The organism is Ochrobactrum sp. Q0168, from assembly GCF_016427605.1.
GTDB lineage: Bacteria > Pseudomonadota > Alphaproteobacteria > Rhizobiales > Rhizobiaceae > Brucella.
This window is the reverse complement of record NZ_JAELXQ010000025.1, coordinates 1-47,156: the sequence shown is the minus strand read 5'-3', so window position 1 is coordinate 47,156 and position 47,156 is coordinate 1. Positions and strand designations below refer to the sequence as shown.

Below are 47,156 nucleotides of genomic sequence, written 5' to 3'. Positions count from 1 at the left end.
TGACCTTGGCGACGCCGAGCGGCTCGACTGTCTCGTCGGTCTTCACCAGAATGGCGCGGTCCGCACCCATGGCAAGGGCCGTGCGCAGCGTTTCCTGCGCCTGTGCCGGGCCAACCGAAACAGCCACGATCTCCGTGACCTTGCCTGCTTCCTTCAAACGGATCGCCTCTTCAACCGCAATCTCGTCGAACGGGTTCATCGACATCTTCACATTCGAAAGCTCAACGCCAGATCCATCGCCCTTCACACGGATCTTTACATTGTAATCGACGACACGTTTTACTGCGACAAGGACTTTTTTCATGATTTCTCTCATATGCAATTTACGTAAATCAGTTTGGCAAGCGTCTTACCCAAGATGTTTGCCAAGCCTCCGCTCCGTTCCGGCCACAAGCCAGCCAAATGGAATTGTCACGACCAGATAAAACAAACCCGCGAGGATCAGCACATCAAGATAAAGATAGGTCGCGGCGCCAACGCGATAGGCTCTCGCGAGGAGCTCCGGCACGGAGATCGTAAATGCAAGTGCACTTGCCTGAAAGATCAGAATTGCAAACCCCATAAGTGCGGGTACGGCAAAAAGCACGCCCTGTGGGATGACCACAAATCGCATAATGTCTGCGTTGGTCATGCCGAGTGCTAAACCCGCTTCGAATTCTCTTTGAGGAACTGCGTTCAAACCTGCACGCAGAATTTCACTTGTATAGGCGGCAGTGGTTAAGGCAAGAGCAACAGCTGCTGCGATGAAGGCACTCGTGTTGATGCCCGCCGAAGGTAGTCCATAATAGACCATTTGGAGCACAACCAGTGCCGGAGCACCGCGGCCAATCTCGACTAGCAGTATCGCCATATAACGCGGCAAACGCATTTTCGTCATCGAAAGGAGGGCAAGCAGCAATCCAAGAGGAAGCCCCATGAGGAGGGCCAATCCAGTTAGCTGCAGGCTTACAACGAGACCCGCGAAGAGCTGAGGCGTCCATTCGACAAAATTTGCCAGGGTTTCCTTCATCGCGAGAGCCTCCTGCGAAGCCTTTCGTCCAATACACGAGACATAAAGGCGATGGGAATGGACAAGAGAATGTAGATCAGCGCCGCAATGAGGAAGGGAGCAAAGCCTCCCGACTGAGCTTGTGCCGCCTGGGATGTAAACATCATAATGTCACGGACGCCGATTGTTGAGGCCACCGTGCTATCCTTGAGTAGGCTCACAAAGAACGTGGCCATTGCAGGTATAGATACGCGCAAAACCTGGGGTGCGGATACAAACCTTAAAATGTCACTACCCCTCATTCCAAGAGCAGTTGCTGCTTCAGTCTGCCCGCCTGGCAACGAAAGAAAGCCGCCACGATAAATCTCGGCCAGATAGGCTGAAGACACCAAACCCATTCCGATAATACCGGCCTGTAGCGATGTCAGCCGGATGATGCCGGTTCCCAAACCAAAAAATATTATGAAGAGCCAGACAACAGGTGGAATTCCGCGAGCAACGTCGATAAAAATTCGCGCCAGACCGCTAATCGGTCGAGATTTTGAACGACGTAATAGTACCAACGGCACTCCGAGTACCGCTCCCACGGCAAAGCCGCCAACTGTCAAAGCAATTGTTGCGGGAAGGCCCTTTAGCAGATTGAGAAGTAAATCTGTCATCAGTGCCGATCCACAATGGCTCGGAAGAATTTTTGCGTCCGCGGAGAAGACGGATGACGGATAACCTCCGAGGGTTTTCCTTCTTCAATGATCTGACCGTCCGCCATCACGATGAGCCGATCAGCGACTTCCGTAGCGAAAGCAATTTCATGCGTGACAACGATCATTGTCATACCGTCCTGAGCCAGCTCGCGCATTACAGCGAGAACCTCCAGACCGAGTTCAGGATCAAGCGCTGAGGTAGGTTCATCGAACAGCATGACTTCGGGATCAAGCGCCAAAGCTCGTGCTATCGCGATACGTTGTTGTTGGCCGCCCGAAAGCCGAGCTGGATAGGCATCGCCCTTGTCTGCCAGATGCACCCGCTCTAGCAACTGTGTAGTGCGAGCATCGGCGTCATTCTTGCTTCGTCCCAACACGCGCATCTGAGGCAAAGTAATATTCTTACGCACCGACATATGAGGAAAGAGGTTGAATGACTGGAAAACCATACCGGTCGAACGTCGCAGCTTCAGCAATTGATCATTCCCCAGCTTGCTGTCGAGGTCGAATTGAAACGCCCCAACTTGCAGTGTTCCAGATACTGGTTGTTCGAGCATATTGATCGTGCGCAGGAAGGTACTTTTCCCCGCGCCACTCGGGCCAACAATGGCAACAACCTCACCCTTTTTAATGTCAAGCGTGACGTTCTTGACCGCATGATAATTACCGTAACGAACATTCACGTCCTGCAAGCGGACAATTGGCTTATTCTGAGACATCTTTCACCCCGTGTTGATGACGGTGTTCTGTTCTTGACTTCCAGCGTTCTCCTCAGGGAGGCAGCACCTTTCCCAAGTTTTATGCCGCCGGAGCATATCGCGCAGCGGTCGGCCGCAATTGTTCGGTTCCCGGAGCAGATACCGGTGCACCATGAAGCGCCCAATCGGTGGCAATCTGACCGATCACTGGCGAAAGCTGGATGCCGTAACCGCCTGCGCCGGCTGCCGTGACAAGAGTCGGTTCGGACGGATCAACAGGACCGACTAATGGACGCTTGTCGTAGGTCATAGGATAAAGTCCAGCCCAGCCGCGCCCAAGGCGTGCACCGGGTAGATCGGGAACTCGTTCCAAGAGGAGTTCCGCGAGCTCGATACGCGATTGTTCTTCGCACTGATCATTATAGAGATCTGGATCTTCCGGCTCCGAGTTCGTTACTTTATGAACTTCAGCGATCAGCTCACCTGCTTTCTCGTGCCTGAAGTTAAGCCCGGTGCCCTCCCCGTTAACGAGGTCCATCACCATGGGCATCGTGTAATCGAGCGGCTGGTCTAGAAGGATGGTAATGGCTTCGTGCCGCTCTGGCTTGACCTGAAGCGTCTGCCCGAAGAGTGCCGCTACCTGGGACGCCCAGGCGCCCGCTGCATTGATCACAATATCGCACTCGATTTGGCCTTTAGTCGTTTCGAGTCTATATCCTCCAGCGATCCTCGCTACGCCTTCAAGCTTGCAGAACTGCCTGACCGTACCACCGGCTTCGCGCACCTTCTCAGCCAGCAGTGTGCACAGCTCGTGCGGATCGATGAAACCGTCATCAGGTCCGAAAATTGCGCCAGCCAGACCGTCCGGATTGAGGTGAGGGATAAGATTGTTCAGTTCGCCAGCTTGATAAATTTTCGAACGGAAACCGGCCTTTTTCTGCATCTCAACTGACTGACGAAAGAGTTCCATTTGCTCGTCAGTTCGGGCAAGTCTTAAATATCCGATGTGATTGATCCGCAATCCCTGCCGCTCAAATTCCTGAAACTGTCGCATTGAATGTTGCCGCAGGAGAATCTCGAATGGATCGGTAAACTGGGTGCCAATTACGCCAACTGATCGTCCACTTGAACCGGACGCGATGGCATTTGCGTCGATGACGGTCACGCGGGCGCCTTGCCGGATAAGGTTAACCGCCGAACACATTCCTAAGGTGCCAGCGCCAATGATGACGACATGGGGAGAAGTGGTCATTTCAATTCCTGCTATTGTTTTCGCTGAACCTATATCGGATTATAAATTACCAACCCGATCTGTTCATTCTGCATGCCGCGCTCAATATGACGGGTTGCGTTTCGTAATGTGACACCGTGTCAAGACCGCGAGGCGATGTGTTTGAAAGTGTCATTGATAGCGACAAGTATCGTATAGGCATCGGCCTCAGTCATAGGCGTGGATAGGGCGAAAAGCCCATAGCTCGCAGACAACACTCCTCTATCGAGGAGACCTTTATGGAGAAGGTTGAGCTTGTGACGATCACCTGCGGAAGGATAGACCGAACGATAATCGACGATGTCATTGTCGGTAAAATGAATCTTGAACAATGATCCGAGACCTACACAACGACCAGACAATCCAGATTTTCGGAAAATTTCGTTTGTCCCGTCTCGCAAAATCACGCCCAGTCGATCCAGATGACTGAAAGATTCTGGCGTCAATGCTTCCATGGCTGCCAGACCAGCCCGCATCGTCACGGGATTTGCCGTAAAAGTGCCACCGTGCGGCAGAGCGGGCTTTCCCTTGGTCGGATCAAATACAGACATCACCTCTGCGCGGCCGGCAACGGCGCCCACTGGAAAGCCACCACCGATGATTTTTCCAAGCGAGGTCAGGTCGGGTGTAATGCCCCAAAGCCCCTGAGCGCCGGAGTAGCCAAGGCGAAACGAAATCACTTCGTCGAAAATCACAAGCGATCCCGATAGATGGGCCGTTTCGACCAAAGCTTCGAGATAATCTTTTCGCGCCGGAATGAGTCCGGCCCGGTTTGGCATCGGATCGATCAGTACACCAGCAATTTCATGCCCGTGCACGCGGAAAACAGCCTTTATTGCTTCAATGTCATTGAAGGGAACTGCAATGACATCATCCAGAACCCCTTGGGGCGTCCCTTTTGCATAAGCGGTCGATGCGGGCATATCACCCCAGTTGCCCGGTGTGCTGTCCAGACTAACTTCAGCGAAATCATAGGATCCGTGATAGGCACCTTCGATTTTGACAATCTTCGGACGGTTGGTAAAAGCGCGCGCTGCTTTGATCGCCATCATGACGCCTTCTGTACCGGAATTCGCGAAGCGAATTTGGTCGACAGAGGGTAATCGCTCGACCAAGAGTTCGGCCAATTCGATCTCACTGATCGTCGGAGCGCCAAAAGCCGTACCAAGAGGAAGCTGCTCGTTTACCGAGCTAATCGCTTCCGGCTGGGCATAACCATGTATCATGGAGGTGAAGTTGTTGATGCAGTCGTAATAGATATTGCCGTCGACATCACGCATTCGGCATCCCTCACCGCTCTGCGCATAGATTGGAAAGGGGTCCATGTAAACGGTCGTGCGCGTATTGCCTCCTGGCATTACCTTTTGTGCACGATCAAAGAGCGCTTGGGACTGAGGGCAGGATTCTGGATATTGTGTCATGTGGCTAAACTTCGAAAAGGAGGAACTGCGGAGCGTTCTCCGCTCCGCACCAAATGGCTCAACGTGTCATGATCGTGTGACTTTGTTCGCGCATAAACTGGGGCAGGAAATATGCACCTAGACCCCCTTTGCCACTGACACCAGTTCCCTTCCAGCCACAGAAAGGCTGCGCGCCTGGCCAAGCGCCGGTAGTCGCGCCGCTTGCGCGGTTGGCGTACAGAACGCCCGCCTCTGCATTGTTGAGGAAATGTTGAAGCTCGTTCTGGTCGTTGGTGAAAATACCTGCTGCAAGACCATAGGAGACGTCGTTGCCTTCCTTCAGACCCGCCTCAAGGGAATCCACACCACGCACCACCACGAATGGCATAAACAATTCATCGCGCGTAAGACTGGATGGACCCGACGTTTCAACAATGGCGGGGACAAAGTAGTTCTTCGGCAAGCCCTCGATATGTTCACCTCCGAAATGTACTGTCCCTTCTGCTTTTGCCTGTTCAACCGCATTGATAAACCGGTCGACTGTTGCATCATTGTAGAGTGGACCCATGAAGACATCACGCTTGCGCGGATCGGCAACGACAAGTGCCTTCGCAAACTCGATGCAGCGCGCGATGAATTCGTCTTTCACGGTATTGTCAACATATACAACCGAGCACGCGGAACATTTCTGACCTTGGAGACCAAAAGCCGAGCGTACAACGCCTTGAGCAGCACGAGCGATATCAGCGTTTGCCGTGACATAGGCCGGGTTCTTGCCGCCCATTTCGGCAATTACGGGCTTCATCCACGGCGATAGCGCCATGTGCCTGAAGATGCTCATTCCGGTCTTGTGAGAACCTGTAAATGCGACGCCATCAACACCCTGATCTTCGATAAGATTTTTACCGACATCGCCACCCCCGAGCACCACATTGAAAACACCTTCAGGCAGACCTGCCTTGCGTATGGTCTCGGCAATAAGAAGACCGGTAAGTTGGCATTCAGGCGAGGGTTTAAATACCACCGCGTTACCAGCAAGCAATGCGCCCGTGATCATGCCGATAGACAATGCGAGCGGAAAATTGAACGGCGCAACGACCGCAAAAACGCCATAAGGACGTAAAATGCTCGTCGCAGTCTCGTGGTCCACAAGTTGGTTCATGGGACGCACAAAGCCGTTGTTTGCCCTCAATTCCGACGGATAATAGTCGAGCATATCGACCGCTTCTTCCGCCTCGCCTATGGCTTCCATACGCGATTTTCCGACTTCGAAGAGAGCGGCTAGTCCCAATTGGTATTTCTCTTCGGCGAGTACGTCCTTCCAGCGTGCGGCGAAAGCGAGCCGTTCCTCCAGGCTCGCCGCATTCCAGACTAATGCGCCTTTGCGGGCGGCAACGACAGCTGCACGAGCATCGCTTTTCGTTGAGACGGGAAAAACGCCTAACGTAATAGCGGGATCGATAGGGCTCGCAACGCGTTTTGCCTCGCCCGTCGCAAATGGCGTGAACCACGCCTGACCCAACTGGTTTGCTTCGAAAATTGGCAGGATTCTATCCAGGTGATCATGAACGGGTGAAAAATCGACGCCGATATTCGAATAGGTGACGCGGGGTAATGGCTGAGTCATCATTAAGTTCCACTTATTGGTATTATTCCCGTATTGTGGTAGGAACTGTTTCCAATTGTCAATAGTCCCATTAAACGAAATTAATTCTTATTATCGGAACTCTAAGCTGCTTGACAAACTTTTATAATCGATATTAGTTCCGTTTTAAAAGATTAATGCCGATATTCGGCACATAAAATCGGAGGGATGACAAGCTCCGAGGCAGGGAGCTACTCAGAAAATCGACTTCACCGTCGAAGGTGCACAACAATTCATAAAACGACAATCCAGAGGTTAAAGTAATGAAAACTATGCGTTATTTGATAGCAGCGGCAGCGATCGCCTTAGTGACGGCTTCGACGGGAGCAAAGGCCGACACGTGCGAAGCGAAGTTCAACTTCGAACCGATCAAACCAGGTGTCCTAACTGTGGCGTTGACGAACACCCCACCCTACTCGGTAGAAAAGGATGGCGTTTCCGGCATCGACGGCGACCTTCTTCAGAAATTTGCGAAAGATAATTGCCTGAAGATCGAGTACGAGATCTTCAGCTATCCTGCCGCAGTTTCAGCGGTGCAGACAGGTCGCGCCGACATTGCTATTGGAGGTTTCTACCGCACCGCTGCTCGTGCAAAGGTGGTTGCGCTCAGCAACGCGGTTTATCTCGACCAGGTTTCGGTAGAGTCCAAGGAAGGTTTCGAGACCGTCGACCAGCTCAAGGGCAAAAGAGTGGGAACCGTAGAAGGCTATTCTTGGGTCGGCGATCTGGAAAAGCTTTATGAAAATGTAAAGACCTATCCGTCTTCGCTCAATCTAGCGCAGGATGTTCAGGCCGGGCGTATTGATGCTGGCATTGAAGGTTTTGGCGCCGCTGTTGACCTCACCAAAGGTACCGACGTCAAAGTTAAGCTTTACCAACCGGATCCGCGCGTAAAGGCGACCACCCTGCCTACTCAGACTGCGTTTTTGATGTCCAACAGCAATGCCCCCTTTGCGAGTGCAGTGAATGAAAGCCTCAAGAATTATCGCAAAGCTGGTGCTATTGCCGAAGTACTGACGAGTTACGGTCTTCCCACTTCAGCGGCCGATGTGGGCGACAACAAAGAATATTGATGAGCGGGACCTGTGGCTGCTTCAGCGGCTACAGGTCCCAATGCACATTGGCAGGAGCGTTCCTTTACAGCCGAAAGCTAAAACCTTATTCCAAAACGAACGCTCTCGCCTCGATGAGACAACACATTTCAGCACCTGATCAGCATAGTTTGCGGGCATCGCAACCGAAGTATGAATTTCCTGCTGTCAAGAATCGGTCTTTCAACAGTATTATCGATCTACGGGCTTCTGCACTTTGCTCGCCAGCAAAATTTACCTAGCCTCAAACGAAACCGAAATTGACACGTCACCCAGGGCACAGAAGATTGAACGAATGACCGATGTTACGCAAAAAGATAGCCCGCTCGAACGATATATTGCTATCATGGAAACCGTCGCACCGTTTGCCGAGGGACTAACAGCCGTCGAGTTGGAAACGGCACTCGATCTTCCCAAAACGACGGTGAATCGCTTGCTTCACACTTTGATTTCAAGCGGAATGATCAGTACGCAGAATTCACGGAACCGAACATTCAAGCTCGGCGACCGACTCCTGAAATTACTTCACACCTCTCCCGATACGGGCTGGCTTGTGACGCTGGCGCAAAAACCACTGCAAATATTAGCCGAGAAAACCGGTCAGTCGGCGTTTATATCAAAGTTCGATGGCAAGGACATTCGTTCCGTGACGTGTGTCGCTCCGGACACCCCGGTTCGGACCTATGTGATGCCGGGCATGGCTATGCCTATCAATGCAACCGCATCAGGTAAAGCAATCATGGCCTTTCAGTCACCTGAAACCATCCAGCAACTCCTCACTCGAAATCTGGTGCAATTCACAAATCAAACGAAAATCGGCCCGGAAGCTCTTTTGGCGGAATATGCCGATATTCGTGAACGCGGTTTTGCAACTGATCTGGCAGAGCATGTGGCTGGTCTGGGAACTATAGCATTTCCTATTCGTCTTGCACGCGCCCCGGTGGTTTACGCTGTCGGCTTAACAGGACCATATCGCGCCGTCATCGAAGAGGACTTCGATGAACACTGTCGGGCAATTAGTGACACTGCAAAGCGGCTCGCCAAGCTGATGCAGCTTCGTGGTGCGGAACTGCACGACCTTCGCATCAACGAATTGGAAGATGAACAGAATTCATAGATCTCCGACCCGTCGCTGGCTCAATGTATCAGCGATGGGCCGGACTAACCGCGTCGGCTTGAAGCAATGTTGCCTCATTCCTAGCGTCCGAATTCCAACGGACACCCGCCAGAACCGTTCAATGGGCGTAAGATGGATCCCGCTCGTCAAGAAGCCGACACATCTCGGAGAAATGAGCAAATGGCATTTCCCGGTAATCTTCCCATTCCAGGGCGGTTTTTTCGGCAAGTTCATCAGGCATGATATTAAGCGGCTGATTTGTGGAGTAAGCCAGGATCAACGTTTTGCAGGACTTCTCCAGAAAATAAAGTTCATCATAGGCTTCGGCGACCGTCGCCGCAGTTACCAATATGCCGTGATTGCCCATTATCATCGATCGTTTGTTCCCCAACGCCTGAACAAGCCGCTTACCCTCTTCGACATTGTCCGCAATTCCACCGAAATCAATGTCGATAGCGACGCGATTGAAAAAGCGTGCCGTATTCTGGTCGATTGGCTTGATTCGTGGATCAGCGAGAGCGGCAAGCGCAGTCGCATAGGTCGAATGAACGTGCAGGATGCAACGGGCATCAGGACGAGCGGCGTGTATGCAACCATGGATCGTCCAAGCCGACGGATCTGGAGCATCACTACGCATCATCGTTTGCTCATCATCGACGTTGAGGACAAGCAGATCACAAGACTTAACCCTAGAAAAATGACGCCAGCGAGGGTTCATGAGAAATCGTCGACCATCGTCAGAGAGGGCAAGGCTGAAGTGATTAGACACGCTTTCATGCCAGTCATTCAGCACCGCAAGACGGAACGCTGCGGCAAGCTCTATTCGCAAAGTCGCTTCATCTTTTTTTTGCCATTCGTTACCGATGTTCGAGTTTAACGTCATGTCTCTTTGTCCTGTTGATCAAACGAAATCTGATTCTGGAAGTGTCGATAGAGACAGGAGGTTAGACGCCTCTCAAACTCACGGGAAACGAAATACCAGCATAGTGATCATGACGGAACATCATCATGACGGCATTTAGAGTTCCCAGTATAGAACTGCTTCAGACGTTCATCGCGGTATTCCAATGCAGAAACTTTTCAACTGCGGCTGAGAAACTGCATCTGACTCAATCTGCTGTGAGCCACCGCATAAAACGCCTCGAGGACGAGCTTGACGTGGTACTATTTGAGAGATCGCCGCGTAACGTTAACGCGAGCGAAGCGGGAGACAGACTGTACAGCGATATTCACTCAGCATTGAACTCATTGGAAAATGTATTCGGCAAAATTCGGCAAAATGCCAACCACACGCGTCTGGAAATCGAAGTCGAACCCGCCTTCGGAACGAAGTGGCTCGCACCGCGCCTGAAATCATTTCTGTTAGAACATCCCGACCTGAAACTTCAGATAAATCTTTCCGACAAGAAACTGGAATTCTCTGGCAATACAGAGATTGCGATAAAATGGGGTCATGAGAACAGCTGGCCTGGGTTTTATTGTGAACCACTAATGGATCTGACTTTTACCCCAATGTGTTCCCGTTCATTTTTGAACGAGCATGGTCAAGTAACGGTAGAAAATCTGGCGCGCTTTCCCTTGCTTCACGATCGAGATTACAGCGGATGGACAAGATTAGCTGGAAGCCTTAATCTGGCGGCTCTGGACTTCCGAAACGGACACATAATTGGCGATACCGCCTTATTGGAGCAGGCGGCTATCGAAGGCAATGGGATTGCTCTCTGTGCTCTGGAGTTGACTGAGAACGCCGTTCAGCGTGGTGATCTTATCACGCCCCTACCCGATTTAAAGATCAGAAGCGACAAATCGTACTATCTGTTACGGCATCAGTCGATTAAATCCACTCTCATCGGCGCACAGTTTTCCGAATGGCTTCATCAAGCAGCGACTTAACATGATGTCTAAACACTTCGCCTTGAAAGAATGTGAATCTGTGGCCCGTTGTTTTCATACTCAATGTGCAGAGATTTTAATCTTTTTGCAGAGACTTAGCAGTCTCATTCGTTAGTTCCGGCCCGCCGCTCCTTCGCCAAAACCGGCTGCCTGTTTGTAAAATCAGCGATCTTGATGAGTGACGCTAGCAATCCAACCAGAGCTAAAGCACTTGCCGGTACCAGCATAGCTGCGACAGGCGTCCCGACCGCATCTGCAACCCACGGCATGAGATTCTGGGCAATGAACCCGCCTAGATTACCGATTGTACTGATCGCTGCGATTGCCATGGCCACGCGCTGCCCGGAGAAGATTAGTGACGGCAGGAACCAAAGACAAGGAAAGAGCAGTGATATGCAGGGCGTGCCGATGGACATCACAACCATACGCATCCAGTTCTGAGGGAGCGTGGTGCTGAGATAGAAGCAGATAAGTCCGAGGCACGAAATGGCGATCATTGCAGTAAGCACTGTCTTTTCTTTACGCAAATGACGTGGCACCACAACCAGAGCAAAGGCTCCGATAATCCATGGTATTGCGCTAAGAAGACCATTTTCCGTTCCTGATACGCCAAAACCACGCACTACGGTTGGTAGCCAGTATATTACGCCATAGAGGGACGCCAGTATAAGCATGTAGATGAGGGCGAGCAGAAGCACTCGCCGGTCCCAAATCACCGCAAGTGGATTGCCGTGCTGTCCATCTGGTGTTTCCTGCCCGAGCCGCTCCCGCAGCCACTTTCGCTCCGACGTGGAAATGAATTTTGCATCGTCGGGTCCATTTGGCAGATTGACAAGTACGAGAGGGGTCAACAGCACCGCCGGAAGCCCTGTGGCCAGAAAGACCCATTGCCATCCGGCGAAGCCAAGAAAGCCATCGAGATCGAGCAAGAACCCACTGACCAGTGAACCAAACAGGTTGCCAAAGGCGCTACCCAAGGTCAAAAAGCCAAGAACCCGAGCTCGATATTCTTTAGGAAACCATAATGTGAAATAATAGATTATCCCGGGATAGGCTCCCGCCTCTGCACAGCCGATCAGAAATCGGAAGGCGGCGAAAAGGCTACCCGACGTCACCCAAGCCGTCGCAATCGTCAAAAGTCCCCAGGTCAAAAGAATTCGCGCCAGCCACAGCCGTGCGCCAAAACGGTTGACCGCATAAGCACTTGGAATTTCAAGCGCCAGATAGCCTATGAAGAACAAAGACGAAGCAAGTCCATAGAGTTGTTCTGTCATGTCCAGTGCGGACACCATCTGCAGTTTTGCGAACCCTACATTGGCGCGGTCAATAATCGCGATTAGATAAATAAAGACGACGAGCGGCACGATCCGCCAGGTAATTCGCTGAAAAAGCTTCTTTTCGTCGGCGGTGTATATCGCTTGTGTCACGCTTACTCTCCCCTTTGCGTTTGCGTCAATGTGTGGGCGGATCACCGTGGGATATGATTGCGCCAATTGTCCCGACGTTCCTGCATCTGTGCGAAAGTCTTGCGGTTGTCGGCGGCTTTGCCGACGAGTTCTTGCGCCGTTGATCCCTTCCGCTTCAGATAATCCTCAAGCTCCGCCACTGCGTTCGTTAACACACCGAATCCGCGGAGCATGACCTGCGACGACATTTCGATGGCGGAAGCGCCCGCCAACATCATCCGCGCTATATCGAGGCCGGACTGAGCGCCATTTGTGCCAATCAAAGGCTTATCGTTGCCAAGCTTCTGACGGGTAAGAGCGAGCCAATGACAGGTCATCGGCAAATGCCAGGTTCCTCCAACCCCAAGTGTTGTGTCGAGGACAGGTTTGTGTGTTTCGAGGTCGGGAATCAGTCCAAGAAGTCGTCCCGCCATCACCACAGCATCACCGCCCGCGTCAAAGGCTGCCTCGGCAAGATCTGGCACACGCTCACTTTGTCCGGTGATTTTTATCCAGAGCGGAATGGATATGGCCGAACGCACAGTATCGACGATGTGTCTAATGCGCGCCGGATCGAGTTCGGTAGATACCGCGCCCTTCGCCGCCTGACTGGCGTAAGGTGTGCCTATGTTGAGTTCCAGCACGCGCACGCCTGCGGCTTCTATCTGCTTTGCCATGGTGACGGAGTATTCTAGATCGGCGAGAATTATGCTCGCGACAACGACAGCGTCATCCTTGCTAGCTTCATGATCAAGCCGGGCAGTTTGTTCAAGCCAAGCGTCGAAGGGTTGGGGGGTGAGACCGGAACGACAGGCGATAAACGCATTACGCGGAGCTGCTGCGTTCCAGGCGATACGCTCCCAGTTTTCATCAAGGACCGCATATTCGGCCTGTTGTAACTGCAAGCGGGCGGCATGAGATTCATTGGTGGATTTGACGACAACCGCGCTCGCTCCCGCCTTGATTGCGCGTCGAACGCCATCAGCGTCAATCAGGTGTTCAGCCGATCCTGCGATGACCGGGTTCTTCAACAGAACTGAACCAATCCGCGTTTCCAGTCGCGCGTTTGCCATGACTTTCCATTTCTTTTTGCCGCCCTCCACCCTTTCCAGGATGAAAGGTAAACATACCGGGAATACGTTCCTCAGCTCTCATTGTGCGGTAGCGGATAGTCGTCCGCATTGAGGACCCAACCGGCTTTGAGCGAAAAATCCATCCGAGGCGGGCAAAAAATATCCACCAGGTCGTTCTGGTTTTCGCTCGTCGCTCTGGTCGTGTGAATGACCGGAGGCGGAATGACGAGCGCCGAAGGCGATCCGACCTCGATTGCCTTGTCCTGTCGCCAATCTTTCATGTCCGTAGTCCAAGGCCAGCGCAAATGGTGAGTGAAGCGGCCAGCCACCGCCAAGGAACATTGTTCGAAATCATCGTGATGATGCGGTGACATCTTTGCAGGATCGCGTGGGCCAATCTGAGCCGGCAGAGCATTGACCATGAATGTCGTGCAGCGAAAAATTCGACCAAAGCGGCCCGGTTCATCGGGAACGTCCAATGAATAGGAGCGTACTTTCCAGCCGCCAGCAGGCTCGGGCCAGGACTGGAAGGGTGGAATGTGGCCGCGGGGCGTGTCGTAAGCGTGCGCATTTGGCGCCATCGCTACGAGGTCTTTAGAAGCGACTGTGAAGAGCCGCACCGCGGTTCCGCCCATAGGAAAGGTGATGCGGCTGTCGCCCGGTGGAATAAATGCGATAGAGTTGCCTGCCACCTCTGTTGTCACCCCATTCCATTCGACCGTGGCGGTGTGCTTCTGATCTGCGAGATAAAGGACATACTCGTCGGCTTGGGCTTCGCGTGCGATTACCGTTCCCCGTTCAAGCTCGGAATAGGCGAGAACAAAGTTGCATCCACGCAAGAACCATGTGCGTTCGCCGGGAGTCGTATGATCAGGGGACGAGTTATAAAACTCCGCCACCTGTTCTTCGGCGATAAGACCGGTGGGGTTCGGTTTGGACGCGGCAGCAAAAAGGTCCGCCCGTGGATCCTTGTCCTTGAACATCAGATTTCCTTTCATTCCCTAGCTGTCGCCAGCATTTGCGCTGCTGATTTACGCAACAGCGACTGATCTGATCCGCACACGAAAACGGAGACGCCAAGCTTGTGCCAGCGCGGCACATCGGCGGCGCTACCGACAAACAGCCCGACAGCAACGCCGGCCTTCTTACCAGCGTCGATAACCCTTTCGATAGCCGTATCAAGTTCCGTCGACGGAAAACCCACCCCCATGGATTGCGACAGATCGGCGGGACCGACGAAAAGCACATCGACATCCGGGTCTTGGGCGATTTCGTCCAGCCGGTCGAGCGCTGCTTGATCTTCGATTTGCGCCATCACCACGTTTTGCGCATCACAATGGGCTCGATATTCGGCGATGCCGTAACCGCCATAGTTGCCTGCGCGTGGCGAAGGAGAAAGGCCGCGTTTGCCCCGGGAAAAGCGGACAGCATCACAGACTGCGGCAGCCTGCGCCGCATCCATGACATGAGGCACCATGACACCTTCAAGGCCGAGATCGAGAAGTGGCGCAATCCAGTCGGTGGAGTTACCCCACCGACGAGAGAGAAGAGGCAGACCGGCAGCACGTCCGGCGAGCGCCAGAATATCCATTTGGGCGATGCTGATCGGGGCGTGTTCCTGATCGACGACCGCGAAATCGAGACCCGCAAAACCCAAAATCTCAACGATATGCGGCGCGGGCGTCTTGATGAAACTGCCGATCAGCAATTCACCGTTTCGGATACGGGACCGTAGGCTTGGTTGGGGTCTATCTGAAGGCGTTTTCACCTGACACGTCCTCAAACTGTTTGTGTTTCAGGGGAGTTGCCGACAGCACCGGCTTCTTTTCCCACAAGAGGCTGGTCTTCCTCGAAGCTCAAGTCGCGACCGTTAGTTTCGGGAAGAAGCGCTACGGCCATAAGCACGAAGATGTAGGCCAGCATGGCGCACAACGCCATTGCGTCGCGTAGCGGCAGGAAGCTGCCAGTTGCCAGCATACCCACAATCGCCGGGCCGAACGCCCCCGCTGCACGACCGAAATTGTAGCAAAACGCCTGTCCGTTACCGCGAATGGTATTGGGGAAAAGCTCCGTGAAGTAGGGTCCAAGCGCGGCATAGATTCCAAGCAGCGAGAAGCCCAACATGAAATTTATGACGAGGGAAAGTGCCCCCATTGGTGGGGTATAAAGAAAGATAGGTATGATGATCCAATTCAGCACTGTGAACAGGAAGAAATTGCGACGTCGGCCGATCAGATCGCAGAGATAGGCGGCCACGATATAGCCGACGAACGAGCCGAAGGTCATGACAAAGACGTAGTAACCCACAGTGACCGACGAAATCTGGTAATGCGACTTGAGAAAGGTCGGCAGCCAGATCAGGATTGAAAACCCTCCACCCTGAATGCCAAGCGCCAGCAATGAGCACAGGATCGTTGTCTTCAGATAGCGGGGGTGGAAAATCACAAATGGACTGATTTTCTCTCCACGGTCAGCAAGCGCCTTGCGGGTCTTGAGAAAGACTTCGGGTTCCTCCACGCCACGCAAACCCCAGAACACCCAAAATGCCGGGAGCGCGCCGATCCAGAACATCCAGCGCCAGGCATTTTCAGGCGGCATGGTCGCAAACAGGACTGACGACAGCAACGCCGCGAAGCCATAGCCCACAGCGTAAGCGCTTTGCACATTGCCAACAGCTTTGCCGCGATAGGCAGGTCGGATCACTTCGCCCATCAGCACCGCGCCAGCTGCCCACTCGCCCCCAAAGCCGATGCCTGACAAAATGCGGGCAACAAGCAATTGCTCGTAAGAATTGGCGAAGCCACTGGCAATCGTAAAGACAGTGAACCAGGCAATAGCGATCTTCATGACAGTCACGCGGCCGATGCGGTCGCACATGATACCGGCGATCCATCCACCGATTGACGAGGAGATCAGAGCCGATGTTCCAAGCCAGCCAGCCTCGCTGTTGGTAATTGCCCACAACGCTACAAGTGTCGGGATCAGGAAGCTGAAGAGCTGTGTGTCGAGAGCATCCGTTGCCCAACCGACATAGCAAGCGTGAAAGGTCTTTCGTTCGGGAGCATTGAGCTCGCGATACCATTGAAACATGTTGTCCTCCCAAAGCCGGGTCTCATTGCAACCGGCTGTTCCCTAGGCAATTGCTATCCCTGATCCTCTTTGTCAGGGCTGGCTGGAGCAATCGATTGCTCAGCCGTTCAGTCCGAGAACGTCGGCAGCGTTCTGGGCCACCATGTCGTGAATGTCTCCATGCCGGTAGCCAAGCTCCAGGCAGGTCGCGACGCCGCGACGGAAGCCTTCCAGAGGGCTATAGGTTCCAACTTGTCCAAGGTCCGAGCAAAGAATGGTGCGAGACGTACCGACGGCATCGATATGCGCCCGGAAATCCTGCCTGTCCCGGGTCTGGAATTTCGAACCGTCGAGGAAGAAGGCCAGAGAATGTTCGACATAGGCACCCATGTCGGCAATCTCGCGGGCATCCTCTGGTGTTGCGCCAACGATGTCTTCGGGATGAGTAAAGACCAGACGTTTGACGCCGCGCTTCAGTGCTTCTGCGAAAACAGCTTTGGTTTCCGAAACATGGATATGGCCGCTTGCAAGCACCATGTCGTTGGCCGCAATAACATCAAGGACATCGAGAAGTTCGGGAAGCATTCTGCCGCGAGCATCGAAAAGCGGAACGGCAGTTGCCGGGCGCATTTTTTGGGTGGAGGCTGGGTGCGCCCAGCCGGATGTCTTTTCCCATCGCAGATGGTTTTCTGCGGCCAGTGTGGGAAGCCACACGATTTTCCCGCCTAGTGCTGCGGTATGCTCGACCGCATAGGGGTTAAGCCCGCCAACCACATTGTTGAGCACAATGCTTGAATAGATCTGCGTTGGGAGTTCCGGGTGGTGTTTTCGGATCAACTGCGCCGCCACGACACCGGAATAGTCGTGGTCCTTGGTAACCGCAGCGATGAAGCCGGCCTCTGACAACTGCCGGGCCAGTTCGATATGGTCCAGAGCCCGCGGAGCAATCGATGGACCGCTATGGACATGCGGATCAACGCCGCCCCGCAGAATATCATTGATCTGATGGTGAAGCTCATCGGCGGCTGTATCAGCGGTCGTCATTTCATCCTCCTCATTCAAAAGACTACGTCAGCTGAAATCCAAGCTGATCGGGCCCGGCGTCATTTTGAGAACGCTGTTCGCGGAATCTCATTGTTCCGTTCAGCGGAACTTTGTTCTGATTTTTATCACTCAATCGGTTATCAGTGTCAAGCGATATGATTGGACGACCGTTCGCTTGTGGGCGGGAGGAACGGAAAACGCATAGGAGACAGGAACCCGGCGGAGCCACCAACATTCCCTGTCACAGTTGTTTTCACGATGAGAATCGCTCTGTATAAACGCGCAAGGAACATCGATTGAGGATCTGGCATGGTTGATGACGAGGAAAAAGACGGCGGTAACCTCCAATCAGTAGTTCTAACAATGCAGGTATTGGAGGAGGTCGTGCGCACCGCAAAGGGTGTCGGCGTGACCAGTCTTGCGAAGGCATTGGGTACCAGCAAAAGCCGTATTCATCGACATCTGCAGACCCTCGTGCGCCAGGGCTATGTATTTCAGCATGAGGATTCCGAGCGATATGAAGTCGGTCACAGACTGGTTTCATTGGTCCAATCCGTGTCTGATAACGCAGGCATGGTGCACGCCGCCTACGATCCACTTCTCGAACTGCGTGATGCGCTTGGCCATTCGGCCGTCGCTTCTCAGCTGACGCCGGACGGGATGCTGGTCATCGCGACGGTTCCCGGTCGCTCACCGATTGAAATTGGCGTGCGCGTTGGATCGCTGTTGTCGTTTCATAGCTCTGCGCAAGGTAAGGTCGCTGCAGCATTTTCGTCCGAGGCCTTTCAATCCCGCGTACTCGCGGGGCAGCTCCAGGCCTTCACGCCCTCAACGATCATTGAACCCGCCATTTTGGAAAAGGAATTCGTCGAGATCCGGCGTCAGGGTTGGGCAGTTGCACCTCATGAAACTGCTCTCGGATTGAACACGCTTGCAAGCCCAGTGTTCGACGCATCGGGCATGGTATGTGGCGCAACCGGCATTGTTGACATGGTGCAGTCAATCGGCGCAACGCCGACGGAAGAGCAAATAATGAGAACTATTGAGGCGGCACGCAAAATCTCAAAACGCCTCGGATATCAAGTGAAGGACTAGCGGTTTGCACAGAAACAAACATAAGTGACACCAAACAGTAATTCACTTCCTAAGCGCTCTGATTGTCAGTCAAGAATTGTTATAATTCCCAGCGCGGGCTTCCATAATTAATAGCTGTTAATATCTGCTAAGCGATGCTTTACCACCGCAGAACTGACACCAAAGTGTCTGTCAAAGTGATACTTCAAGGAAGAACTGAACGGCAACAAGGAAATGATTTGATTGATTTGCAGTTTGAAGGCGGTACCATCAAGAAAACCTGCCATTAAAAGGCACGATTACCACGTATAAGCTTCGAATCGAACGGTCACTCGGCTTTCTTCGCGGCACGGGGCGAGAAAGCAAGCGTTGCCCAGATATTCCACCCCTGAGGTCGATTTGTGGCACCAAATTCAAAGTAGGTTTTGAGGTTGATGAAAGCAGAGGTTTTTTCACCGACGTCGATGTTGTAGCCAATTTGCGGGCCGAAGCCGAAGACGCGCGATTTAAAATCACCAAGCGTCGCACCATCCCCGCGATCACCTGTGATCTGCTGATAGGCATATCCAGCAACGCCGACATAGACATGCTCGTTTAGAAATTGCGACGCACCCCAGTCGATATGAGCATCGACGCCATTTTGATAATCGGTATCGGTGTTCTTGAAATTATAGGTTAAGCCACCGACGATCGAGAACTCGCGCATCGTTGATGGATTGAAATAAGTATAGCCGAGACCGCCATCAATCGCGCCATGGCCAATCCCTAAGTTGGCAAGCCGGTCAGGATCATATGATCCTACGGGAATGTCGCCTGTGATATAGGCAAGATAGTTATCGACCCCATCGTTCCATTTCAGTGTGGCTTGGGGCAAGAGATCGCCAAATGCTGTTTTGCTGTCACAGCGTTCTCCAGAAATATGACGCCCAAGCGGTCCGGTCAGGGTGGCGTCCACACAGGCATTGTTGCGTCCCGCAACAGCAAGAAGACTGACTGCGAACTGCGCACCCCATAAGGGTTGGACAAAGGTGTAAGTCGGTCCGAATGCGACAAGGTCGCCTCGGCCCCTGACGCCAAGATCAACCCGCCCATCTCCTCCGCGCGGAAAAGCTTCGCTTGCGCCCGCACTAACGGAAGGGTGAAGATAAACTGTAGCAAAGGACCAACCGGGCTCTGCCGGCACCGCTGCAAAGCTTGCGTAAAGGCCGGGAAGCCAGAAGCTAACGCCGCCCTCGTCCGCGTAAGCGGAATGCGTTGTCAGCAAAGCCACGCTTGTTAAGAATAAGCCCTTGAAGCGTCTGATCATCGTTTCCCTCCCGATCAGTCTTTATCAGGATACTAGAGTTGTTTAGGTGCGCAACATTTACTTATGGCCAATCAGTAAAATTCATCCAATTTACCGTTACGTACTTTAATAGAAGCGCATTTCTTGCATGCTAGGCCCAAAGGAAAAGGAAGGCCGTCAATGTGGCGTAATCTGCTCGCTGCTACGATGTTTGCTGGGGTTGCAGCGTCCCCCGTCTCGGCTCAGAGTCAACCGACTGAGAAACCCAATATTCTTTTCATCCTGATGGATAATCTCGGCTATGGCGAGCTGGGGGTTTACGGCGGCGGCATCACTCGAGGGGCTGCGACACCGCGCATTGATGCTCTGTCTGCGCAAGGATTGCGGCTCACGAATTACAATGTCGAGGCGCAGTGCACGCCAAGCCGCTCGGCTATCATGACGGGTCGGTTTTCGATCCGCTCAGGCACTCATTCCATACCGATTGGCGGCGGACTGGAAGGGCTCACGCAATGGGAGGTCACGATTGCCGAGACGCTCTCGGAAGCTGGGTATGCCACCGGTGCCTTCGGCAAATGGCACCTTGGCAGCGAGCAAGGTCGCCTTCCGAATGATCAAGGCTTCGATCAATGGTACGGCATTCCTCGTACAACGGACGAGGCGTTTTGGCCGTCTTCGCAACAAGCGCAGCAAGCGGGAATTCCGAGTGAACATATTATGGAAGGGGTGAAAGGCCAAAAATCGAATGAGCTTGCTGTTTACGATCTCGAACAGCGGCGGCTAATCGATACCGAAGTCACCCGCCACACTATAGATTTCATGAAGAGCAGTGTTGCAGCAAACAAGCCATTCTATGCATATGTTCCTTATACGCTCGTTCACTTTCCGACCCTGCCAAGCCCGAAGTTTACCGGCAGTACCGGCTTTGGCGATTTTCCGGATTCGCTTGCAGAAATGGACGCCCATGTCGGCGAACTGCTCGATGCAGTCGACGACCTGAAAATAAGCGATAACACGATCGTTGTCTTCACAAGTGATAACGGCCCGGAAGCGACCTGGCCATGGCAAGGCTCCTCAGGACCGTGGAGAGGCTATTATTTCACTCATATGGAGGGTTCGTTGCGCGTTCCCTTTATCATGCGGTGGCCGGGACATGTGAAGGCCGGCAGAGTTAGTGACGAGATCGTCCACGAAGTCGATACATTCACAACATTTGCGAGAATTGCAGGAGCAAAGGTGCCCGACGACCGCGCTATCGACGGCGTGGACCAGAGCGACTTCATGCTCGGCAAAACAGAGAAATCCAGCCGAGAATCTTTCCCGATTTATGTTGCTGATCGCCTGGAAGGCGTTAAATGGCGAAACTGGAAGCTGGTCTTTTACGATGAACAACGGGATTGGTGGACGCCGCCAACAAAGCTTGGACAGCCAAAGGCTTTTGATCTCATCACGGACCCCAAGGAAGAGTATCCCGAGACCGCACTTCGCAACACCTGGAACGCTGGACCTGCGATGGATGTTGTTGCGCAATTCGAGAAATCGCTTGTTCAGTATCCGCCGATCAAGCCTGGCACGCCCGATCCATATCGTCCGCAGAGTTAATATCCTTCACTCACGATTTCCCGCTTAAGGCAGGTGTTTTCTCAGCTGTCGTCAAAGCGGTAAGCAATTCAATGATGAGTTTGCAATAGCGGTGAGGCAAAAATAATCCGTAACGCCTTGAAAGGACTCAAATCGCCGACCTCTATATTGGGTGATGTGCTGATTGCCAGTCAATATTTTCGACGACGGCAGCTTAAACGTTCAGTGTCCACTTCATCTCCTGATCTACTTTACCTGACTTAGCTTCATGTAAAGTAGATCATTAAGGTAGACCAAAACCGATATAGACTAGCCAACGCTGTGAACGATAACAGCGTTGGTTCCTGGACTTTAAACCTCGGAAACCAGAAATGGCGTCATATAAGCCTCCATTCCTTCAACACCGCCTTCAGATCCGAAACCACTGTCTTTCACTCCGCCAAACGGTGTTTCGGGAATAGCTAGCGCGAAGTGGTTGAGTCCCAGCATGCCGGCCTTGATGCCTGTCGCAATTCTGTTCGCCGTTTTCTTGCTATCCGTAAACGCATAGGAAGCAAGTCCAACGGGCAAACGATTGGCTTCCTTTAGTGCGTCATCAATTGTGTCCACCGGCATGACAAGCGCGAGCGGCCCAAAAGGCTCCTCGTTCATGGCGCGCATCGATGGCGTCATGTCTGCGAGAACAGTAGGTTGAAAGAGGAAACCGCGATTGCCAACTCGTTCACCACCAGTGGCAACTTTTGCGCCAAGAGATGTTGCGTCTTCTACCAATCCGACAATACTATTGAACTGATTTCGTGTGGCTAGCGGCCCCATGGTCGTTTCGCTATCGCTTCCTGGACCAACTTTAATCGAACTGACGGCCGATGCCAGATCCGCTACGAAGCTCTCGTAGAGCGGCTTTTCGACGAGAAACCGCGTTGGAGAAACGCAGACCTGACCGGCGTTGCGGTACTTCCATTCAGCTGCGAGGGGCACCACGCGTGACAAGTCGGCATCGCGAGCAATAATCACCGGGGCGTGCCCCCCAAGTTCCATCGTTACCTTTTTCAGCTGATGCCCAGCTTCCGCAGCCAAAATGCGCCCTACGCGAACGGAACCGGTCAGCGATATTTTTCGGATTTCGGACGCGGCTATCAGCGCAGAAGCGATTTCCCCGGGTTTCCCCCAGATAACGCTGATCGCTTTCGGTGGCAATCCTGCATCCAGAAGCGCCCGCGTGATTAGCCAAGCCGTTGCCGGTGTTTCCTCCGAAGGTTTTATCACCACGGAGCAACCCGCAGCCAGTGCAGGCGCTACCTTCTGCATTACGGTCCACGCAGGGAAGTTCCATGGCGCGAATGCGGCGACCGGCCCCACCGGACGTTTGTGAACCGAGAGGGTCATACCGGGAGCCCTTCCGGGTATCAGTCGCCCATAGGCGCGACGCCCTTCATCCGCATACCATTCGAGAAGATCGGCGGAAGCACGCCATTCTCCAAGAGCTTGTGCGAGCGGTTTGCCCTGTTCAAGTGTAAGCGTACGTGCGGCATAGTCCTCATTTTCACGCATCAATCCTGCAGCGCGGCGCATGATCTTTGCGCGCTCCAAGGGAACGATTGACGACCATTCTGCAAAACCCTGTGCGGAGATTCTTGCTGCTTCCAGCGCCTCCTGTTGTCCGCCTTGCGGCAGTTGCGCCAAGATCTCCTCCGATGCCGGATCGATGACTGGGGCGATCCCGTGGGAACCGGTGGGACGCTCGACGCCGTCAATGATAAATCGCGCTTCTGGATAACTCGTCATCATCAGACCTCTTCCCGCATAACTGCGGCGCGTGGTAGACCCACCACACCTTTTTCGTTCAAATTTTCGATGGAGTGTGCATCAAAGCCCATGTCAGTGAGGATCTCGGCGCTACTCGCGCCCAGATGCTGCGGCACACTTCGGATAGCTGCGGGACTAGCCGAAAGTCGCGCCGGAAACCGGGTCAGCTCTACGGTTTGGCCTTGCGCCAAACTATGTGTTTCCACCATTTCACGTGCTTTGACATGCGGATCGGCAAAGACCTGATCGATACGATTGATCGGTCCACCCGGAACACCTGCTTCGTTCATTTTCACCAGCAGATCGGCACTTTTATAACGTGCGATTTCCGCCTCCAGAATCTTTTCCAACACAGTGCGGTGCTTCACGCGTTCGGCATTGTTCAGATAGTCCGGGTTTGTAGCGAGATCCTCGCGCTCGATCAGGCGGCAGAAGGCCCGGAACTGTCCATCATTGCCGATCGCTACAATTAAATGGCCATCCGCTGCGGCAAAGGTGCGGTACGGCACGACATTCGGATGACCGTTACCCATCGGTTTGGGAACATGTGCACCAACGAGCCAATTCATGGCCTGATTGGCAAGAACCGCTACTGATGAATCCAGAAGAGCGCAGTCGATAGACTGTCCCTCGCCCGTCCTGTCGCGATGACGCAACGCCGCCTGGATGGCGACAACCGCATAAAGACCTGTGAAGAGATCAACGACCGGTACGCCGACCTTGGTGGGCTCGCCGCTTTCAGGGCCGGTTATACTCATCAGCCCGCCCATGCCTTGTACAAGAAAGTCGTAACCGCCCCGTTCGGCATAAGGTCCGTACTGCCCGAACCCCGTGATCGAGCAGTATATGAGACGCGAATTGATTTCGCGCAGACTCTCGTAATCGAGCCCATACCGTGCCAATGCGCCAACCTTGAAGTTCTCGACAACGATATCGCATTCCCCGGCAAGCTGGCGCACAATGTCGGCTCCCTCCTGCGTGGCAATATCAACGGCAAGGGACCGCTTGTTGCGGTTACAGGCGAGAAAATACCCAGACAGTGAACCTTCTTTAGTTTCCTGCCATGGCGGCCCCCACGTGCGCGTGTCATCGCCCTGACCCGGCTTTTCTATCTTCACGACGTCGGCACCAAGATCGCCAAGAATCTGTGTTGCCCATGGTCCGGCCAGCACGCGGCTGAGATCAAGGACACGGAGCCCAGAGAGGGGTCCAGCATCATTTGCGGTCGGTGTCATGATCATTATTTCCTTCCGCCCGATGTCAGCATGGCGCCGAGTGCGCTGCGGTAATCATCGGTATGATGCGCAATCGCCTGCATAGCGGCAGAGACTTCCAGGAAAGACGTGAGGTTTTGGCCAGACGCCTGCCGCAGCAGCCGTTTTGTCATCCGCACGGCATGAGGCGGATTGGCCGCAATTCGTCGTGCAATTGCCGTCGCAGTCGCTAGCAAGTCGTCATCCTCGACGACACGAGATACCAGTCCGATTTTCAGCGCTTCATCTGCCGCGATCAGATCGCCTGTCAGGGCCATTTCGCTCGCCTTGGCAAAGCCGACCACGCGCGGCAAGAGCCACGCTCCACCATCGCCCGGTACAATGCCCAGTTTGACAAAGCTTTCCGCGAATTTTGCCGACTGCCCCGCAACGCGAATATCGCACATGAGGGCGAGATCGCATCCTGCACCAATAGCGGGACCGTTGATGGCCGCTATGACGGGCAATTCTAGCGCTTCGAATGCCAGCGGCAAGCGCTGAATGCCGGTGCGATAATTCAGGCGCGTACGCGCGGGAACCGCATCGACCAGCCCCTGCCCCTCCCCCATGGCCTTAATATTGCCGCCCGACGAAAAGGCAGTGCCCGAACCCGTCAGCACAATCGCGCGTACCGCTGCATCTGCTTCCACCTCAGCGAGCGCCGCGAGCAGCGCCTCGACCATAGGCAGACCGGAAATGGCATTGCGACTGGCAGGGTCATTCAACGTCAAGGTGACAACCCCAAAGTCATCGCGACTGGATTTTACCAGCTCTTCCATCATGTCCTCCTATCTAAGTCCCAAACCGCGTGCGATGATGCCACGCAATACTTCCCGCGTTCCCCCTCGTAACGAAAAGCTGGGAGCGGCCATCCTCAACCGATCCAATGTTGCATTGAATTCAGCATCTGCACGGTTCGGATCAACCAATGTCCGGGCAATTTCTGGGATATCCTGTTCAAAGCACGCCCCCAGATCCTTGACCACCGCAGCATGGAGGTCAGGCTTCTCGCTCCGGGCCAGTCTGACCGCGATTGACTGCGACATGTGGCGAAGCACCATCAGATGCGCAGTCATACGGCCTATGGCCCGTTCGGAAGCCGGATCGGCAGGGCGCTCGATAGAGCGCATCATTTCATCGACCAGCACAAAGGAGGACAGGAAACGTTCCGGACCTGAACGCTCGAACGATAGCTCGGACATCACTTGAGACCATCCGGCTCCTTCCGTACCCAGAAGCGCGCTACTGGGAAGGACCACACCGTCGAAATTCACTTCGTTGATATGATGCTCACCTGCCATGTCGAGTACCGGCCTGACATGAATACCGGGCAGGCTCATGTCGACCAGAAACTGGCTCATGCCGCCATGCCGATCATCCGCCGTACCTGTGCGGCAAAAGACGATCATAAAGTGCGCCTCATGGGCATAGGTCGTCCACAATTTGGTTCCGGTCAGGCGGAAGCCGTCATCCGTTCGCTCCGCACGCATGCGAACCGAAGCGAGATCTGAACCACTGTCCGGTTCGCTCATCCCGATGCAGAAAAAGCACTCACCGGCTGCGATACGTGGAAGGATCGTTCGACGTTGTTCTTCTGTACCATTGTGCAGGATCATGGGCGCACTTTGGCGGTCAGCAATCCAGTGTGCGGCAACCGGCGCGCCAGCGGCAAGCAGTTCCTCGACAACAATGTGCCGCTCGACAGCGCTGCGACCGTGCCCCCCGTATTCAACCGGCAAGGTCATGCCGATCCAACCACGTGCGCCAAGCTTGCGGCTGAATGTTGCGTCGAAACCCGTCCACGAGCGCGCACGCTCCGACGGACCATAGTTTTCGGGCATGGCGTCTGCAAGAAAGGCACGGACCTCCGCGCGCAATGCGGCATGATCGACTGTTGGAGAAGTGAGTGAAAAATCGAGTGCCGTCATCAGAAAAAGTCCGATTGCAGTTTTGTCACGAAAGGCCAAAGACCGGATGGCTGTTCAAACGCCACGCTGCCGATTTTGCCTGCCCAATCCATCTCGCGACCATATTCGTCGCGCCATGACCACAGACGGCGGGTCAAGGGATGCAATCCGTATTCCTGGCTAAATCCGATAGCCCCATGAACCTGATGGGAGAGCGATGCGACATTACCAGCAGCCTCTCCCGCTCGTATTTTCGCGGCAGCCACGATCAGATCGAAAGTTTGGGCATCCCGCACTGCAAAAGGAAACGCCTGCGCCGCCATAGACGCGGCAGCATTCGCCGCCGCCACTTCGCCCGCCATAACAGCCAGATATTGCTGGATTGCCTGAAATTTCGCGATCGGCTTACCGAACTGAACGCGTTCGCCCGCATACCGTACCGTCATATCAAGCACGGCGTGCAATGCGCCCGCTATCTGCTGAACGCGAACAAGGGCACCGAGCGCGTCTATTGTGTCTGCCGCTAATGTGGTGTGCGCTGCTTGTGGCGCACCAGCACCTTCCAGAGCCTTCAGGTGGTCGCGGGGTTCCCCCGCCAGATTGGCGCCATCCTGCCAGTCTGGCGCAGACCCCCCCAGATCGTGTCGCGAAACGATAATACCATGTTCCTGCTCGGCGACTGTAACAAGGGTCTGCAGATGCCGCCCATAGGGAACCGCTCTATCGCTGCATAACGCGCCAATAGCTGCTGGTCCTTCGGCCAGCGGCAACCCGGACTGCGCCAACACCCAGTTGGCCAACATGGTTTCGCCGAGGGGAAGTGCCACACAGTTAGCCGCAGCAATGTGGAGCAAACCGAAGGCATCTTCCGCTTCGAGGCCAAAGCCTCCCTCTTCTTCCGACAGAAGCGCCAGGGGAAAGCCAGCTTCTTCGACCGCCTGCCATAGGGCGGGATCCCATGAACTGTCCTTGTCATCGGGCGCGACAAGGTATTGCGCGAAGAGACGCCTCGCGCTTTCAGAAATCAAATCTGTCATTCGTACGGCTACCTTTTTCTGGCCGTGCCTCTGTAGCGGAGAGTGCTAGTTCTGCTTTTTCAGCCGTGGAGGCTCAATACCAGCGAGATCAGCAGCGTAATCGAGTAGCGCGCTGAAATCCTTACCGGCATATTTGCCAGAACGCGCCGAGCCATAAACCGCATGTACGGCAGCACCTACCGGCAGACCCAGACGCTCCTGTGCCGCAGCCTCCAGAGCCAGCGTCATGTCCTTGTGCGACAGATCAAAGGTAAAGCCCGGCTCTATGTCGCCAGCAAGAGACTTGGTGGCAAAGTTCACCTGCATCTGTCCGTTCGTGGCTGTCGTTTGCGCATTGACTTGCTTGACGATATCGATATCGAGACCAAGCTTGGCGGCGAGGACAATTGCCTCGGCTGTAATCTCCGCAATGCTCAAGACCTGAAAATTGTTGACCAGCTTGACCCGGATACCACTACCAGGCTTGCCACAACGAATGATCGTATCTCCCATGGCATCAAAGAGTGGTTTGGCGACCGCGAAGTCGTTTTCATCGTCACACCCCACCATGAACATCGACTTGCCAGCTGCAGCGTGACTAGCCAGACGACCGACCGGCGCGTCCATGAATCGTATTCCCCTTTCGGCACAGGCACGAATCAACTTGTCAGTGCCGTGGGGCGCAATGGTGCTCATATCGATGAGCAGCCCGCCCGGGGCCATGTTGTTGAGAACACCATCTGGACCCGTCACCACATCAAGCACATGCTGCGTTGCGGGCAACATTGTAAACACAACATCTGCCTGGGCAACAGCCTCGATCAACGATTTCGCGGGCGTCGCCCCCGCTTCGGCAACACGTGCCACACTGGCCGGCTGAATGTCATAAACCGTAAGAGCGATACCCTTGCGGGCAATATTCGAGGCCATGCCACCACCCATAGCACCAAGCCCAACGAAAGCGACTTTTCCCATCTTTCCTCCCAATTTCATTGTGTGAAATAGAATTTCATTTACAGGCTAGCATAAGATTGGCAAGATGCAACCGGCTTCTGTCAAAAGGGGGAAGCCAAACAAAATTGAATGATTCACACATGTGGGAGGAAACGTCGTGAACCATTTCCAAATTCGTCGGCTTTTGGCGGGCGCTGCTGTTTTGTTGCTCTCCAGCGCCGCCAGTTATGCTGAAGATATCAAGATCGGTGTCATCTATGATCAGACAGGGCCGTTTGCCGGCGCAGGATCGATCAATGCTTCGATCGGCACACAGATTGCAATCGACATGATCAACGAAAAGGGGGGCATCGAAGGACGCAAGCTTATACCGGTCAATGTGGATGCGCAGTCAAAAGTCGATGTCGCAATCAACGCAGCCGAGCGTCTTCTGAATGACGATAAGGTGGACCTCATCATGGGCGTCTATTCCAGCGCCCAGTGTGTCCCGATGGCCGCAAAAGTGGACAGTGCAAAAAAATTCATGTGGGCCAATGTCTGCGTGTCCTCTGCGGTCTTCAAAGATCGCAATCTGCAATATGTATTTCGGCCTCAAGTCCATTCGGATCAATATGGCGAAGCGTCCTGCAAGTTTCTGTCGGAAATTTCGGAATCCAAATTCGGCATCCCTGCATCCGAGCTGAAAGTTGCCATCATTCATGAAGACGGGCCCTATGGTTCCGGCATCGCTCAGGCTAACGAGAAGACCTGTGCCGGCGCCGGCATGAAAATCGTGCTCAACGAAGGTTATTCCATCAGCGCCACTGACCTGTCTCCCATGGTTTCAAAGCTGCGCCGCGCCAAGCCCGATGTGATTTTGCACACTGGTTACGCCCCCGATATCGCGCTTTTCCTGCGGCAAGCCAAAGAACAGGGACTGCGCTGGAAAGCGCTCATCGGCCATGGCGCAGGATATGCAAACCCCGTGAAACTGCACGAACTCGTGGGTGAAGACGCGAATTACATCATGGATGTGGATCCGGTTGCCGCTCAGCTGCTCAACGGCGACACGCTGGCGCCCGGCCTTGGCGACATCACCAAGGAAGTCGTCCGCCGTTACAAGGAAAAAACCGGCATAGATTATGCGGAAACCAATGTCTGGATGGGCTTCAACCAGTCCTGGATTCTGTTCTCCGATGTACTGCCGCGCGCCATTCGCGATTTTGGCGGTACAGACCCGGAATCCCTGCGCAAAGCCGCGCTTGCAACCGACATTGCACCTGGTGGAACGGTTCAGGGTTATGGTGTGAAATTCTATCCTGCGGGCACACCGATGTCCGGTCAGAACGAACGCTCGACACCGAGTGTAATTCAGTACACGCCCGATGGAACCACCGTTCTGTGGCCAACCAATATCAAGACAGCCGATTCCGTTATTCCGCTGCCCCAGGGACACACCTACTCGCAATAAGCGCTCCTCCCATCCGGGAGCATAAGGCTCCCGGATTATGAGCCGGGCCGTGCAGGTGCCAACTGCGGAGAAACGGATATTCATGCTTTCAGTACAAGCACTAACAAAAAAATTTGGCGGCTTTGCCGCTGTCTCGGACGTGTCTTTCGACGTCAAGAAAGGTGAAATTCTGGGCCTTATCGGTCCGAATGGCTCCGGGAAAAGTACGACCTTCAATCTGATCGCCGGAACGCTGGCCCCCACCTCGGGAACCATTTCCATGAATGGCAGGGCGATACAGGGGCTTAAAGCTGATGCTATCTGCCGGATGGGTGTCGGCCGGACATTCCAGATACCAAGGCCTTTCACCAAGATGAACATCCTGGAGAACGTGACGCTCGCTGCCTGGTTCGGGCAAACAGCACGGCCTCCTATCGAACAATGCCGGCGTCAAGCGATCGAAGCACTGGACCTGGTAGGCCTGTCGGCCAACCCTCAAAACAGCGTCGAAGGGATGGGTGCCGCGGGCCTCAAGAAGCTCGAACTCGCGCGTGCGCTTGCAAGCCAGCCCGAGCTTTTGCTCGCTGACGAGAGCCTGAACGGCCTCGACGAAAACGAGATGGAACAGGCTGCCGATATGCTCGACCTTGTGCGGCGGGAACGTGGGATCACCATCATCTGGGTGGAGCATATCATGGGGGTTCTGATGCGGGTCGTAGACCGCGTCGTGGTGCTCAACCAAGGCCGGAAAATCTATGATGGCGATCCTCTTGGTGCACAGACCGATCCTCGGGTGGTGGAAGTCTATCTGGGACCAGAGGCGGCCGAGGAGCTGAGAACAAATGCTTGAGCTGACGAACGTGTCCGCATCCTACGGTTTTTTCCGCGCCCTCAGCGGCATCAATTTGCGCGTCAACGCCGGTGAGGCCGTTGCAGTCATTGGCGCGAATGGCGCCGGGAAAACATCGCTGCTGCGGGTCATTTCCGGCATGTTGCCCGCCACCGATGGGCGCATGACGATGGAAGGCATCGATCTGCGTGCAACCGCACCCCATAAGATCATAGATACCGGTATCGCGCATGTACCGGAAAACCGCCACCTCTTTCCCAAACTGACAGTCGAGGAAAACCTGCGCATGGGTTCGTTTCCCCGGGGCGCTCGTGCTCATTATCGGGAGCGGCTCGATTACGTCTATGAGCTCTTTCCGCGCATGAAAGAACGGCGTCATCAACATGCGGGCACCATGTCCGGCGGGGAACAGCAAATGTGCGCCATCGGCCGCGCCCTTATGAGCAAGCCCAAACTCATCCTTCTCGATGAACCGTCGACGGGACTGGCGCCCGTTGTGGTCTCGCAAGTCTTCGACCTTGTCCGCCGTATTCGAAATGAGGGCTATACCGTGCTCATAGTTGAGCAAAACGTAAAGCAGGTGCTGAAGGTGGTCGATCGAGCCTATCTGCTTGAAACCGGTCACATCCAAACCAGCGGAACAGCAGAAGAGATGATGGGATCTGAATCTGTTCGACACTCCTATATGGGGATCACCCGATGACCTGTTCCTTCGATATTTTCTTTCTGGAAGCCGTATTGAACGGTCTGCTTCTGGCCGGGCTTCTGGCGCTTCTCTCGCTCGGCCTCAATCTCATCTTCGGTGTGATCGATGTCGTGTGGATCTGCTACGCGGAAGTCGTCATGGTTGGTATGTATGCTATCTATTTCATGCACGCAGTCCTCGGCGTTGACATATTTCTTTCCTATGCGTGCGGCATATTTCTGACCGCACTGGTGGGACTGGCGCTCCATTTCTTCGTCATCCGCCCCTTGCTATCCTCGCCCCCGATCAACCAGCTTCTGGCGACGGGTGGCATTCTCGTCCTGCTGCAGGCTGGCGCCACCATGGCCTTCGGTATTGAATACCGCAACATGGGCATCGAGCTTGGCTCGATCTCTTTCTTCGACATGTATTTTGCATGGTCCCGCGTAGTCACCTTCGGCGTTGCTGTCGCAGCCATGGCTCTTCTGATGCTTTTTCTCCGCCGCACCTATACAGGCATGGCTATTCTGGCGCTCAGCCAAGACCGGCAAATCATGCCGTTGATGGGCGTCGATAGCGGTCGCATCTATGGCGTCACATCCGCTATTGGCGGCGGTCTTGCCGGTCTTGCTGCAGCTCTGATGGCCCTCCAATTCGACATTTATCCGCACATCGGTCTGCAGTTCGGCCCGCTCGTCTTCATGGTCTGTGTTCTCGGTGGGCTTGGAAATCTGATTGGCGGCTTCATCGCGGCAATCATCATCTCCCAGTTTATCTCTGTCGGCGGTTCCTGCTTCGCGACGGAATGGGGTTACGCCATCGCATTCCTGTTTTTTATCGTCATGATGTTTATCCGGCCTCAAGGTCTCATGGGGAGGCGCTGACCATGTCCAATACAAAACGAACGGTAACAATCGCAGCTCTTGCAGGTCTTTGCATCCTGCCATTCCTGCTGGGCTTGGCTTTCGCCGACGCCTCCCGTTACTATCTGCATCTCATTATCCAGATGTTGCTCTGGGCACAGATTTATACGTCCTGGTCGCTGATGGGACGTCATGGTCTTACTTCATTGGGTCATGGCGCATTTACCGGAATTGGCGCCTATACGACCGTGATGCTCTGGAACTGGCTTGGCCTGACACCATTGATCGGCATTCCGCTGGCCGTAGCCATTGCTGTCGTTTTTGCCATGCTGATCGGCTATCCAAGCTTTACGCAGCGCATCAAAGGACACTATTTCGCATTGCTGACATTGGCGATGGTGGAATTCGTCCGCCTCTGTATCGTGGGGTTACGCGACTATACTGGTGGATCGCTCGGCACGCAGCCCATACGGGAAGGCGACGGCTTGTCGTTCATCGCTGTCCAGTTTGAATCGAACCGCACCGTGGCCTACTTTGTTGTTCTGGTCCTTTGGCTGGCAACGCTGTGGGTCTGGAAGAAACTGGATAGCAGCATGGATCGTTACGCACTGGAAGCGATCAGCGAAGACGAAGACGCTGCCGCAGCGGTCGGTATCAGTGTGACCCGAGAAAAGCTCAAAATCACGGCCATCTCCGCAGCCCTGACTGCTCTCGGCGGCGCTTTCTTTGCGCAATATCAAATGTATGTGGGGCCGGAAACCATATCCGGCTTGAACGTCTCCCTGAGCATCGTTTTCGGCGTGGTCGCCGGTGGAATGGGGGTATTGCTCGGACCGACGGTAGGGGCGATTTTTACCCAGACGCTCTCTGAGGGATTGCGCTTGTTCACGCAAGGTTCGGACTGGCTCACAGCCACTCTCGGCACACGTGCTCTTTCTTTGGACGGGGTAATATACGGCTTGCTGCTCGTATTTTTCATCATTTACATGCCGAAAGGTATTCTCGGAACACTGCTTGACCGTTCCAAGAAGCAGAGGACATAGTGCATTTTTTGCAGAGCGACAGACCGCAGATTGAAAGGGGCCAACGCATGGCATCATACAAACCGGTTACAGCCGCTCTTCGTGTGCTGGAAGTGCTGGCAGGCGTAAACCGACTCGGATCGCGGGCGAATGTGGCCGAAATCCATCATGTGACAGGCATCGACAAAGCCACCGTCGTTCGGATGCTTGAGACCTTGATCGCAGCAGGTTACGTGTTGCGGGACAAGGATCAGGCAATCTATCGGCCCACGGGAAAAACTCTTTCACTCGGCACCGCTTATGATCGCCATCGGATAGTCAGCGACATCGTTTCCGACGATCTTGCTGACTTCCGGCAGCAGATCGGCTGGCCATCTGATGTTGCACTGTTTGATCACGATGCCATGCTTGTGGTGCAATCGTCGCGAAACAACGAACCCTTGCATTTCAAACGGGCATCCGGCTTTCGCGCTCCAGTTCTCGCCACAAGCCTCGGTCTGGCCTATCTTGCCAATTGTAGCGAAAGCGAACGGGAGGATTATCTTGCTCGGGCGGCCGCTGATCCGGCCGCCTGGAACGATATCGCGCGTAACCTTCCTTTGCTGAATGTGAAACTCGCAGCGATCCGCAAACAGGGATTCGCGACAATGGAGGAAAGCTATTCCCGCTCTTACTACGAATCCAAGTTTTTCAGCATCGGCGTACCGATCATGACTGCTGACAGGATTTTTGGTGCGATCAACGTCATCTATCTCAAGAGCGCGGTAACGGAGAAAGCAGCCCAGGACAAACTTCTTCTACCTCTTCAGGAAGTGGCAACCCGCATGGCTATAAAGCTGACCGGCAGCGCGGCATTCTGAGCTAGATGACTACAACTCAAACATCCCGGCGTTTCAGCTGAGACCTCAACATGTCGATGAAGGCTCTTGCGTTTTGGCTCGGTGGAGGACCATAACGCGACTGCAGAAGTGAAAGCTCGATCCCAATCTGTTCGACGATCGGTATCCGCACGAGATCAGCAGCTATGCCACCGGCAACAGCAAATTCGTCGACAATTGTTAGTCCTATCCCGGCACGTACCATAGCGATCGCCAACTCCGCGCGGGGCACCTCCATCACGATTTGCGGTGTGACGCAAACGGTCTCGAACGCCTTTGCGATCAGGCGACCGAAGGGAATGGAGTGATCATACATCACCACCGGATACGCACCGATCTCTTCAAGAGAGATTTCCATCTGTCCCGCTCGTTCATGTATTTTCGGAACTACACAAACCATTTTGCCTTGTATCAGCGGTTCACAGATCAGGCCTGGGTCATCTATCGGCAGAACAGAGATCGCAATATTTGCCTGCCGCCCCATCAGTTCACGCGGCATGTCGGCCAGAAGCGTGGTATGATATTTCACATGCACTTGTGGATGCACAGCTAGAAAACGCGCGATAACGGGCGGTATGAAACCGAGCGCCAGACTGGGGCTTGCCGCAATCGTTAATGTGCCGCCCGGGCGCTTCGCCAACTCGCGGGCAAGCTCGTCGACATGGCGCGCCTCTTCGAAGAGTTTTTCAACCTCGGAAAGAAGCAGTTGTGCTTCGGCCGTCGGGACGAGTTTGCCACCAGCCCGTTCAAACAACGTCAATCCGAGACTTTGTTCTGTATAGGCGACCAGTCGGCTGATCGCCGGCTGCGTAATATTGAGCAGACGGGCCGCCGCCGACATGGAGCCGGTCAGCATAACAGCGCGAAACACTTCCATTTGCCTGAGCTTGAAACGCATATCCATGCCTGAATGTTATAGGTCGCATTAAAACGGCATAAGCCGACACGAAGGTCAACAACTATAGTGACGCTTGCAAATTATACGCGTTATAAGGAGGACATCCGAAGGATGCACGACCCCATCGGATTTATCGGTCTGGGCGCTATGGGCTTGCCAATGCTGGCGAATCTTAGCCGAGATCAGCAGTTAACGATCTACGCCCACGACCTTTCGGAAATTCCCCTTCGAAAGCTGGAAAGCGAAGCCGCTTTTGGCCGAACCTTATTCGGCAACCGGACATTGGAACCTTTTCGTCAATGTGTAATCGTTATCACGATGCTGCCAAACAGCCGCGCAACAAACGCTGCCATTCTCGGAGCGGATGGTAGCAAAGGGCTAGCCCATTTTCTTCCACGCGGCAGCACGATCATCGACATGGGATCGTCCGATCCAATCGAGACGATGCGCCTCATTTCGATCCTTGCAGAGAGCGGGATTCGGCTCATTGATGCTCCGGTTTCTGGTGCAGTCGCGAAAGCACGTACCGGAGAACTTTCCATTATGGTCGGTGGAGATGCTGCTGTCGTTGAAGAGTTGCGGCCGATCCTGGCACGCATGGGGAGCCGGCTCATTCCAACCGGCAAGCCTGCATCCGCTCATGCTATGAAGGCACTTAATAACTATGTCTATGCAGCTGGACTGCTTGCAGTTGCCGAAGCTACAGCCATCGCGGAAGCAATGGAGTTGAACACTGCGATTTTTGCAGATGTTCTGAATGCATCGTCTGGCAGGAATGTGGCAAGTGAGACAAAACTGAAGCCCTTTATCTTGCCACGCACTTATTCGGGCGGCTTTGCGCTCTCACTTCAAGCTAAAGATCTGGCGATTGCACACAATCTCCAGCAGAAATACGCTGTCGAGACCCCTCAATTGGAACTTTGCGCCGCACTTTGGGCCGAAGCTCTCCAAGTTCTTCCCGAAAATGCCGATAACACCGCCATCCATCGCTTCATCCACAACCGGGTGCACCCAGCGACCAAAGCGAACTGAAAGGACAGCATTATGTCGCTTGTTGATATTCGCAAACGTTCAGTCACGGTTGAAACGACGTATCGCGAGTTGGGCCCGGCTCCGGAAACCCCTCTCAAAATGGCGGCAGCCTGCGCTGTCATCGCCAACCCCTATTCGGGAAGGTATGAGACTAACCTTATGCCGTTTATGGCGGAGTTGCGCACCTTAGGGCATTCGCTTGCGACCGAATTGGTTGAGACCTTGGGAGGGCGCGATAAAATAGAAGTCTATTCGAAGGCGGCCGTTGTCGGCTTAAACGGCGAAATCGAACACGGTGCCGTGTGGCATGAGGCAGGCGGATGGGCCATGCGCGAAGTGCTCGGCCATCCCAAAGCCATGGTTCCGGCCAACAAGGCAGTTGCTCCCGCCGGCTATCGTATCATGGTACCAGTCCACTACATTCATGCTTCATATGTGCGCAGCCATTTCAATAGCATTGAAATCGGTATCCAGGACGCCCCGCGTGCCGACGAAATACTCTTCGCACTCGTCATGGGAACCGGCGGTCGCTTGAACTCACGTCTCGGAGGGTTATTAAAAGAAAGCGTCAGGGGCGACGACGGGCAGCGGTGATTTTTAGATGTGGCGCATAGGCAGATACAGTTCTGAAAGAGTCACCGCTCATAGCGGTGACAATCATCTGATTGCCAGTCAGAGTCGTGAATGTTGTCGTGCACTTTTGCGCCGTTCTCCAGCTCCTTCGGTTGGTGCATACGCTTTGTCGGGTTTCTCAATCCATATCCGATTTAGGGACACCAGAGCCACAGCGAGAAGATCACTAAGCTTTATGCGAGCTTTGTGCCGATGTTTCCTCTCGTGCTGATCCCTTGCGGTTGGATAACGGAGTCCTCATGGGCTTCAACTCGACCGACCTACCCCAATCAGCGAAACACGAATTAGTTTTTGCTAAATAAAAACAAATGGAAAGTCCGTCCACTGAGGGAGGACGTGAAGTTACTGGAGCTTTACCAGAAGGGCTACCCTTAGGCAGTGGCCGCCTTGTTGGAAAAACCACTCAATTGAAATGGACTACTCAGGTAATAGCGTAATCCCTGTTTCAGATAAAATGCGAGAAGCATGGCAAAGGCTTCGCAAAATCAGTCGTAACGCGGACAGGCATATGTTCCCCTGAAATGGTTGGCTTGAACAGGAGATTCTAGCCGGAACGTTGCTCAACGAACAGGCGCTTGTCGAAACGACAGGGTTGGCAGAGCGCCTATCCATCACGCGCTTCATCGACTGGCTTATGATGATCTGGTGGTGATTCATCCCCGCAAGGGGGCGCAAGTGCGGCTAGGGGACGGAACTGGCAATGGATACAGACCGGGCCGGGGGTTTCACAATAAACCCTATTTTCCGTTATATCTGCAAACGCATCTGTATCGTTTCAAATACGAAGACCTGACACAAGCGACAGAAGCTTTCCCTGACCTGTAGCCTTCAAGACTTATCGTCACACGAAGCGTAGGTAGCTCCTCTTTGAAGAATTTTATTGGAACTTATGCCGCAAGCGGGAATTTCATGTCTGTTACTTATTTCACTGGAGAAATACAATGAAAATCTGAATGTTAGCGTTCTTGAGCGCTTGTATCATCGCGCCTTCGGCTGTGTTCGCTCAGGACACTGGCAAAACCTCACCGGAAACTCCAGCGGTAGCAACGCCTGATAGCAACAATCCAGACGCGCCGGTTAAGGGTGCCAACAGCTTTACAGAAGATCAAGCTAAATCAAGGATTGAGGAGGCAGGATATACTGGCGTAAGCGGACTAAAATTGAACGAAGAAAACGGCATCTGGGAAGCCTCTGCCATGAAAGGTAACGAGAAGTTGGGTATCCAGCTTGACTACCAGGGCAATGTCACAAAGAAGCCAATGTGAAGGTTTGACTTCCATCCGCCATTTGAACATGGGAGAACCGTTACCGTACTATTTGATAATTACGAAGCAGCCAAGGATGCTGTGGCACGGCTCGAAAACGCTGGGTTCCCGTCAGACGACATTTCCATTGTCTCCCACCACCGTGACGGTGACGGCGAGAGTAATGCCGGCTCTGGCGCAGGGGTCGGTGCAGGTCTAGGTGCGGCTGTCGGCGGTGCCGGTGGTCTTTTGACAGGGCTCGGGTTCATGGCGATCCCAGGCGTTGGGCCGGTCGTCGCCGCAGGTTGGCTCGCAGCAACATTGGCCGGTGCAGTCGGAGGGGCAGTTGTCGGGGGTGTCGCCGGAGGTCTCATCGGGGCGCTGACCGAGAGCGGCGTATCGGAAGAAGACGCTCACTTATACGCCGAAGGCGTTCGTCGCGGTGGCTCACTTGTGACCGCTCGTGTGGCGGATGAACGTGTGTCGGAAGCTGACGCTATCTTGGCTGGTGCCAACCCGGTGGATATCAACGACCGACGCAAACTATATGTCCAGGAAGGTTGGCAACGTTTCGACGCGAACGCCGATCCCTATACCGAAGAGGAGATAGAACGGGAACGCAGCCGTTACCTTTAACGCTTGAGCGGGCGAAAGCCCGCTCCGTCAACCGTGTTTGATTATCAGTCACGATTTTTTGTCTTATTGCATACAGGGATCTTTTCGTTGAGCTAACCAATGTTAACGGTGCAGATTATCGACATGAAATGCACCAGTTCTTCTTCTTCCCATGATCCGGGTTATCAATCTCCAGCGCTCGATCAAACGTGATGTCCGACCGGTTCGGCGCGAGGCGGGAACCGGTCGATAATGAGATGTGCCTCAACACTATCTGATACGCCCGCTTTACTTTCTATCGCGAATTCCCACGCATTATGCGATATTTCTGTTTAAGCGGTTCTGTGGCTGTCACGATGACGCGCTTACGCGGCTCGATCTCTTGGTCCCTGTAATGTCGCCTTGGGGAGTCTTAAAAGCAGTGACAACCCTGCCGGCTTCCATTCGCGCATTAGCGTTGCATTCAGCCCCTGCAACGTCGCCTTTTCGAGCGTCGCTCCGAACCCTTGCCGTTCCGGCGGACTTTGCCGGGCTGATCCTCCGGTCTCTGTCCAGTGAAGGTTCACCATCTCACAGTCAGTCTCGATATGAATTACAAGCCGTCCCTTAGGGGATGACAGAGCACCATACTTCGCGGAATTTGTCGTAAGTTCGTGCAACAGAAGACCAAGAGACGTCAACGTATTTCCAGACAGGGTGATGTCGGACCCTGTAATTTCAAGGCGGGAACCTTGCTCAGTTTTATGAGGCAACACGACTGCCTCGATCAGAGCGGAGACCGAAAAGGACCGCTCAACGCCCCCATCGTCTTTTAGATCAGGCAGCGTCAGCGCATGTGCGTTGGCAAGGGCATTCATACGTGCTCTCAGATCGGCAACAAGTTCTTCCTTCGTGCCCGCCGAGCGCGCACTGACCGAAATCAGCCCGGACACCAGAGCAAAAAGGTTTTTGATCCGGTGATTGATTTCCTGAAGAAGAATATCTTTTTGACGGGCTGCCATGCGTAGTGCCTCGGCCTGCAGCGCCAGTTCATCTCGCTGTACAGCGAGCTGTTGCTTTTGCCTGTACATTTCAAAAAAAACGTCCGCCTTGCTGCGCAGTATGTCAGGCTCGATCGGCTTTTGGATGAAATCCACGGCGCCCGCTTCATAACCCCGGAAACGACGCTGACCTCCACCGCCCGCTGTCACGAATATAATGGGGACATGACGCGTTCGCTCATTGCCCCGCATGAATTCTGCAAGCTGAAAACCGTCAAGTCCGGGCATCTGGACGTCAACCAACGCCAGCGCAACATCATGCTGCAACAGCAACTCAAGCGCCTCATCACCGGATTTCGCTTTCAGCAACTGTAACCCTTCGCGTCGGAGGAGACCCTCCAGCACAAGAAGATTTTCTTCAAGATCGTCCACAAGGAGAAACAATACGGGTTTCATGAGTTGGTTTGAACCTTTTTTAGATAAGTTGATATCGCCTCGAGCGACAAAATCTCTGCATGCTCACATCGGCTCAGCGCTGCGTATGGCATTGCTGAGGCATGGGCACTTTCCGGGTTTTGAACAATGGCTTTCCCGCCTGCATCGACGATATGGCGAAGCCCCGCTGCCCCATCTTCGTTGGCTCCGGTAAGCACAACACCTATCAGGCCGGTGCCGAAGACCTCCGCGGCGCTCTCAAACAGTACGTCAATGGACGGACGCGAATAGAGAACAGGATCATCCTGAGAAAGAGAAAAGCTTCGGTCCGCCTCAATACGCAAGTGATAGTCGGGCGGGGCGAAGTAAATGTTACCCTTTTCGACAGGTTGCTTGTCTTCAGCTTCCCAGACTGGAATATTGCATTTCCGGCCAAAAAGTTCGGCCATCAAGCTTGGCCGGTCAGGCGGAACATGCACGACAACAATAACGGAAAGGCTATAGTTTAGCGGCAATGACGGCAAAATCGCCGACAAGGCTTCAAACGCGCCTGCGGAAGATCCGATCACGATTGCCTCGGACGCCAGGGTCTTCATGATGAGACTTTCTGGTAGATCTTTTCTTCGCGTACAAAATCCGCAAATGTGCCGGCGTGATCCGAAAAGCGCACGCTTTCCTTGGCGCCCAGCCCCAGGAAACCTTTATGGATGAGCGACTCTTTAAAAAGGCCAAGGACACGATTTTTAAGCGCATGATCGAAATAGATCAGCACATTTCGACAGGATATCAGATGCATTTCCCCGAATGCTGCATCAGTGGCAAGGCTGTGATCTGAAAAGACCACGTTACGGCGCAGGGATTTATCAAAGACCACCCGACCATAGGCCGCCTGGTAGTAATCTGACAAAGACATTCGCCCGCCCGAGCGTTGGTGATTTTCCGTGAATGACCGGACACGATCGAGGGCGAACACCCCAGCCTCTGCTGCGCTCAGAGCGTCCTGATTGATGTCTGTCGCATAAAAAAGCGTCCGGTCCTCGAGCCCTTCTTCACGAAAAAGGATCACCATTGAATAGAGTTCTTCTCCACTGCTACATCCAGCTATCCAGACTTTAAGTGATGGGTAGGTCCGCAAATGCGGAACCACCTGCTCGCGGATTGCCCGGAAATAATCCGGATCGCGAAACATATCGCTGACCTGGACGGTGAGGAAGCGGAGCAAATGCGACAGCATGTCGGGATCGTGAAGTAGCTGGTTCTGCATGGCGGAGAAACTCGCAAACCCCAGTTGCTCACGCGCCTGTTTCAGACGGCGCCGGATCGAGCCCAGTGAGTAATTGCGAAAATCATAATGATACCGGAGAAACAACGCCTCCAGTAACAGCCTTATTTCGATATCTTCTGCTGAATCGTTGGACTGGGCTCCCCTCATTTGGGCATCCAGACACGAACAAGCGAAAGGAGTTTGTCGACATCGAGTGGTTTGGCCATATAATCATTTGCACCGGCCTCGATGCAACGCTGCTGGTCATCCGGCATTGCCTTGGCAGTCAATGTGATGATGGGAAGTTTCTTCCACGCCGGGTTTTCACGGATCTTCCGGGTGGCGGCGAGGCCATCCATGACTGGCATCATGATATCCATCAAAACAATATCAATAGCGGTCGATTCACTGGCCTGGCTCTTCGACACTGCGTCAAGTGCCTCGCGTCCGTTGCGCGCGATAATGACTTCCGCGCCCCGGGGCTCAAGAATGTTGGTGAGGGCATAGATATTGCGGATATCATCTTCCACAACAAGAATTCTGCGACCTTCAAGAAGCGCATCGCGATGGCGGGCTTTCTGGATCATTTTTTGCTGCTCGAGCGGCAGTTCCGAAATGACCTGATGCAGAAAAAGACTGACTTCGTCTAGAAGGCGCTCGGGCGATTTCGCGCCTTTGATGATGATGGACTTGGAGTAACGGCGCAGCTTTTGCTCATTTTCCGCTGAAAGCTCCCGACCGGTATAAACAATAACCGGCGGGAACGAGTAAATGTTTTCCTGGCTGAGAGTTTCGAGCAACGCAAAGCCGGAAGTGTCTGGCAGCGAAAGGTCGAGAACCATGCAATCAAAGGTCTGCTCGCGAAGGAGGTTCAGACATTCCGCAGCGCTCGCTGCGGTAAAGGTCTCGACGTCCCCGGAGCCAAGCAGACTGGCAACCGCCTCTCGCTGGTTCTTGTCATCTTCCACAATCAGGACCCGGTTCGCACGCCGGGACAGCTTTTTCTCAAGTCTGGTCAGAACATCGACAATTTGCTCGCGGCTGACGGGCTTGCGGAGATAACCGACAGCGCCCAGCGAGATCGCGGTCCGTGTATGATCGCCTGCGGAAATGACGTGGACCGGGATATGCCGGGTGCGAACGTCATTTTTCAAGCCGTCCAATACCGAAAGTCCCGACTGATCGGGCAGTCCAACATCGAGTACGATCGCATTTGGCGAAAATTCACGCGCGGTTTTGACAGCCTCCTCTGCGGTGCGCGCGACAACACAATGAAAACCCATTTCCCGGGAGAGATCACGGACAATCGCTGCAAATGTCTCATCGTCTTCAATGACGAGGAGTACCCGCTTGTCTCCACCAATCTCCTCGCGATCATCTGAAAGCTGGCGGGCAACAGCCGCCTCTGACACCGCCGCAGGCATCTCACCAGGGCTCCTGGTCGGCAAAAAGGACGAAGTGGTTGGAGAAATGTCTCTGGCAGATATCTGCCTTAGGGGCAACGTAACCGAAAAGCGGCTGCCCTGCCCGGGCTTGCTCTCGACTGCGATAGTTCCTGCAAGAAGGCGCACAAGCTGCCGCGAAATTGAAAGGCCAAGACCCGTGCCGCCAAATCTCCGGCTGATCGTGCTATCAGCCTGATGAAACGCCTCAAAAATGCTGGTGAGCTGATCTTCGGCAATACCGATCCCACTGTCGGAAACCGAAAACACAATCTTGTCGGAGCCTTGCGGCCGGACTGATAGCTCCACTTTACCCTTTTCGGTGAACTTGATTGCATTGGAGATCAGGTTTTTGAGGATTTGCTCGAGCCGTCGCGGATCGGTCTCGAACGTTTTGGGCAGGTGCTCGTCGAGCGAGATGATGAACTCAAGTTGTTTTTCGCTTGCGACAGGCTCGAACATTTGCCGCAGTCCGTTTGTCAGACGGACGACCGATGCCTCCTCGGGCTGTATCTCAACATGCCCGGCTTCAATTTTTGAAAGATCGAGAATATCGTTGATTAGATTGAGCAGTTCATTCCCTGACGACTGGATTGTCCGTGCGTACTTGACCTGTTCTTCCGTCAGGTTTTCATGCGGATTATCGGCCAGCAGCTTCGCCAGAATGAGCGAAGAGTTAAGCGGCGTACGTAGTTCGTGCGACATATTTGCGAGGAAGTCGGACTTATACTGGCTTGAACGCTCGAGCTCAGCGGCTTTAAGCTGAACCGATGCATTTGCCCTCTCAAGATCGGATCGCTGAATTTCGAGCTGATTTGCCTGCTCTTCGAGTTGAGCGTTTGTCTGCTCGAGCTCTGCCGCCTGTAGCTCGAGTCGCAGCTGGGATTCCTTGAGAACGCGACTTTGCTCTTCAAGTTCCTCATTGTTGACGCGCAATTCTTCGCCCTGCGCCTGCAGCTCTTCGGACTGTTGCTGGGTTTCCTCCAGAAGGTTTTGCAATTCGCCCCGATAGGATGCCGCTTGCACACTCAGTCCTATTGCATCGGAAGCTTGCTTTAAAAGTGAGAGAATCTTCTCATCCACGGGCTTGAGAAAACCCATTTCCAGTACGGCATTGGTTGAGCCTTCAACCACAGCGGGCAAGATGACGAGATATTTCGGCTTGTCCTGACCTAAAGCGGAACCGAAGGAGAGATAGCCATCAGGCACGTCATCGAGAACGATCAGGCTTCCTTGCGTCGACGCTTGCCCGAGCAGTCCTTCGCGACCCACAAACTCGAGGGGAACGGATTTGCTGTCCGGGATTCCATAGACAGCCGTACGCCGAAAGTGACCGCGCGCTCCACTAAAGAAGGCTCCCGCCACGGCACCGGTGTATGCGACGAGATAGTCCAGGACATTTTCGCCAAGCTCATCAATCCGCTGGTCCCCTATCATGGCGGATCCCAGGCCGATTTTTCCAGTTTGCAACCATTCTTCGCGCGAACGGCTGATTGCAGCCTTGCCCAGAAGATAACCGATCACCACCGTTAGCAGAATTCCAAGCGCGGCAGTTAGCACAGTGCTAATCAATGCCTGCTGCTGTGCGCTTTCCATCTCTGCGAGGCGACTGGTTCGAACCTCGTTTTCAGTCTGGGACATAGCGTCAACCATGCCCCGGATAGCATCCATCTCGACTTTACCACGATCAGAACGGACAAGGTCGAGCGCTGCGCTCAATCCCTGCGTTCTTCGCAGATCGATCGTTTCAGCCATCTCATCGAGTTTTGCCTCGATGCGCTGCTTCAGAATGCCTAGCCGGTCGCTCTGACCGACATTGTCACGCGTCCTTTCAACAGCTTTTTCAAATTCACTCGCAATCGCACCGCGGGCATTTAGGTAAGGGCCGAGATAATCGTCTTCACCCGTCAGAAGGTAACCTCGCTGGCCCGTTTCTGCGTCCTGAAGGTGTAAAAGCAGGTTTTTAAGGGAGACAATCGCGCGATGTGTTTCAACAATTTTCTGATTGGCAACGCTTATGTTTTGCGTGTTGATATAAGTGACCAAACCACTTCCAGCGAAAAAAAGAACAGCTGCAATCAAACCAATCAGTATGCCTGGCTCAAAACGAAACATGCCCATGAAAGGCCTGCGTTGGGTGAAATTCATAACCGGCTCACTGCGAGAGAAAAAGGAAGGAGTGGAAGGCGCGCGCCCCTACCGAGACAATTAACTATGCATCTCACGAAATCGCTTCTCGATCAGCAGCCAACATGATTCTTGTCCTTGGGAACTAAGCCAAAGAATAGCTTATATAGGGTCCCGCGTCCGTGCACTAGTGGACTTAACGAACCGTGGACTCGAACGATTGGCGGCATTTTGACCGCTAATCGCAGTTTAAACCCGTGTTCAGATCACTGTCCCGACTATTACAGGTCAACGTCCGTATGCGAACGACCTTATATGGAATGCAGCTATGCATCCGAGGTCGCCAGACCAACGGGTTAAATGCGTAGCGAGCAAATCGGTGGTTATGTCGCAAATTTTTCATCAAGTTAAAAGCGGCCTGATCTTCAGACGCAATTATGCTGCAAGCTCCGCAAAGACCTCGAATGGCGGGCGGTTGTCATTGGCAAATTGGTTCTGTGGCGCATAACGGACAACCCAACGGTTCAATGTTGCATGGTCAACGTTCACACCACGTTCGGCCATAATTTCCTGCAGGTCACGATAGGAACCGGGATAGCGCACGTAAAAGAAAACGGCGTAAAGGATGACACTTTTAGGAAAATGAGCCCCTTTGAAATCGATTACCATACCCTGTCACCTCACCCAACGTCCGCACCGAAGCGACAATAGCGCAGCAGAAGTGAAAAATTCGCGACAGAACCCCCATTACTACGATGCGATCTGAAATCGTGAGATCCAGCATCTCAGTCTCCGTTCTTTTCGGTCCAGACCGTGAGGCCTGTTAGAGCGAACAGCGACAACATCATTGCGCTAATAAACCAAACAAATAGGCTCATATAGGTTCCTCCAGGCGATTTAACTCGCTCGGCCGAAAAAGGTTCAATAGGGAAGTAAATATAGGCCAGAAAGCCTTGATCAGCAGGGTGTAACGTACTGATCAGGGCTTGCGCACGGGGTACCATCGGATAGGAAAACCATGCGCAACTAGATAAATATCGTGCGCACTTCGCCGAACTAGGGGCCGCACGAGTTTTTGTACGATACCGTACGCTGCATGTGGCATCGCGTGCCTGAGTTTCGACGGTTACAAAGAGTAGCCGTACGCCGCCAGTGCGATCCCGCCGACCACACCAATAAACGACCATCCCAGCATGCTGATACCCATGAAGCTGTGATAGGTTTTATCTGAGACTTTCTTAAAGGCCATTGCGACCAATAAATTCACGACCGCGCCAAAGATTAGGCCGATACCGTTGGCAACATGGGCGGCGGGGTGAAGTGCCAAGCTCTGCATGAAATACGGCCGCAGCAGAAAAGTCGCGCCCAGCATACCTGCGATCAACACGAAAACTGAGACCATGCCGAAACCGGTCCATCTTATAAGCATTGTCTAAATTACCTCTGTCTTGGGGAAGATCGGGCGGTAATGACGCTTGCTTTCTCGATGGACAACCCATTTCTCGAATTTTTCCCAAAAAAAGCGAGCCACTCATAGGGGCGGGCAAGTTTGTTTGTCTCCAAAAGCCTATGAAGCGGTTTTTAAAATGTATGCTTGGAAGGTGTAACCCCCGGCGCCTTGTTAGATCGCCGGGGGTGCGAAAGGTATTGGACAGTCGGGGCTACCTTACGCCTTCCCTCGTCCCCCATGAGGGTGGCCCTACATGACGGTGCAGGGCAGACATCAGCTTCCGAGCTTGGAAAACGGTAACTGACGCCAACGCCTACAAACTGCAGTTCTCGAATAAGGTTCCGTCGCCATTATAGGAACTGGCCTATAAAGGTACAATTGTGACAAATAGGGAACGTTTTGTCGCTCTCTTCGTTTTCATCCCGCAACCAAATTCCCCTATCAAAGGATGAAGAGATGAGCAGCACCAGGTAGGCGGAACGATCAAAGAAGAAGTTGGAAAGGTTACAGGTAATCGAAATGTTGAAGCAGATGGCGCCGCCCAGAAGCTAAAGGTAAGGCTAAAGCTATCATAAAGTCGGTTGTCGATAGAGCCTAAGTGAATTGCCGCTAGTACCTCGCTATTTTAACTGATGGCGAGATTTTTTATTGAGCGCAATAAACACTCTGCCGAAACGAGGTCCGGCTGGCATAATTGCCTCCCGGGAAACATATGCGCGATAAATGGGGCCAGCGATGCGCCTTTTCTTGAGTGGTTCGCCCATCCACACTTAGCGAGTTGTCCCCCGGAACCAGAACTTAAATTACTACATTGCGTTAGGTCGTAGACTCATAAAGTGATGCACCAGATGCGGATAGCGATGAGTTTGACAGCAGCGAGGAAATTGGCCGGGTTCTTATCATAACGTGTGGCAATACCACGATAGTGCTTGATGCGGTTAAAGAAGCGTTCGACCAGGTTTCTCTGGCGATAGACCCATGGTGAGAACGCGAAGACGT

Annotated in this window: 40 protein-coding genes and 4 pseudogenes; 15 read left to right on the top strand and 29 right to left on the bottom strand. The window is 53.7% G+C overall.

The features are described 5' to 3' along the window. The 7 genes and pseudogenes from JAU75_RS22875 to JAU75_RS22845 form a co-directional block, all read right to left on the bottom strand. Nucleotides 1–304 (bottom strand): annotated as a pseudogene (locus JAU75_RS22875) (electron transfer flavoprotein subunit beta/FixA family protein); the annotation flags it as partial. Between the two features lie 45 nt (nucleotides 305–349). Further along, a complete protein-coding gene (locus JAU75_RS22870; RefSeq protein WP_199058790.1) occupies nucleotides 350–1,009 on the bottom strand; it encodes an ABC transporter permease subunit in 660 nt (219 codons plus the stop codon). Continuing rightward, entirely contained in the window at nucleotides 1,006–1,647 is a 642-nt protein-coding gene (locus tag JAU75_RS22865) for an amino acid ABC transporter permease (protein ID WP_199058789.1), read from the bottom strand. The genes JAU75_RS22870 and JAU75_RS22865 overlap by 4 nt, the downstream gene beginning before the upstream one ends. Further along, on the bottom strand, nucleotides 1,647–2,408 hold the full coding sequence (locus JAU75_RS22860; protein WP_210339388.1) for an amino acid ABC transporter ATP-binding protein: 762 nt from the start codon (nucleotides 2,406–2,408) through the stop codon (nucleotides 1,647–1,649). The genes JAU75_RS22865 and JAU75_RS22860 overlap by 1 nt, the downstream gene beginning before the upstream one ends. Before the next feature lie 79 nt (nucleotides 2,409–2,487). Further along, on the bottom strand, nucleotides 2,488–3,639 hold the full coding sequence (locus JAU75_RS22855; RefSeq protein ID WP_199058788.1) for an FAD-binding oxidoreductase: 1,152 nt from the start codon (nucleotides 3,637–3,639) through the stop codon (nucleotides 2,488–2,490). 119 nt (nucleotides 3,640–3,758) lie between these two features. Then, nucleotides 3,759–5,015, bottom strand: a complete 1,257-nt coding sequence (locus tag JAU75_RS22850; protein ID WP_371836235.1) for an aspartate aminotransferase family protein — start codon at nucleotides 5,013–5,015, stop codon at nucleotides 3,759–3,761. Between the two features lie 121 nt (nucleotides 5,016–5,136). Further along, complete coding sequence (locus JAU75_RS22845) at nucleotides 5,137–6,684, bottom strand: aldehyde dehydrogenase family protein (protein ID WP_199058786.1); 1,548 nt, start codon at nucleotides 6,682–6,684, stop codon at nucleotides 5,137–5,139. Nucleotides 6,685–6,965: 281 nt separating this feature from the next. Between JAU75_RS22845 and JAU75_RS22840 the strand changes: the two genes are divergently transcribed. Together JAU75_RS22840 and JAU75_RS22835 are read left to right on the top strand one after the other, a co-directional pair. After that, nucleotides 6,966–7,775, top strand: coding sequence for a transporter substrate-binding domain-containing protein (locus JAU75_RS22840; protein WP_199058785.1), 810 nt, complete (start codon nucleotides 6,966–6,968; stop codon nucleotides 7,773–7,775). A gap of 313 nt (nucleotides 7,776–8,088) precedes the next feature. After that, nucleotides 8,089–8,910 (top strand): IclR family transcriptional regulator, encoded by an 822-nt coding sequence (locus tag JAU75_RS22835; RefSeq protein ID WP_199058784.1) that lies wholly within the window; start codon nucleotides 8,089–8,091, stop codon nucleotides 8,908–8,910. 118 nt (nucleotides 8,911–9,028) lie between these two features. Here the strand turns inward: JAU75_RS22835 and JAU75_RS22830 are convergent, their stop codons facing one another. Continuing rightward, nucleotides 9,029–9,793, bottom strand: a complete 765-nt coding sequence (locus JAU75_RS22830) for a class II aldolase/adducin family protein (RefSeq protein WP_199058783.1) — start codon at nucleotides 9,791–9,793, stop codon at nucleotides 9,029–9,031. 125 nt (nucleotides 9,794–9,918) lie between these two features. On the opposite strand from JAU75_RS22830, the gene JAU75_RS22825 reads away from it, so the two are divergent. After that, nucleotides 9,919–10,803, top strand: coding sequence for a LysR substrate-binding domain-containing protein (locus tag JAU75_RS22825; RefSeq protein ID WP_199058782.1), 885 nt, complete (start codon nucleotides 9,919–9,921; stop codon nucleotides 10,801–10,803). Nucleotides 10,804–10,907: 104 nt separating this feature from the next. On the opposite strand, the gene JAU75_RS22820 is transcribed toward JAU75_RS22825, so the two are convergent. From JAU75_RS22820 to JAU75_RS22795, 6 genes are all read right to left on the bottom strand, one after another. Beyond that, complete coding sequence (locus tag JAU75_RS22820) at nucleotides 10,908–12,230, bottom strand: MFS transporter (RefSeq protein WP_199058781.1); 1,323 nt, start codon at nucleotides 12,228–12,230, stop codon at nucleotides 10,908–10,910. 41 nt (nucleotides 12,231–12,271) lie between these two features. Next, nucleotides 12,272–13,321 (bottom strand): tRNA-dihydrouridine synthase, encoded by a 1,050-nt coding sequence (locus tag JAU75_RS22815; protein WP_199058780.1) that lies wholly within the window; start codon nucleotides 13,319–13,321, stop codon nucleotides 12,272–12,274. A 71-nt stretch (nucleotides 13,322–13,392) separates the two neighbouring features. Beyond that, the gene (locus JAU75_RS22810; protein ID WP_199058779.1) at nucleotides 13,393–14,304 is read right to left on the bottom strand and encodes a hypothetical protein; all 912 of its coding nucleotides are present in this window, start codon (nucleotides 14,302–14,304) and stop codon (nucleotides 13,393–13,395) included. An 11-nt stretch (nucleotides 14,305–14,315) separates the two neighbouring features. Beyond that, nucleotides 14,316–15,089: an aldolase/citrate lyase family protein gene (locus JAU75_RS22805; RefSeq protein WP_199058778.1), complete on the bottom strand. Its 774-nt coding sequence runs from the start codon at nucleotides 15,087–15,089 to the stop codon at nucleotides 14,316–14,318. A gap of 11 nt (nucleotides 15,090–15,100) precedes the next feature. Next, nucleotides 15,101–16,411 (bottom strand): MFS transporter, encoded by a 1,311-nt coding sequence (locus tag JAU75_RS22800; RefSeq protein ID WP_199058777.1) that lies wholly within the window; start codon nucleotides 16,409–16,411, stop codon nucleotides 15,101–15,103. A 99-nt stretch (nucleotides 16,412–16,510) separates the two neighbouring features. Then, nucleotides 16,511–17,434 carry a DUF6282 family protein gene (locus tag JAU75_RS22795; RefSeq protein WP_199058776.1) on the bottom strand — a complete coding sequence of 308 codons (924 nt, stop codon included), beginning with the start codon at nucleotides 17,432–17,434 and terminating at the stop codon, nucleotides 16,511–16,513. A 309-nt stretch (nucleotides 17,435–17,743) separates the two neighbouring features. On the opposite strand from JAU75_RS22795, the gene JAU75_RS22790 reads away from it, so the two are divergent. Beyond that, nucleotides 17,744–18,529, top strand: a complete 786-nt coding sequence (locus tag JAU75_RS22790; protein ID WP_199058775.1) for an IclR family transcriptional regulator — start codon at nucleotides 17,744–17,746, stop codon at nucleotides 18,527–18,529. Nucleotides 18,530–18,836: 307 nt separating this feature from the next. Here JAU75_RS22790 and JAU75_RS22785 read toward each other — a convergent pair whose 3' ends face one another. After that, nucleotides 18,837–19,814: a transporter gene (locus JAU75_RS22785; RefSeq protein ID WP_199058774.1), complete on the bottom strand. Its 978-nt coding sequence runs from the start codon at nucleotides 19,812–19,814 to the stop codon at nucleotides 18,837–18,839. Nucleotides 19,815–19,973: 159 nt separating this feature from the next. On the opposite strand from JAU75_RS22785, the gene JAU75_RS22780 reads away from it, so the two are divergent. Further along, entirely contained in the window at nucleotides 19,974–21,395 is a 1,422-nt protein-coding gene (locus tag JAU75_RS22780; RefSeq protein ID WP_199058773.1) for an arylsulfatase, read from the top strand. 330 nt (nucleotides 21,396–21,725) lie between these two features. Here the strand turns inward: JAU75_RS22780 and JAU75_RS22775 are convergent, their stop codons facing one another. From JAU75_RS22775 to JAU75_RS22750, 6 genes are read right to left on the bottom strand one after another with little or no spacing between them, the layout of a single operon-like run. Beyond that, nucleotides 21,726–23,162 (bottom strand): NAD-dependent succinate-semialdehyde dehydrogenase, encoded by a 1,437-nt coding sequence (locus tag JAU75_RS22775; RefSeq protein WP_247880594.1) that lies wholly within the window; start codon nucleotides 23,160–23,162, stop codon nucleotides 21,726–21,728. Then, nucleotides 23,162–24,415: a CaiB/BaiF CoA-transferase family protein gene (locus tag JAU75_RS22770; RefSeq protein ID WP_199058772.1), complete on the bottom strand. Its 1,254-nt coding sequence runs from the start codon at nucleotides 24,413–24,415 to the stop codon at nucleotides 23,162–23,164. Before JAU75_RS22770 ends, JAU75_RS22775 begins: the two co-directional genes overlap by 1 nt. Nucleotides 24,416–24,420: 5 nt before the next feature. Next, a complete protein-coding gene (locus JAU75_RS22765; RefSeq protein WP_247880593.1) occupies nucleotides 24,421–25,212 on the bottom strand; it encodes a crotonase/enoyl-CoA hydratase family protein in 792 nt (263 codons plus the stop codon). A gap of 9 nt (nucleotides 25,213–25,221) precedes the next feature. Then, entirely contained in the window at nucleotides 25,222–26,361 is a 1,140-nt protein-coding gene (locus tag JAU75_RS22760; protein ID WP_199058770.1) for an acyl-CoA dehydrogenase family protein, read from the bottom strand. After that, on the bottom strand, nucleotides 26,361–27,377 hold the full coding sequence (locus tag JAU75_RS22755) for an acyl-CoA dehydrogenase (protein ID WP_199058769.1): 1,017 nt from the start codon (nucleotides 27,375–27,377) through the stop codon (nucleotides 26,361–26,363). Before JAU75_RS22755 ends, JAU75_RS22760 begins: the two co-directional genes overlap by 1 nt. 45 nt (nucleotides 27,378–27,422) lie before the next feature. Next, entirely contained in the window at nucleotides 27,423–28,331 is a 909-nt protein-coding gene (locus JAU75_RS22750) for an NAD(P)-binding domain-containing protein (protein WP_199058768.1), read from the bottom strand. 136 nt (nucleotides 28,332–28,467) lie between these two features. Here JAU75_RS22750 and JAU75_RS22745 point away from each other — a divergent pair, with 136 nt between their 5' ends. The 6 genes from JAU75_RS22745 (at nucleotide 28,468) to JAU75_RS22720 (ending at nucleotide 34,019) form a co-directional block, all read left to right on the top strand. After that, the gene (locus tag JAU75_RS22745; protein ID WP_199058767.1) at nucleotides 28,468–29,760 is read left to right on the top strand and encodes an ABC transporter substrate-binding protein; all 1,293 of its coding nucleotides are present in this window, start codon (nucleotides 28,468–28,470) and stop codon (nucleotides 29,758–29,760) included. An 82-nt stretch (nucleotides 29,761–29,842) separates the two neighbouring features. Beyond that, on the top strand, nucleotides 29,843–30,589 hold the full coding sequence (locus tag JAU75_RS22740; RefSeq protein ID WP_199058766.1) for an ABC transporter ATP-binding protein: 747 nt from the start codon (nucleotides 29,843–29,845) through the stop codon (nucleotides 30,587–30,589). Beyond that, nucleotides 30,582–31,292, top strand: a complete 711-nt coding sequence (locus tag JAU75_RS22735; protein ID WP_199058765.1) for an ABC transporter ATP-binding protein — start codon at nucleotides 30,582–30,584, stop codon at nucleotides 31,290–31,292. The genes JAU75_RS22740 and JAU75_RS22735 overlap by 8 nt, the downstream gene beginning before the upstream one ends. Next, a complete protein-coding gene (locus JAU75_RS22730) occupies nucleotides 31,289–32,158 on the top strand; it encodes a branched-chain amino acid ABC transporter permease (protein ID WP_199058764.1) in 870 nt (289 codons plus the stop codon). Before JAU75_RS22735 ends, JAU75_RS22730 begins: the two co-directional genes overlap by 4 nt. Nucleotides 32,159–32,160: 2 nt before the next feature. Further along, entirely contained in the window at nucleotides 32,161–33,180 is a 1,020-nt protein-coding gene (locus JAU75_RS22725; protein WP_199058763.1) for a branched-chain amino acid ABC transporter permease, read from the top strand. 83 nt (nucleotides 33,181–33,263) lie between these two features. Then, nucleotides 33,264–34,019 carry an IclR family transcriptional regulator C-terminal domain-containing protein gene (locus JAU75_RS22720; protein WP_199058762.1) on the top strand — a complete coding sequence of 252 codons (756 nt, stop codon included), beginning with the start codon at nucleotides 33,264–33,266 and terminating at the stop codon, nucleotides 34,017–34,019. A gap of 16 nt (nucleotides 34,020–34,035) precedes the next feature. Here JAU75_RS22720 and JAU75_RS22715 read toward each other — a convergent pair whose 3' ends face one another. Further along, complete coding sequence (locus tag JAU75_RS22715) at nucleotides 34,036–34,935, bottom strand: LysR family transcriptional regulator (RefSeq protein ID WP_199058761.1); 900 nt, start codon at nucleotides 34,933–34,935, stop codon at nucleotides 34,036–34,038. Nucleotides 34,936–35,046: 111 nt separating this feature from the next. On the opposite strand from JAU75_RS22715, the gene JAU75_RS22710 reads away from it, so the two are divergent. The 4 genes and pseudogenes from JAU75_RS22710 to JAU75_RS22695 form a co-directional block, all read left to right on the top strand. Next, entirely contained in the window at nucleotides 35,047–35,967 is a 921-nt protein-coding gene (locus JAU75_RS22710; protein ID WP_199058760.1) for an NAD(P)-dependent oxidoreductase, read from the top strand. Between the two features lie 12 nt (nucleotides 35,968–35,979). Continuing rightward, a complete protein-coding gene (locus JAU75_RS22705) occupies nucleotides 35,980–36,561 on the top strand; it encodes an amino acid synthesis family protein (protein ID WP_199058759.1) in 582 nt (193 codons plus the stop codon). A gap of 992 nt (nucleotides 36,562–37,553) precedes the next feature. Further along, nucleotides 37,554–37,865 (top strand): PepSY domain-containing protein, encoded by a 312-nt coding sequence (locus JAU75_RS22700; RefSeq protein ID WP_199058758.1) that lies wholly within the window; start codon nucleotides 37,554–37,556, stop codon nucleotides 37,863–37,865. A gap of 33 nt (nucleotides 37,866–37,898) precedes the next feature. After that, nucleotides 37,899–38,480, top strand: a pseudogene (locus tag JAU75_RS22695) (general stress protein); the annotation flags it as partial. A 344-nt stretch (nucleotides 38,481–38,824) separates the two neighbouring features. Here the strand turns inward: JAU75_RS22695 and JAU75_RS22690 are convergent. From JAU75_RS22690 to JAU75_RS22660, 7 genes and pseudogenes are all read right to left on the bottom strand, one after another. After that, nucleotides 38,825–39,895: a response regulator gene (locus JAU75_RS22690; protein ID WP_199058756.1), complete on the bottom strand. Its 1,071-nt coding sequence runs from the start codon at nucleotides 39,893–39,895 to the stop codon at nucleotides 38,825–38,827. After that, the gene (locus JAU75_RS22685; RefSeq protein WP_199058755.1) at nucleotides 39,892–40,470 is read right to left on the bottom strand and encodes a chemotaxis protein CheB; all 579 of its coding nucleotides are present in this window, start codon (nucleotides 40,468–40,470) and stop codon (nucleotides 39,892–39,894) included. Before JAU75_RS22685 ends, JAU75_RS22690 begins: the two co-directional genes overlap by 4 nt. Continuing rightward, nucleotides 40,467–41,306 carry a CheR family methyltransferase gene (locus JAU75_RS22680; protein WP_199058754.1) on the bottom strand — a complete coding sequence of 280 codons (840 nt, stop codon included), beginning with the start codon at nucleotides 41,304–41,306 and terminating at the stop codon, nucleotides 40,467–40,469. The genes JAU75_RS22685 and JAU75_RS22680 overlap by 4 nt, the downstream gene beginning before the upstream one ends. Continuing rightward, entirely contained in the window at nucleotides 41,303–44,728 is a 3,426-nt protein-coding gene (locus JAU75_RS22675; protein WP_199058753.1) for a response regulator, read from the bottom strand. The genes JAU75_RS22680 and JAU75_RS22675 overlap by 4 nt, the downstream gene beginning before the upstream one ends. A gap of 474 nt (nucleotides 44,729–45,202) precedes the next feature. Next, nucleotides 45,203–45,376: pseudogene (locus tag JAU75_RS22670) on the bottom strand (IS6 family transposase); the annotation flags it as partial. Between the two features lie 457 nt (nucleotides 45,377–45,833). After that, nucleotides 45,834–46,136, bottom strand: coding sequence for a hypothetical protein (locus tag JAU75_RS22665; protein WP_247880592.1), 303 nt, complete (start codon nucleotides 46,134–46,136; stop codon nucleotides 45,834–45,836). 850 nt (nucleotides 46,137–46,986) lie between these two features. Further along, a pseudogene (locus JAU75_RS22660) lies at nucleotides 46,987–47,156 on the bottom strand (IS5/IS1182 family transposase); the annotation flags it as partial.

Bases quoted from the DNA above. Each gene is read 5' to 3' on its own strand.
- JAU75_RS22775 (WP_247880594.1), bottom strand. From the start codon at position 23,162: ATGATGACGAGTTATCCAGAAGCGCGATTTATCATTGACGGCGTCGAG.
- JAU75_RS22855 (WP_199058788.1), bottom strand. From the start codon at position 3,639: ATGACCACTTCTCCCCATGTCGTCATCATTGGCGCTGGCACCTTAGGA.
- JAU75_RS22730 (WP_199058764.1), top strand. From the start codon at position 31,289: ATGACCTGTTCCTTCGATATTTTCTTTCTGGAAGCCGTATTGAACGGT.
- JAU75_RS22735 (WP_199058765.1), top strand. From the start codon at position 30,582: ATGCTTGAGCTGACGAACGTGTCCGCATCCTACGGTTTTTTCCGCGCC.
- JAU75_RS22825 (WP_199058782.1), top strand. From the start codon at position 9,919: ATGACGGCATTTAGAGTTCCCAGTATAGAACTGCTTCAGACGTTCATC.
- JAU75_RS22830 (WP_199058783.1), bottom strand. From the start codon at position 9,793: ATGACGTTAAACTCGAACATCGGTAACGAATGGCAAAAAAAAGATGAA.
- JAU75_RS22665 (WP_247880592.1), bottom strand. From the start codon at position 46,136: ATGCTTATAAGATGGACCGGTTTCGGCATGGTCTCAGTTTTCGTGTTG.
- JAU75_RS22835 (WP_199058784.1), top strand. From the start codon at position 8,089: ATGACCGATGTTACGCAAAAAGATAGCCCGCTCGAACGATATATTGCT.
- JAU75_RS22690 (WP_199058756.1), bottom strand. From the start codon at position 39,895: ATGAAACCCGTATTGTTTCTCCTTGTGGACGATCTTGAAGAAAATCTT.
- JAU75_RS22765 (WP_247880593.1), bottom strand. From the start codon at position 25,212: ATGGAAGAGCTGGTAAAATCCAGTCGCGATGACTTTGGGGTTGTCACC.
- JAU75_RS22705 (WP_199058759.1), top strand. From the start codon at position 35,980: ATGTCGCTTGTTGATATTCGCAAACGTTCAGTCACGGTTGAAACGACG.
- JAU75_RS22815 (WP_199058780.1), bottom strand. From the start codon at position 13,321: ATGGCAAACGCGCGACTGGAAACGCGGATTGGTTCAGTTCTGTTGAAG.
- JAU75_RS22795 (WP_199058776.1), bottom strand. From the start codon at position 17,434: ATGACGACCGCTGATACAGCCGCCGATGAGCTTCACCATCAGATCAAT.
- JAU75_RS22755 (WP_199058769.1), bottom strand. From the start codon at position 27,377: ATGACAGATTTGATTTCTGAAAGCGCGAGGCGTCTCTTCGCGCAATAC.
- JAU75_RS22680 (WP_199058754.1), bottom strand. From the start codon at position 41,306: ATGAGGGGAGCCCAGTCCAACGATTCAGCAGAAGATATCGAAATAAGG.
- JAU75_RS22725 (WP_199058763.1), top strand. From the start codon at position 32,161: ATGTCCAATACAAAACGAACGGTAACAATCGCAGCTCTTGCAGGTCTT.
- JAU75_RS22750 (WP_199058768.1), bottom strand. From the start codon at position 28,331: ATGGGAAAAGTCGCTTTCGTTGGGCTTGGTGCTATGGGTGGTGGCATG.
- JAU75_RS22785 (WP_199058774.1), bottom strand. From the start codon at position 19,814: ATGATCAGACGCTTCAAGGGCTTATTCTTAACAAGCGTGGCTTTGCTG.
- JAU75_RS22760 (WP_199058770.1), bottom strand. From the start codon at position 26,361: ATGACGGCACTCGATTTTTCACTCACTTCTCCAACAGTCGATCATGCC.
- JAU75_RS22800 (WP_199058777.1), bottom strand. From the start codon at position 16,411: ATGTTTCAATGGTATCGCGAGCTCAATGCTCCCGAACGAAAGACCTTT.
- JAU75_RS22840 (WP_199058785.1), top strand. From the start codon at position 6,966: ATGAAAACTATGCGTTATTTGATAGCAGCGGCAGCGATCGCCTTAGTG.
- JAU75_RS22770 (WP_199058772.1), bottom strand. From the start codon at position 24,415: ATGACACCGACCGCAAATGATGCTGGACCCCTCTCTGGGCTCCGTGTC.
- JAU75_RS22715 (WP_199058761.1), bottom strand. From the start codon at position 34,935: ATGCGTTTCAAGCTCAGGCAAATGGAAGTGTTTCGCGCTGTTATGCTG.
- JAU75_RS22865 (WP_199058789.1), bottom strand. From the start codon at position 1,647: ATGACAGATTTACTTCTCAATCTGCTAAAGGGCCTTCCCGCAACAATT.
- JAU75_RS22700 (WP_199058758.1), top strand. From the start codon at position 37,554: ATGTTAGCGTTCTTGAGCGCTTGTATCATCGCGCCTTCGGCTGTGTTC.
- JAU75_RS22790 (WP_199058775.1), top strand. From the start codon at position 17,744: ATGGTTGATGACGAGGAAAAAGACGGCGGTAACCTCCAATCAGTAGTT.
- JAU75_RS22850 (WP_371836235.1), bottom strand. From the start codon at position 5,015: ATGCCAGGAGGCAATACGCGCACGACCGTTTACATGGACCCCTTTCCA.
- JAU75_RS22845 (WP_199058786.1), bottom strand. From the start codon at position 6,684: ATGACTCAGCCATTACCCCGCGTCACCTATTCGAATATCGGCGTCGAT.
- JAU75_RS22740 (WP_199058766.1), top strand. From the start codon at position 29,843: ATGCTTTCAGTACAAGCACTAACAAAAAAATTTGGCGGCTTTGCCGCT.
- JAU75_RS22810 (WP_199058779.1), bottom strand. From the start codon at position 14,304: ATGTTCAAGGACAAGGATCCACGGGCGGACCTTTTTGCTGCCGCGTCC.
- JAU75_RS22780 (WP_199058773.1), top strand. From the start codon at position 19,974: ATGTGGCGTAATCTGCTCGCTGCTACGATGTTTGCTGGGGTTGCAGCG.
- JAU75_RS22675 (WP_199058753.1), bottom strand. From the start codon at position 44,728: ATGAATTTCACCCAACGCAGGCCTTTCATGGGCATGTTTCGTTTTGAG.
- JAU75_RS22710 (WP_199058760.1), top strand. From the start codon at position 35,047: ATGCACGACCCCATCGGATTTATCGGTCTGGGCGCTATGGGCTTGCCA.
- JAU75_RS22860 (WP_210339388.1), bottom strand. From the start codon at position 2,408: ATGTCTCAGAATAAGCCAATTGTCCGCTTGCAGGACGTGAATGTTCGT.
- JAU75_RS22685 (WP_199058755.1), bottom strand. From the start codon at position 40,470: ATGAAGACCCTGGCGTCCGAGGCAATCGTGATCGGATCTTCCGCAGGC.
- JAU75_RS22870 (WP_199058790.1), bottom strand. From the start codon at position 1,009: ATGAAGGAAACCCTGGCAAATTTTGTCGAATGGACGCCTCAGCTCTTC.